This is a genomic window from Chryseobacterium sp. WG14 (assembly GCF_024586945.1).
Taxonomy (GTDB): Bacteria; Bacteroidota; Bacteroidia; order Flavobacteriales; family Weeksellaceae; genus Chryseobacterium.
The window spans coordinates 1-57,671 of sequence record NZ_JALCZD010000003.1 but is presented as its reverse complement, the minus strand read 5'-3'; the positions used below and the strand labels follow the sequence as shown (position 1 = coordinate 57,671).

Here is a 57,671-nt window from a genome sequence, read left to right as displayed (position 1 = left end):
ATATTGGTCAGCTGAACATTGGTACGGTCTAAGTCGATGGCTTTTGCCAATCCGTTATCAACCAAACTCTTGATGACATTCCTTGTTCTTTCCGTATTGGCGTAGCTGGCTTCAACCGTTTTAAGATTCTCTTCCTGAACAAAAACCTGATAATAGGCTGTGGCTACATTTTCAATGATCTGTTCGTTCGTTAACTGAGCATTCAGAACATAGAATTCTCTTGTAGATTTTGCCGCTTTAAGACCGGTAAAAACTCTTTGGTCAAATATGGCTTGCTGAAGCTGTACAGAAGCTGTTGAACTCCATGGCTGTCCCAGCTGCGCTCTGATTCTTTCTCCTCCGAATTCAAGCAAAGATTCCTGAATAACAGGATTGTAAGTTAAGCCTGCTGTGGCACTGATCTGCGGTAAAGCTCCAGCTCTTGCCTCATCAATTTTATATTCAGCCTTTTTGATCTGCAATGCTGCTTTTTTGGCTTCTGCCTTATTTTGCAGTGCCTGCTTGATGGCTTCCTGTAAAGAAACCTGTTGCTGGGCAGATACGGATGAAAAGCCGAAAATCATAAATGCTGCAGCTATCCCAATTTTTAGCTTATTAGCAGTTATACGTTTTCTTTTCATAATTTTATACTTCGTTTATTTTTTTAATGTAATTTTTCTCACAAATGTTTTTATTCCTAAAGGACGAATCATTTCTTAAAATACTTTAACATTTTTTTAATTTTTGAAAAGCATATTGATAATGATCTCTTTTCTGTCGGAAATAATTTCATCATATTCTTCATCACTGATCATCAGATTCTCCATAAATAAAGGCCTTATGGCACTTGGAAATACAAGTAGTGAAACCATATTCAGAATAAACTGAACAGGAGCCATTTTTTCAATATTCCCCAGTTCCATTTCTTTTTCAATATCCTTGTAAAGCGCATCCAGGATATCTTCTTCAATTTCTCTTTGATGACAGGTTCCTTTATTGATCTGAGAAACAATATAAGTTTCCAGATAGGGATACTGTAGGCTTGTAGCAAGACTGCTTTCTATAAACTCGCTCATTTTCTCTTTAAAGGGAAGGTCTGAGGTCTGAATAATTTTTGATTTCTCCTGTTCCACTTTCTGCGCTTCATCGAAAATAATCTGAATCAGATTATCTCTTGAGCGGAAATAGTAGTTAATCAGTGTTCTGTTCACTCCGGCTGCATCAGCAATTTCCTGCGTTGTAGCATCAAATTTTCCTTTCACAAAGAATAAATTCTTCGCCGTCTCCTTGATCAATTCCTGTGTTTGGTCTTTTTTTGCTTGATTTGACATTATTGTTAAACAATTTTGTGCAAATGTAAATCAAATTTTATTTTTGACAAAATTGTTAAACAAATTAATTAAACAAATTTGTTATGATTTGTGTCATATTTTTCATATAATTCAACAACTTGTGTTATTTAATATTTGATGAGAAGGGCATTTTTATATCTTTGCCGCAAAAAATTAATACCCTGATGCGAAAAATTTTATTGGTGTTCTCCGTTCTGAGTGGAGTTCTTCTATTTTCACAAAAAAAGATATCAGAAAACAATTCCTACTATTTTTACGAAAACAAAGGCCAGATCATAGATCAGGATGGAAAAGAAAATAATGATGTAAAATACCTGTTCCATTCTGATGGACTGAATGTACAGCTTCGTTCCGGTGGTTTTTCTTATGATATTTATGAAACCAAGAAAATAATAAATCCCAACTTTTCAAAAAAGACAGAGAATAAACTTCCAAGTCCCAGCCATTATAATATTGATGAATATATTTATGAGAAGTTGACACACAGAGTAGATATTGAACTTGTCAATTTTAATAAAGGAGCAACTATTATCACAGAAGGAAAATCTCCTGATTACGACAACTATTATAATCTTCCAAATCATCATAAAGGGGTCACAAATGTGTATCGTCATCAAAAGGTCCGTTATAAAAACATATATCCTCATATAGATTTGGTTTTCTTCAAACCTAAAGACAGTTTAAAACCGATTGAATATAATTTCGTTATCAATCCGGGTGGTAAAGTATCAGATATTAAAATGAAATTCCACGGAGCTCCCACTTCAATAAAAGACGGTAAACTTGCCATGAATGTGCGTTTTGGAGAAATTCATGAAAATATTCCTAATAGCTGGATAGAAGGACTCAGAAGAGAAAATATTAATGTTTCATTTAAAGATTTAGGAGATCAGACTTTTGGATTTAATTCGCCTGTAGATTCTTCAAACAGAACTATTATAATTGACCCTGTTCCTACGAGAGTTTGGGGAAGTTATGCAGGTGGAGCAGGTGAAGATTATGGAAGAGCTAAAACTGACAGCCAAAACAATGTTTATGTTCATGGATCAACCAGCAGCAACACTAATTTTGCAACTTCCGGAACTTATCAACAGAATCTAGCAGGTGGTACTGATGCCTATCTTATGAAGCTAACTAAAACCGGGCAAAAACTTTGGGGAACTTACTACGGTTTCGGAATGACTGATTATTTTATGGATGTTGACTTTGATGAAAATTTTAATATTTATGCAGGCGGAAGTGTTCAAAGAGGTTTATATAATGAAAATATTGTTTTAGTAAAATTCAATAATAATGGAAACTTGATTTTTCAAAAAGAATTTGTGTCAAGTAGAGAAGATAAACTTTATACTGTTTCTTATAATCAAAATCATGTATATATTGGGGGGCATGCTTTTAGCTCAGACTTCCCTACTGTAAATGCCATACAGCCAACAAAAGCTACTCCATCAGGTATGTCGGATGGGATTTTAGCATCTTTAAATTCAACAAATGGAAATGTAGATTGGGCAACTTATTTTGGGGGATCAGATTCTTCAACTTCTATTTTTCAAATATTTTCTTCAGTAAATGATCTGGAAATTGTGGGAGCTACACAATCTGTAAACATTCCAATGATTAATCCTTTTCAAGCCGTAAAAGCGGGAGTTACTGATGGGATATATTTAAAACTTTCAAAATCTGGAAATACACTTATAAGGTCCAGTTATTATGGTGAAGTAGGACAAGATGTGATACGACAGGCCAGAATTATTAATAATACACTCATACTTGCCGGAGAATACACCATACCTTCTCCATCAGGCGGTATCATAAACAAACCGGGAGTCTGGAGAGTAAATCTAACAAGTAATATTATAACGAAAAGTTATTTCGATTTCAATCCAGGTGGTCAGTTATTTGCCTATACTGATGTCTCAGGAAATATTTTCTTCATGGGACTTCATTTACAAAATTTTGGACAAGCAGATATTTCAACTCCCGGAGCCTATATGGGAATTCCTGCCATGTATATTGCTACCTTTTTAATTAAATACAATCAAAATGATATAAAAGAATGGGGAACGTATTATACAGGAAATGGGGCTACTCAGCTTGGCGAAATTACAAAGGATAATGAAGGTTCTATTTATCTAACAGGAATGTCTAGTGGAAATACCTCCGGCATTGCAACCCCAGGCACATTTCAGCAATCGCCTGGTGGTGGAAATGACATTTTTATAGCTAAATTTCAAGATTGTACCTCAGCTGCAGTGATCACGTCCAATTCTCCGGTATGTATTAATTCAACACTCCAACTTAATGCAACGGGAGGCACCACATACAGCTGGACAGGGCCAAATGGCTTTTCTTCTACTTTGCAAAACCCTAGTATCAGCAATGCAACGGCAGCCAATTCCGGCACTTATATATGCCAGATTTCCGGATCTGGAGCCTGTGACGGAAGTTTTACCGTAAACGTTGTGGTAGGTGATCATGTCGCTCCGGTTCCGGATATTGCCAATCTAGCAGACGTTACCGGAGATTGCCATACAACAATTACCAACATCCCAACTGCTACGGACAACTGTGCCGGAGTGATTAGTGCAACCACCACAGATCCTTTGTCTTATTCAATCCCAGGAACCTATATTATTCATTGGATATACAATGACGGAAACGGAAATACAGCCACTCAGAATCAAAATGTGCTTATTACGTCTCCCGCTCTTCCCACTGCAATCAACTTAACACCCACCTTCTGTGCTACAAACAATCCAAAAATTTCAGATATCCAGATCACGGGCCAGAATATAAAATGGTATGATACTGCAGGAACTCTATTAGCGGTTACAACTCCTCTTGTCAATAACCAGACTTATTATACCACTCAAACTATTAACGGATGTGAAAGTAGTAAACTTACCATTCAGGTGACAGTCAATACTACTCCTAAACCAGCGGCCAATACTGACCAGGATTTCTGTGCTTCAGCCAATCCTACGATAGCTAACCTGGCAGTAACCGGAACATCTCTGGTATTTTACAATGCTTCAGGAACGGTATTACCTATTACCACTCCTCTTGTACATGGACAAACCTATTATGTAACACAGACATTAAACAGCTGTGAATCTGAAAAACTGGCTATTTCTGTGACACTTTCTATCAACAACATTCCGGCCAAAGATTACTCGCCACTGTTGTGTAATACTACAACGGGAAACACCATGACTGTAGATCTTCATTCTTTTGAAAGTAATATCACTAATAATCCAAGCACCTATATATTTACTTATACAGATATGGCTGGAAATGTTATTACCAATCCTTCAGCTTATGTTGTAAACAACGGATCAACATTAATTCATGTAAAAGTTGCCACAGCTGACGGATGCTTTATAGTGGTAAGGCTCAATATTACAATTAATCCAAAACCTTTCATTAACCTTCCCGATCAGCTGGATTTCTGCGAAGGAAAATCTGTAACTTTAGATGCAGGACCCGGATTGCAATACCTATGGAATACCGGTGCTACCACACAGACCATTACCGTATCAACTCCGGGAACCTATTCTGTAAAAGTAACAAACAGTTTTGGCTGTGAGAATACCGATTCTGTACAGATCACCTATTCTGTGCTGGCTCAGATTGTATCTGTGAATATTGTTAACAATACAGCAACAGTCATTCTTTCTCAAACCGGAAATTATGAATACTCTTTAAACAATACTATATGGCAGGATTCCAATATTTTTACCAATTTAAATATAGGCGAATATACCGTGTATGTAAGAACAAAATCAGGTTGTATTATTGGTCAGAAAAACTTCTCAATATTTAATATTCCTAATGCCATCACGCCCAATGGTGACGGAACCAATGATACATGGAAAATAGCCGGACTAGAAAATTATCCGGGTACAGAAATCAATTTATATGACAGAAAAGGATTGATGATCTTTAAGGAGACCATCAGTAAAAAGCCTTTTCAATGGGATGGAAAATACAATTCCCAACCCATACCCACAGGAACCTATTGGTATACCATAAAAGTTTCCGATGGAAGAACCTACAGCGGATGGCTGCTGGTTAAAAACAGAGAATAACAAAAAAGAGCAGAAAATTCTGCTCTTTTATTTTTTTATAATAATTTAATCTTATCGTCTAAGATATCAATCATCTTATCCTTATAAAGTCCTCCAATTGCTTTCTTAAAGTTTTTCTTGCTCATCTGAAGTTCATCCTTGATCTCTTCAGGAGAAGACTTGTCTGACACATGTAGAAGCCCGTAGTTCTCTTCCAGTCTGTTCAGAATCTTTTGTCTGAATTCATCAATATTTTCAAAACCTTCAGGTTGCAGAGAAACATCAATCTTTCCATCTTCCCGAATCGCCTTAATATAACCTGTTTCTTCAGATAAAGGATAAAGCTTCTTAAAAACATCGGCAGCATAGATCAAACCTATATATTTTTTGTTGATTACCACATTCCAGCCAAGTTCACTTTCATTCATTATAAGCAGCTCTACACTATCCCCTTTCTTGAATGGCAAATCCTGATATTGAGGATTTCTCTTAAATTTCGTAGTTCCTGTAATCAGCTCCATATCTTCATCTACGTAGATATATACCAGATACCTTTTACCTTCTATTATTTTGGTTTTCTGCTGTTTGTACGGGATAAACAAATCTTTGATGATTCCCCAATCCATAAACGCTCCGGTTGGAAGGCTCTGTACGCAACTCATTACGGCAAACTCACCTACTTCAGCTAATGGAATTTCAGTAGTAGCTTTCAATTTATCATCATCCTGATAAACAAAAACCTCTACTTCGTCGTCTATTTCTTTTTCGTCATTTGTGAAAATTTTTGGCAAAAAAGCCTTTTCACCGGATTCATCTGCCAAGATCCATCCTGAGTTATTTTTTTCTGAAATTTTTAAAGTTTGAGTTTTTCCGAGTTGCATTTGAGATAAAATTAGCTGACAAAGGTACGGAAATTTGAATATTTCCCCTATTTAATACTTTTAAGAATTATTTTATCTTTCAGAAGCCTTTAAAACCTGTACATTTGAATAAAAACTCCCAGAAAACATGAAAAAGTATTTCGCTGTGGCATTTCTTATTTCCGTCATCACACCCATGCCCAATTACTGGAAAAAACAGCCATTAATGTAGCTTATCGCTATACCGGGAGAAATGTTTTACAGGCCGGCTTGGAGTTCAGAACAGGGAATACTCACGGGAAATCTATTATTTTAGGGCCATCCTTTCTTTATAGTTCTATCAATCATACAGATAAATTTATACCGGAAGCTCATATTTATCTTTCTGACCAGGGAAAGTTATTTGGAATATCAGGAAATCCATATTCATTGGAGCCAAGAATCGGCATTTCATTATTCAATGCAATCTTTCTCAATACGGGTTACGCCTTTCCAATTCATAAAGAAAAATATTTTAAAGGAATAACCTTTGGGATACAGTTCAATATTGCTCCTAAACATACCCGGTTTTATGATCAAATAAGAATGATGTAATTGGTAAATAGGTTTGGACGAAAGCCCATTTATATTGAATAAAAAGCTGTTGGAGAACATTTTTTTATCCATTATAATGTGGCGCACATATCTTACGGTCCATGAGGCACACAAAAAAAGAAAGAGAAGCGGATGCTTCTCTTTCTTTTTTAATATTTTAAATGATTACATCTTTTAATCAAATATTACATATGGATTGATCTTTTCCCTGTAGCATCCAACGCTGCTTCTTTAATAGCTTCAGCATAAGTTGGGTGAGCGTGAGAACTTCTTGCAATATCTTCAGCACTTGCACGGAATTCCATAGCAATTACTGCTTCAGCAATAAGATCAGCAGCTCTTGCTCCAATGATGTGCATTCCTAAAACCTCATCAGTTTTCTCATCTGCAATAATCTTCACAAGACCATCGGTATCACCACTTGCACGGCTTCTTCCTAATGCTCTCATTGGGAAAGAACCTACTTTATAAGCGACTCCTTCTTCTTTCAGCTGCTCTTCAGTTTTACCCACTCCGGCAACTTCCGGCCAAGTATACACAACACCAGGGATCAGATTATAGTTGATGTGAGGTTTTTGACCTGCTAATATTTCCGCAACAAGAACTCCTTCTTCCTCCGCTTTATGAGCAAGCATTGCTCCTTTGATAACGTCACCGATCGCATAGATGTTGGCAACGTTTGTCTGTAAGTGATCATTTGTTTTTACCCTTCCTCTTTCATCAAGTTCTACTCCAGCTTTTTCAAGACCAAGACCATCTGTATAAGGTTTTCTTCCCACAGAAACTAAACAATAATCTCCTTCTACCACTACTTCTTCTCCTTTTTTATCTTTAGCTGTAACTTTTACAGTGTCTCCGTTTCTTTCCACTGCAGAAACTGCTGTAGAAAGCATAAACTTCATTCCTTGCTTTTTAAGAACTTTCGTCAATTCTTTGCTTAAAGCACCGTCCATTCCAGGGATAATTTTATCCATGAATTCAACAACCGTTACCTGAGCTCCTAATCTTAAGTATACAGAACCTAATTCAAGACCAATAACGCCTCCTCCAATTACGACAAGGTGTTTAGGAATTTCTTTAAGGTTTAATGCTTCAGTAGATGTGATCACTCTTTCTTTGTCAAGAGAGATAAAAGGAAGTGAAGACGGCTTAGAACCCGTTGCAATAATTGTATATTTAGATTCTATCGTTTCAGAAGAACCGTCGTTTTTAGTTATTTTAATCTGAGTAGCAGACTCAAAACTTCCTAATCCTTCAAAAACAGTGATTTTGTTTTTGTCCATCAAAAAGTTGATTCCTTTTGTCGTTTGATCTACCACTTCATTTTTACGCTCAATGATTCTTGCAATATCCGCCTGCGGCTCATTGATGATAATTCCGTGGCTTGCAAAATTGTGTTTTGCATTCTCGAAATGTTCAGAACTGTCAAGAAGTGCTTTTGACGGAATACATCCAACGTTAAGACAAGTTCCGCCTAAAGTTGAATATTTTTCAATAATTGCTGTTTTGAAACCTAACTGCGCTGCACGGATCGCAGCTACATAACCTCCAGGACCAGAACCTATTACGGTAACATCGAATTGACTCATGTTATATTATGAATTTGTTTATTATTATCTATCTTAATTCTCACAAATTTACATATAAATTACCAAGCACCAAAGTGAGTTTTATCAATTTTAAAAATGATAATTATAGGCTTTAGTTTTATGAAAAATGTTATTTTATGAGTTTTATATTTTCCTCACTCCCTTCCTTCAAATAAATTGCGGTAAAGACAAGTGGCTTTTCTGCTGATGCATTATCAAAATGAAGGATTTTTACATTTTTAGGTTCATAAAAAGCATCTCCTTCATGAAGTATCACTTTCTGCTGCCCCTCTATTTGAAAAACAGCCTCTCCTGAATTGATTATTCCTAAAACAGGACAGGGATGCAGATGTTCAGGAGCTCCTTGTCCTGCGGCCATTGTTATTTTCTGAATCTCTGTGGAATTAACTTTCTGATCAATAGCAGTTTTCAGCAATTCTTTTCTGGAAATTGTCTTTTGCTGGGCCATCATGACAACAGAGGTCAGTATCAAAATAACACTTATCAATGGCTTCATAAATTTGATATTTAATTTTACTACTTCAGCATAAAATGTTACAGACTCACATTCAATTTTCCTTGTCCAAATGTACCGGTACTTTCAAAAAAAGAACCGCCATATACATACCAGTCAAGGCTTTCCAAAAATTCCACTGCATTTTCCGGAGTTATTTGAGGACGGTCTTTTTTTGAAACAATTCCTTTATACCATCTTCCGGATTTCGAAAAACTTTCATATTCAACAAAATAATGAATCCATATTCTCTGACATAACTTACATTGTTGAATAGTTACTTCGCCATATCTTCCGTTGGTATGATCTATACCTAATTCCGAACTTCTATATTCTGTATAATTGTAGCCAGGTTTTTCACAGGCACATCCTAATTTTTGGATTTTATTCATGAATGAAAAATATTTTTTCTTATAAAATTTATAGTTCCAAAAGTAAGAAATTAACAATCCATAACGCAAATAATGTCATTAAGGTTTCATCAAATCCAGTAAAACCTTTTCATATTTATCCAGAATAATATTCTTTGAGAATCTTGATTTTATAGAGTTTCTGATGGCATCCCGATTGTAATTGCTTTGCATGATCCTTATAATCTGCTGGGCAAAGTTTTCATAATTTTCTATATTAGAGATTTCTCCATTTACATTATGCTGAATGATTTCGTTGATTCCTCCGGGGCAGTTATTGGCTAAAGAGTAGGTTCCGCAAGCTCCTGCTTCCAATAAAACATTCGGAAAGCCTTCATATCGTGATGAAAGAATAAATAAATCGGCATATTTTAAAAACTGGTAAGGGTTTTCCTGCCTGCCGTGAAAAATTACATTTTTTAATCCTAAAAACTCTTTCATCTGAAGCAAGACTTCTTTATCTTTTCCATCTCCTAAAATATGAAGCAGGATATGTTCATTTTTAAGCCGGGAAAACACTTTCAAAAGGTTGTCAAAACCCTTCCTTGCCGATAAATTACCGATAGCCACTACATTTTTGTAATTGTATTTAAAGCTTTCAGGTTTAAGGGAAACAGCTAATTTATCATCAATAAAATCAAAATCAACAGGATTATTTATTTTAACAATTCTCTTCTTTTTGATATTAAAATTATCAATCAGGTCTTTCATCATATCATCACTTTGTGCAATGATCTTCTGATAGTTATTATAAAAATTATAGAAAAATTTTATTTCTTTTCTTGTCACATGCTGAGTAACTACATTCGTTTCCCTGGCAATGAATTTCGTCCTTGGAAAAAGCTTGATAAATAATGCCAAATAAGCATTCACTTCCCCAAAACCCGAAAACACAATATCAGGCTTCCTCCTGTAAATTTCTCCCAAAATAGGTTTCAGAGAATGTCTGATCCTTTCCGTATTAATGTCGATGATTTCAACATCTTTTTTTAGAAAATTAAGATATCCGCCCTTCTTACGCAACAGCAAAATCTTAGGTTCAAACCGATCTCTGGAGAGATGATTCGCAATAGTGGTAACAATTCTTTCTGCGCCTCCGGTTTCTAAGTCCGGCAGAATAAATATAACAGAAATCTTTTTCATCACTGTAAAATTAGTAAAAAGTTTTGTTAACCTTCAAACCTAGCTCTTCAAATAAAGGAATAATTTCGTCAATATGTTCAACACTTAGAAAAACATACTTGTCCTCATCAAAATTTATCCCTCTTCTTTTAAACAAAGAAAAAGGTTCGTCATTTTTTCCAAATATATTTTCCGGTTCTCCGAAGATAATATTTCCGAAAAATCGGTTATTCAGTTCAATATTTACCTGATCTATTTCTTCCAGTTTTTTGTATTTCCAAATATCTTTACTGGATTTTTCAGCTATAATTATTCTTTGATTGGTTATTAGATAATAATCATTTTTTAAATCAAAATACCTTAAAACCCATCTGAAAAAAGCGAAATATAATCCTGCTCCAAACATTATTATCGCAAAAATGAACAAAAATGAACTCATAGTTGAAAGCAATAAAATGGAAATGGCTAAATAAAAAAATGAAAAAAAAATCCTAATTTTCTCTGTCATATTAAAAAAGAAACTCTTCGTTGGAAGAATTTCTTTTAAAATTATTTCGTTTGCGTTCAAAATCATCATTTTAATTCGCTACATCACTGATAAACTTAATTCTCAGCATTCTCACTTCTTCATCAGAAAGTTCATCTCCAAATTCATCCAACAGCACCTTCATGCTGTCACTTTCAGAATCAGTCATAAAATCCATAAAGCCATCAACGATATCTTCATCAAAATTATCTTCAATATAGTAGTCAATATTCAATTTTGTTCCCTGATACACGATACTTTCCATTTCTTTTAATAATTCGTTCATGGAAAGATTTTTTGCTCTTGCAATGTCTTCAAGGTCAATTTTCTTATCGGTACTCTGGATAATAAAAACTTTATGACTCGATTTATTGGCCACCTGCTTCAGGACCATATCCTGGGTACGCTCAATATTATGGTCTTCTACATATGTTTTTATAAAGTCGGCGAACTCTTTACCATATTTTTTGGCTTTTCCTTCTCCTACCCCATAGATCTTTGCTATTTCTTCTAACGAGATCGGATACTGAACAGTCATATCCTCCAAACTGGGATCCATAAATACGGTATAAGGAGGAATCCCATATTTCTTAGCAACTTTTTTTCTGAGCTCCTTTAATTGGCCAAAAAGGTTTTGATCCAGTCCGCCACCAGCCTGCTGCTGGATCTGATCACTTTCTGCTTTGGTCTGGCTAAGGTCAAATTCTCGGTCTTCAGCAATTAAGAATACATCTTTGGTTTTGCCAGCCACAACATCCCTTCCTTTAGCTCCCAATTTTAAAACCCCATAGGTTTCAATATCTTTCTGTAAAAAATTCTGAACAGTAGCCTGTCTCAGAATGGTCTTCCAATAATTGTCTTTTTCTTCTTTCCCAAAACCAAAATGTGAGCTTTGTTCCAGCTTGTAAGATTTTGTAACGGCAGTTTCTTTTCCTACGATTACGGAAATAAGATCTTTAGCTTTAAATTTTTCACCGGTATCACTGATCAGCGCCAGTACCCTTTCCAGATCATCTGTGGCATCTTTTAATTTTGGAGGATTCGATGAATTGTCACACATCTTCGCTCCGTCTCCGTTTACAGGATCAAAACTTTCTCCAAAATAATAAAGGATATATTGTCTTCTGCTCATAGAAGTTTCGGCATAGCCTACCACTTCATTTAAAAGCTGTAAGCCAATTTCCCTCTCGGAAACCGGTTTTTGTGCCAGAAATTTCTCTAATTTTTCAATATCTTTAGGATCGTAGAATGCCAGGCAATGTCCTTCACCACCGTCTCTTCCCGCTCTTCCGGTTTCCTGGTAATAGCTTTCCAGTGATTTAGGAAAATCATAGTGAATAACGAAACGTACATCCGGCTTATCTATTCCCATTCCAAAAGCAATGGTAGCCACAATAACGTCCACATCTTCCATCAGAAATTTATCCTGATTGGCAACCCTAATTTTCTGGTCAAGACCGGCATGGTAAGGAAGTGCATTGATCCCGTTAACTTGTAAAAGCTGGGCAAATTCTTCCACTTTTCTCCTGCTCAGACAGTATACGATTCCGGATTTTCCTTTGTGCTGATTGATAAATTTTACGATTTCCCTATCTACATTCACTTTTGGACATACCTCATAATATAAATTAGGACGGTTGAAACTTTCCTTAAAGACCAATGCATTGGTCATTCCTAATGTTTTTTGGATATCATCCTGAACTTTAGGAGTGGCAGTAGCTGTCAGTGCAATGACAGATACATCTGCGATCTTATCAATAATCTGTTTAAGATTTCTGTATTCAGGCCGGAAGTCATGCCCCCATTCTGAAATACAGTGCGCTTCGTCAATAGCAAAGAAAGAAATTTTCACTTCTTTCAGAAACTCCAGGTAATCTTCTTTGATCAATGATTCCGGAGCAACATACAAAAGTTTGGTTTTTCCGCTTTTAATATCGTCGAAAACCTGCTTTGTCTGTGTTTTGTTTAATGATGAATTCAATACATGGGCTACTCCATCTTCCGAGGAAAGGCCGTTCACTGCATCTACCTGATTCTTCATTAACGCGATCAGGGGCGAAACGACTATTGCCGTGCCTTCGGAAATAAGTGCCGGAAGCTGATAACATAATGATTTTCCACCACCTGTAGGCATTAAAACAAATATATCCTTCCCTTCCAATAGGTTTTCTATGATTTGCTCCTGCTGACCCTTAAATGTAGAAAACCCAAAATACTTTTTCAATTCGCCTGATAAATTGGCTTTTTTTGCGCTCATCTAATTTTCTATTGCTAAATTTGCATATAACCCAAAGTTATAAAATTTTTGCTTAAAATAAAAGCGAACGAATTTATAAAAATAAAATTTATATTAAATATTCTTTTTAAAATATAACATTTTTTAAGAACTTTTTTGTATACCATATCATCGTAAAATGGATAGAACCAATATTATATCAATCGCTAAAAGTACTTTAGAAATAGAGATTTCGGAACTTGAAAAATTAAAAAACAGAATTGATGACCAATTTGCCGAGGCCGTGGAAATTATTCATGCCGCAAAAGGGAAACTTATTGTAGTGGGAATAGGAAAATCTGCTCATGTGGGGAATAAAATTGTGGCTACCTTAAATTCTACAGGTACACCGTCACAGTTTCTTCATGCATCAGAAGCTATTCATGGGGATTTGGGAGTTATTCAGAAACAGGATGTTGTTTTATGTATTTCCAATTCCGGCAACTCTCCTGAAATTGCCAATCTTGTTCCTTACTTAAAAGACTATTCTTCAGCTTTGATCGGAATGACCGGCAACAAAAAAAGTAAACTTGCTGAGTTTTCTGAAATTGTTCTGGATACCCACGTTGATGTTGAAGCCTGTCCGAATAAGCTGGCTCCTACCAGCTCTACAACCATTCAGATGGCATTGGGAGATGCTCTGGCTGTAGCCTTAATGGAACTGAATGATTTCAAAGCCAATGACTTTGCCAAATTCCATCCGGGAGGCAGCTTAGGAAAAAATCTTACATCGAGAGTGGAGCAGTTTCTTTCTTCACAGAAACCTCAGGTTACAGAAGATGCCACCATAAGAGATGTTATTATTTCGATCAGTGGATCCAGTCATGGCATTACAGTAGTAACCCATGAAGATCAGATTATAGGAGTTGTTACCGATGGAGATTTGAGAAGAATGTTGCTGAAAGGAGAAGATATCAGTAAGGTTCTGGCTAAAGACATTATGTCTGCCCATCCGAAAACTATTGAAAAAGAAGCTCTTGCCAAACAGGCAATGAAGGTATTAAAAGAAAACAACATAGGCCAGCTTATTGTCACTGAAAACGGGAAATATTTCGGAATCATTGACCTTCATAAGCTGCTGGATGAAGGCATCAATTAAGATATTTATATGGAGGACTTTCTGAAAAAACATATTCAGGAGATTATCAATCTGACTGATGATGAGTTTGAAACGGTAGCATCACTTTTCAGAAAACAGAAATTCAGAAAAAGGCAGTTTTTAATACAGGAAAACCAGCTTGTAAAGGAAATATACCTGATTGAAAAAGGATTTCTTAAGAGCAGCTTCATAGACAGCACAGGAAAAGAACATATTCTTCAGTTTGCAGCACCCAATTGGTGGATTTCAGATTTTGCAGCCTTTTTTAAGCAGGGTCTGTCCTCGGTAGCTGTTGACTGCATTGAGAATGCTGAAGTTTACAGTATATCCTATGAAGACTTAGATCTTCTTTGTACAAAAATTCCAAAAACTGAGCATTTCTTCCGGGTAAAGTCCAATTTTGGATATATCGCTTTACAGCAGAGAATTCTTTCATTAATGAGTAAATCTGCCAAAGAGCGTTATGAAGATTTTTTGCAGCAGTATCCAGGCTTTATTGACCATATTCCCAAACAGCTTATTGCAAGCTATCTGGGAGTTTCAAGGGAAACATTAAGCAGACTATATTCTTAAGATGTGACCTGGGTCACATCTTTTTTTTGAGCTATGTCATGAAGATAATGATACTAAATTCTTCATCTTTGTTTTATAATTTAATCTAAAAAAACAATGAGAAAGAAAGTATTAATCGTAGTGACAAGTGTAGAAAAATATCCTGATATGGATAGAGCAACCGGTTTGTGGCTGGGTGAAGCGGTCCATTTTTATGAAAAATTACTTGAAAAAGGATATGACATTGATTTTGTAAGCCCAAGAGGAGGATATACTCCACTGGAACCTATTTCATTACAAATGTTTGTACAGCCATCAGAATGGAAATTGTATGCGGATGAAATTTTCAGAAAAAAACTGGCCGATACTTTAAAACCCGAAGAGATCAATGCGGAAGAGTACAGTGTCATTTACTACACCGGAGGACATGGAGTTGTCTGGGATTTTCCTGATAATGAAATATTGCAGCAAATAGCTCAAAAAATTTATGAAAAGGGAGGTGTTATTTCATCGGTATGCCACGGGGCTGTAGGTCTCTTTAACATTAAACTCTCTAACGGAGAACTTTTAATTAAGGGAAAAACACTAACAGGCTTTTCAAATTCGGAAGAAATAGCCTCTGAGCTGGCAGACCATATGCCTTACCTTACAGAAGATGTTTTAAAAAGCAAAGGGGCTCATTATGTAAAAGCTGACCAGGATTTTGTTTCTTTTGCAGTATCTGACGGAAAACTGGTAACAGGTCAGAATCCTCAATCCGGGGGTGCCGTAGCAGAAAAGGTATTGGAAATACTTGAAAAATAAACAATTTACTAAGAATAAAACATTTAAAACAGACTATAACTCAAACTAAAAATTGGTTGTGTCTGTTTTTTTGTGATAAAACCTGCTTATTCAAGCATTAGTCTTACTCCCCTGCCTAAAACAACATCAAGTCTATAAGCACAATATTGAACAAAATCATGATCAATAAATTCTAAATACTGATTATTATTTCATAATTTCGCAGACTTAAACGGCATATCCGGACAGGTGAGCCGTTTGGATAGATTTTACTATATGGACAATAATAAAGACATGTCCTTTCTGGGGCATATTGGAGAATTAAGAGGACACCTGATCCGTTCAATTATTGCTATCGTAATTGCTGCTTTTGCAGTTGGTTTCAATATCAATTGGATTATGGACCATATCTTTTTTGGGCCAACAAGAAATGACTTTCCTACCTTCAGAGTGGTGAACCACTTTTCAAGAATGCTTTTAGGTGAAGACAGTATTCATCTTCCAAAAGATTTCCCTGTACGTGTACAGAGACTTTACCAACAGTTCAATGTGATGATGGCTGTTTCTGTTTTTGGAGGCATGGTGGCTGCTTTTCCTTATATTGTTTGGGAGCTATGGCGTTTTATAGGTCCTGCTTTACATCCCAGAGAGAGAAAAAATTCCATTTATATCATTAATGCGGTGTGGATTCTCTTTATGACAGGAATTCTATGCGGTTATTTTTTAATTCTTCCTTTTGCTGTCAACTTTGGGGTTATTTTTAAAATTTCGGATATTATTGTTCCACTGTATGACCTTAGTGATTATACTACTCTCTTTTTACAGGTAATTTTGGGAATGGGTATTATTTTTCTTTTCCCTATCCTTATTTACTTCCTTACCAGTATTGGCATTCTGACTCCACAATTTATGAAAACATATCGCCGTCATGCTATTGTTTTAATTATGGTCGTGGCTGCAATCATTACACCTGCAGATGTTTTAAGTATGCTTATGGCTGCTTTCCCACTGCTTATTTTATATGAATTCAGTATCATCATGTGTACTTTCACTTATAAAAAGGTACAGAAAAGCAACGGAAATCTTCCGGCTGTTCAGAAATAATAATCAAATAATAATATACAATATAAGCACTGGTTTAGTAATTAAACCAGTGCTTTTATACTATACCCTTAAGTATGACTTATTATTTTTCTTTAAATAAAGTTATTTATATTAAAAAATCAATCTAATTATCATTTATGTAATTTTAAATTCATTTACAAAAAGAAATAACACGAAATAAACACATAATTCACGAATATTCACAATAAAATATTTAATTTTACAGAAAAGCATAAAATTAATTTATAAAAATGAAAAAGAAAATTATTTTCGTTTTTGCATTAGCTATTGGTTTAACCAGCCTGCAAGCACAGCGCTGGGAGCCGGTATCTGAGAAGATTACTCCGATAAGGAAAGAGGTTAAAATCATTCATGCTTACAAAGTTGATCTTGCATCACTTCGTGAACTTTTGAAAAATGCCCCTGAGGCTGGAAAAGGAGCTAACCCTGTAATTATTTCTCTCCCAACTACCGAGGGGAAAATTGAAAGATTCTCTGTATACAGTTCGCCGGTGGTTGAAAAATCGATGGCTGAAAGATACCAGCTTGGAGCATATTCAGGGGTGGGCATAGACCATCCCAATAAGCAGATCAGATTCAGTACGGCTCCTAATGATTTTCAATCCATGCTTTTTGACACTAAGACAGGGCAATATGAATTTATTGAGCCGGTAACTAAAGAAAAAGATATATACGGAGTCTTTTTCAAATCCGACAAAGCACAAGGAAGCAGTATTTTTGAATGTAAAGTATCCGAGCCTGAAAGCTCAAAAAAGGAAATGAAAAAACTTTTACAGTCAAAAAAAGGATTAAACGGAACAGAAATTAATAAGAATAACGATCAGAAATATCGCACTTATAGAATTGCTGTTTCCGTGAATGGTGAATACACCCAGCTGGCAGGAGGAGTTCCTGGTGCAGCAGCCCGCATCAACGCTACCATCAACAGGGTAAATGGCGTATATGAAAAAGACCTGGGGATTCATTTGATTGTACAGGATCTTCCGCAACTGATTTTTATAGATCCGACTACAGATCCTTATTCAGATGTAGCAAGTATGGATAACTGGAATCTGGAAGCCCAGCGAACGTTTACCAATACCGCAGGTGTAGGTAATAATGCATATGATGTGGGGCATTTTTTCGGACACAGAGGTGGTGGTGGATCTGCAGGGGATATAGGAAATGTATGTAGAAACCCCAGTAATAACAATGATGATAGTTCAAAAGGGGCGGGAATTACTTCTCCCGCAGTAGATGATCAACCATTTGGGGACACTTTCGATATCGACTATGTAGCTCATGAGCTAGGGCACCAGTTTGGGGGACGTCATACGATGTCTGTAGTTCATGGCCAGACAGATATTCCAATAGAACCAGGATCAGGATCTACCATTATGGGATATGCCGGAATTACTCAGGCTAATGTGCAAATGCATTCTGATGCCTATTTCCATACCATCAATATTGAGCAGATACAGGCTTATGTAAACAGTAAAAATTGTGACATCGCTATTCCAGTGGCTAATACACCACCGGTAATACAGCCATCTCCTGATAAAGCTATCCCTAAGGGTACTGCTTTTGTGTTGACAGCAAGTGCCGCAGATGCCCAAAACGATCCTATGACCTATACATGGGAACAATATGATATTTCAGCTACTAAGTTTAATAATCTGGATGCCACCCGGACCAGCGGAGCTAACTTCCGATCACTGCCGCCTATAGCATCCCCAACACGTTATTTTCCTAAGCTCGAAACAGTTCTTAACGGAACACTTACGACTGTACAGGACTGGGAACTTCTACCCAATGTTCCCAGACAGCTAAAATTCAAGGTTACGGTAAGAGACAATAATCCTGATATTACCCAACAGCAGACCCAAAGCAGTCTGGTGAAATTAAATGTAGGAAACGAGGGGCCATTTAAAGTAACTTCCGCTACAGTTTATAATAATCTGCCGGGTGCTATTACCTGGGACGTGGTCAATACCAACAATGCTCCATACAGTGTACAAAATGTTAAAATAGACTATACAACAGACAATGGAAGTACATGGACCGTTATCAGCCCATCTACTCCCAATGATGGGGCTGAACCTTTTTCATTCTCTTCACTGGCTGCCGGATCCACTGTAAAAATCAGGGTAAGCGCCATTGACAATGTTTTCTATGCTATTGGCAGTGCTACCGTTTCTGCATCCGCAGAAAACTGCTCTTCAGCGGCCCCCACAGGAATTGCGGTCTCGGGAATTACCAAAACTTCCGCCAGTATAAACTGGACTGCATTGCAGGGCGCAACGTATTCTTTAATGTATAGAAAAACAGGAACTGCCACATGGACTACCGTTCCTGTACCAACAAATTCTTATAATCTCTCCGGATTAAACGAGGGTACTCAGTATGAAATTCAAGTGGCGAATGTCTGTGGATCTACCACTGGAAGCTATTCCGCATCTACTAATTTCACTACCCTTCCGTTTATCATGTGTTCTGCGACCGGAACAGATTCTTCAGATGAATTTATTTCTAACGTTACGGTAACACCTACAGGAATGAGCCCTATTTCCAATACCAGCACTGCTTCACCTTATACCAACTATACTACGGATCCTACAAAACTGATCACCCTTATTAAAGGATCTTCCGGTAATACGATCAGTGTACAAAAACAATGGTCAGGTAGTCAGTATAACGAAGGAGTAAGCGCATGGATCGACTTTAACAGGGATGGAATTTTTTCTGATTCTGAAATCATTTTCACAAGTGCTCCTAATAAAATCACTCCGGTTTCAGGAAACTTCTCAGTACCTGTAGATGCACATGTCGGAAGCAATATAATAATGAGGGTTGTGCTTGCCTACAATACACAACCTGCCAACGGATGCAACAGCCAACAATATGGTGAAATTGAGGATTATCCAGTACAAATTCAAGCAGAAAATCTTGCTACTAAAGACATCACAAAAGATAACAGCTCAATACAGATTTATCCTAATCCAGCCAGCGATGTATTAAATGTGACTAAAGTTTCGGCTAAAGCCCAATATATCATCACCAATATGGCCGGACAAACTGTAATGAACGGACAGATTACAGATCACAAAATTTCGGTATCAAAACTGATCACCGGAGCTTATGTGATTTCAATTGAGGATCAGGGAGCCACTTCAAACCTGAAATTCATAAAAAAATAAAAATAAGCATTCTTCAAACCTGGCCCGGCAATCAATAAGCCGGGCTTTTTTATGTCTGAAGGATTGATCTTCCTGTAATATTGTACATTTTTACCTTTTCACAATTTTGCTGTTAATTAAATTTTCTATTTTTGAAAAGATTATTAATAAAGTTTAAAAATGAAGAAGTTATCATATACACTTTTATTTGCTTCAGGATTGGTTTTCGGACAATTCTTTGAAAAAGGCCAGGTTTATACCAAACAGGACACTTTAAAGGGTTCGGATACTCAATTCCGAAATTTTTGGGATGTCAAAAAATATGACCTTTCCGTAGAGCCTGATTTTGATCAGAAAAGTATCAAAGGAAATAATAAGATTAGTTTTGAAATCATTAAGGATGTTACCAATCCTGTATTTCAAATTGATCTGCAGCAACCTATGAAAGCTGATAAAGTGGAAGGAAACTTCTCTATTAAAAGTTATAAGCAAGACGGCGACTTTATTTTTATTACCGCCAATAAAAAGTTTAAAAAAGGAGAAAAGTACAGTATTGATATTACCTATTCCGGAAATCCTGTAATTGCTAAAAGAGCTCCCTGGGATGGTGGCTGGGTGTTTGCAAAAGATGAAAAAGGAAACCCCTGGATGACCGCTGCTGACGAAGGGATTGGAGCCTCCATCTGGCTTCCTACCAAAGATATATGGAGTGATGAGCCCGATAATGGCATTACCATGAAAATCCTCACTCCTAATGATCTTGTAGGGGTTGGGAACGGAAGGCTGATAGACAAAAAGACCAAAGGCAATACAACAACTTACACCTGGGAGGTAAAAAATCCTATCAACGCCTATTCTATCATTCCCAGTATCGGAAAGTATGTAAACTTCAAAGATACTTTTGATGGTGAAAAAGGAAAACTGGATCTGGATTACTGGGTACTCGACTATAATTTAGATAAAGCCAAAAAACAGTTTCAACAGGTAAAACCTATGCTTTCAGCATTTGAATACTGGTTTGGCCCCTATCCATTTTATGAAGACTCCTATAAATTGGTAGAATCTCCTCACCTGGGTATGGAACATCAAAGTAATGTAGCATACGGGAACGGATACCAGAACGGATACCTTGGAAGAGATTTATCAGGGACAGGAGTGGGTCTGAACTGGGATTTTATTATTATTCATGAAAGTGGCCACGAGTGGTTCGCAAATAATATTACAGCAAAAGATCAGGCTGACATGTGGATCCACGAAAGTTTCACTAACTATTCTGAAACTCTTTTCACTGAAAAATTTATGGACAAAAAATCTGCGGAGACATATGTTCAGGGAATCAGAAGCATTATTAACAATGACATCCCCATTATCGGCCACTATGGGGTAAGAAATGAAGGCAGTGGTGATATGTATCCCAAAGGCGCCAATATGCTTCATACGATGAGACAGGTGATCAATAATGACGAAAAATTCAGACAGATTTTAAGAGGGCTCAATAAAGATTTTTACCATCAGACCGTTACCACCAAACAGATTGAAGATTATCTATCCTCAAAATCCGGAATCGATTTCTCCACTGTTTTTGATCAATATCTGAGAACTGTAAAAATCCCTACTCTTGAGTATTCCCAGAACGGCGCAACGCTGAAGTTCCGGTATACAGATGTGGTTAAAAGCCTGAAGCTCCCCATCAGAATTGACGGAGATCAGACGATTACCCCAACAGAAGACTGGCAGATGGTAACTCTTAAAAAAAATACTCCTGTTGAGTTTAACAAGAACTATTATATCAATTATAAAAATGTTCAGTAAATAATAAAAAAGGCAAATTCGCATATCAGCAAATTTGCCTTTTTATTTTTTTAACCCTTGATGATTAATTTTAAGAAAAGTTTAATACCCTATCACGTAACAAAATGAGAAAAACAACAACTATTTAACTATAAAATTTAACGTAATGAGAAAAACAGCACTTAGCTTAGGCCTTTTTGCCGCTTTTTTAGCGAATGCCCAGTCTATAAAGACTACCATTGATCTCGTCAATGTAAAAGATGATAAAGTAGCCGTTACCATGGAATTTCCAAAAATGAAATCCGGTGATGTAAAATTTCATTTTCCAAAGACCGTTCCCGGTACGTATTCTGAAGATGATTACGGAAGATTTATAGAGGGTATCAAATTTTACGATAATAAAGGAAGGGAACTTACCTATTCTAAAGTGAATGATAATACCTATTCATTAAAGAACGCTCAAAATTTAAATAAAATCACGTATCTGGTCAATGACAGCTTTGATGATGAAATGGATACCTCAAAGCATAAAGCTGTATTTTCACCGTCAGGAACTGATATCGAACAGGGAAAAATCTTTATGGTCAATACGCATGGCTTTATTGGATATATTGATAATATGCAGGATGTTCCTTATCAGCTGGTGATCCAAAAGCCCACCGATTTTTATGGAACAACCGCTTTGGTAGATCAGGATAAGTCTGAAGCTACCGATACTTTTACGCTGGCTAATTATGCTAAAGTAACGGACTCTCCCCTTATGTATACCAAACCGGATTATATTACCTTCAATGCCGGTGGAATGGAGCTTGTATTGGGAGTATATTCTCCAACAGGAAAATATAAAGCTGCCGATTTTAAGGAAAATCTGGAAAAAATGGTCATTGCCCAGAAGAAATTCCTGGGAGATATGAACACGAATAAAAAGTACGCTATCATGCTTTATCTTTCCGGAGGTGACGGACCGAAAATTAAAGGATTCGGAGCTCTGGAACACCATGAATCAACGAGTGTGGTACTTCCTGAAATGATGCCGAAAGATGCCATCGACAAAACCATTACCGATGTAGTTTCTCATGAGTTCTTCCATACCGTGAATCCTTTGAAAACCCATTCTGAGGAAATTCACTATTTCAATTATGCAGATCCTAAAATGTCTCAGCATCTATGGATGTATGAAGGAGGTACGGAATATTTTGCCAATTTATTCCAGATCCAGGAAGGACTGATTACAAAAGATGAGTTTTTACAGAGAATTAACGAAAAAATCACCAATTCAAAGAATTATGATGATACCATGCCGTTTACGGTTATGAGTAAAAATGTACTGAAAGCACCTTATAAGGATCAGTATAGAAATGTTTATGAGAAAGGGACCCTTCTGGCCATGTGTCTGGATATTGAGCTGAGAAAGCTTTCCAATGGAGAGATGGGCTACCGTGATATGATCAGAAAATTATCTCAGAGATTCGGAGAGAACAAGCCTTTCAAAGATGATAAATTAATTGACGAACTGGTAACGGTAACCGGATATCCTCAGGTGAAAGATTTTTATAATAAATACATCGCAGGCAACCAGCCGACCCCTTACGCTGAATATCTAAGTCAGGTAGGTGTAGAATTACAGAAACAAGAGACCCCTCCGATTTTCTGGTTCGTGAAAGATCCTAACCAGACGGGATATGATGAGAAAAACAATGCTTTTGTATTTGATGAAAGCTCCGCCCTATCTCCTTTTGCTAAAAGTATCGGATTCAAAATCACTGACCAGGTTCTTGCATTAGACGGAAAAACAATTAACGTTCAGAATATGCAGGATTTCATTAATTATGCTAAAACAATCAAGGAAGGACAAAATGTTACCGTGACTGTTTTACGAGGTAATGGCGAAAAGAAAGAGAAAGTAGAATTGAAAGGAAAAGCGATTCTTGATAAACTGACAATGGAAATGCTTAAATTCAAAGCCAACCCTAGTCCGGCAGAACTGAAACTGCAAAGCCAATGGCTAACAGGTAAAAAATAAATAGAAAAGCGAGGGATATTTCCTCGCTTTTTTTGTTATAAAGAATTTAAAAACTTAATCAATAATTAGGTCATAAGTTCATCTATTCCTTTCTCCCTAATGAACATAAGGGCATTTACTATTTCCGCACTTCTTACTTAAAAAAATAATTTATACCTAACTGGAAATTAGTATTTTTTGAAGTTTCTCCACCCCCATTTTTAACAATATCAGTTAAACCGGCAGTATAACGGGCATTGATGCCTAATTTGGAAGTAAATTTGTACCCTAAGCCGATCCCCAGTCCAAAATTAAAAGTTTTTAATGAATCTTTATTACTCGCCTCATAAGAATTACCATTAATATCTCCTTTAGCCTGGGCATTGACCAGAAATCCAAATTCAGGACCCGCTTCCAGATAAAACTCAGGAGTGGCATTGTACTGAACCATTACAGGAACATTGATATAACTAAGGGTCTGTTTCATATTCGTTATGGTATACCCAGCAAAATCATAGTCGTCCTTTGCCTTTGCTCCCTGTTGGCTGTACACAACCTCCGGCTGAATACTGAATGCCTCAGAAATTGGAACATTTACCAATGCTCCGGCATAAAATCCAAACTTTGATTGGGTGTCATCTCCTGTTATGCTTGAAAGGTTACCTCCGGCTTTAATACCAAATTTCGGTCCCTCTGTAGATTGAGCGAATGCCATAGTTCCTATAGCTATGCATAAGCTTAGTAATTGTTTTTTCATATCATATGTTTTTTTTAAAATTGTATTTTAATATGATTAGAATTAAATATTCGAAACGATATAATCTATTTATCAAAACAGCTTTAATGTTTTCTATGAAAGAAACCATATCATTTTTAGTTGCAAGAATGTTATTTGACTATTATTTATAATTCTATTTTATAATATATTTTTAAAACTTTCACCTTTTTAGAAGGAGCTGTCCTAAAATTGACAGCTCCTTTATAAATTATATTTTTTATAAATTATTTATGAGCTTTTCTAATTCTTCTTTTATCATAGTTTGGTTAGGACTTCATCTCTCGCAATACCGCCCGGGCACTTTTTCCCTTCACATCACTAACTCAATTTCTACTTTTTGTAAGCCGACTCTTAGTTTGACCAAAAATCTTTAGGTAAAAATTCTTCTAATTTAGAAATATTAACCTTCTCACTTTGCCAAAAGTGTTCAATTTTCATAAGTCTGTCTAGATCTTTCCATAAGATCATCTTCCCAAAAATATTCATATTATATATTGCAATATCAACTCTAATTTTTTCAATTCCTACATGATACTTTTTGATATCTGATTGAAGTACTTCGTCAAAATCAAATAAGAGTTTGCAGCAATATAAAACCTCATCTTGTTTTAAAGGGAAAGTGTTAAATACAATAGGTCTTATTCTATTAAGTAAGGACTTCTCTTCAGGAATAAAATTAAAATGCTTAAAATCTGTCTTAGGTAAATTAAAACTATTAATAAGATATTGAGCAACTTTAGAAGGTGCTATGATATTTTTGAAATAGTCTTGTAGTTCATCCCATGTAGTCCATCTGTTCCTATCGAGAGAGAGATTGATTAACCGAAGATAAGCATATAAAAACAGTAATTGTGAATAATTTATTTGAACTTTTTTCATGATAAAAAAATTTAAAACCCTAACCAATTCCATCGCACAAACTTTGGTGCAGAACCTGATATCTTTAATGGAGCTCCACCAGTTACAATCCGCCCCGCATTTCCTATTCCTCCAATGCCTTTAGAAGCAGGTGGTCCTACTTGAATTTTTGGAACAGAAAATTCAATATATGAACCACTACCATATTGTCCTAAATCAACTTTACTTGCCTTTACAAAGGGAGAAACTTCTACATCCACTCCATATGGTTCCCCTCTAGAAGCATTTATTAAGCCACTTTTTTTAATTCCTTTAAGAGCAGTAAATGATGTATGGTGACGTACTTGAACCATTTCAGTTTTACTTATATACTCTCCCTTATAGATGGTTTTTGGACCTTCCTTAAATATTGGAACAGGCTGCTCATTGACAAATTTGTTACCGGCAGATTCTAAAATACCACCTTCAACATCTCCAATTATTACAGGTGTTGTTTTTCCTAGGGTTACTCCTACCGTAGTAGTTTTCGGAGTATTATTCAGCGTCCATGCACTTCTTCCTTCGGCAATAGTAGCACCTTTTAAGATTGTCTGCTGCGGAGCGCCTATATTAGCGGCCTGTACATTTTTGACTATCTGCTGTATTCCTCCTGCAGCCCCGCCTATGGCACCTCCTAGAGCCGCTCCGGACAAGCCTCCCATAACGGTACCTTCTATTACATCTTCACCAAACATCACTGAGGTAGCAAATCCGTTTATAGCTCCTGCCACAGCTCCTCCTGAAGCTCCTGAAATCGCTCCGCCTAAGACGCCTCCACTAATGCCCCATGTAGTGGCAGCCGCGGTGGCAGCAGAAGCGCCTACAGCAGCCCCTACGCCTCCTGTAAATGCACCTATGGCACCGCCCATTGCAATTTTACCCCATGTTGCTCCCCAGTCCCATTTAGTAGGGTTCCATGAGCCATTCGCTTTTACTCCTGTAAAATAAGCTCCTATTACAGCTCCTGCAAGAATCCAGACAAATTCCCCATTCGGGTCATTGTACATTAATGGATTATTCATCACATACCCGTACCTGTTGTAGTTTTGGGTATTAAATGGCGCCTGAATATTTTCATCAGCATTTAAAAACCTTCTTAGCAAGGGGTCGTAGAGCCTTCCATTCATATGGATAATCCCTATTTCCGGAAAATATTCATGACCGGTATAGCCCCTGTCTATTAATAACGAAGTAGTTTTAAGTTTTTTCTTATCCGTAATAACAAGCCCACCAGCCAGCTGAAGATGAGTAAGATTACCCCATGCATCAAAATGTCTACGCTCAAGCGGTTTTCCACTTAAAGAGCTGATGGCCAGAATACTTCCCAGGTAATCCTTATGCAACAACATGTAACTACCATTAGTTGCCTCAAAGCTTTTCAAATATACAATATCAGAATCATATGGCGATCCTCCGATATAAATAATATGTTTTTCTTTCCCGGTCGTATTGTCCTTCACCACTTCAAAGCTTCCTTCTTCACTGTATAATTTGGTGAATTTCCCGTCACCGCCACTGCTGAAATTTCCCCCATAAGTAACCCTCTGCCTCATGGCAGTAAGCCCGTACCGGAAGGCAACATTACCTTTTTGCCCCTCTACGAACACCGGATCGTTGTTTTCGTTGTATGCAATATGTTGGATCAAATCATCATTATAATTATTGACTCCTTCAGTATTCAGGCTCATTCCGGTAGATTGGTAGGCATTGTCAGGATTTTCAAACAATACTTTTCCTATCTGATCGTTCTTTAAGATCCTGCCTTTTACATCATAGATATTTCTGCTGGAAGTCGGTTTTATTCCCGTTACCGGGTTAGTCCAGTTGATGAGCCTGTTATTATCATCATAATCAAAGGTTTCTATAATATTGAAATTCCCCAGTACTTTTCTGGATATCAATTCATTCTTGATGGCATTAAAGTTATACTGAATATTGACTAGAGGCTCTCCCACATAATTTAAATGATTAATTTCCCGAATCATCCCCGTAGCATCATTATAGGTGTTGTTTACCTCTGAAGTTCCCAACATTGCTTTGAGTACCTGTGCTCTGGCATTGGTCTGTTTAAGTTCCCATAACACCTTCCCTGAAATTTGGTCTTTTACCTGATACAGTTCTCCATTCCATGGGCTATACAGGTTTTCAATGGAAGCGTTTGTTATACCCCCTAAAGATGTTATTTCTTTTTTATAGGAGATTACTCTTCCATTGCCGTCATAGGTTATGTTTTTGTCATAGAAGGAAGCCTCGGGGGATTTTTGGGCAGAGGAGGTAACCCTTCCCTGAGGGTCATATTTTATGGTGTAAGCATATTGTTTTCCATTGGAGCTACCTTCTTTTAAGATAAGCCTTCCTTTATTGTTATAAACAAAGGCGATCTTTTTATCCGTATCGTTTCCTGTAGTGGATTGCTCTTCCTGCCTGATCAGCTGCCCCAAGCTATTGTAAGTATACCTTTTCTCTCCCTTGGGGCTTATAATTTTGGACAAGGCCCCCATATAGCCTTGGTATTCGTACAGATATGTACCGGTAGAAGGGTCTACCATCTCTATTTTATTCCCCCATTCATCATAATTTGTGGTAATCATATTATTGGCATACTGCGCATGGATTTGCTGCCCTGCTGCATTGTATGAGAAGTCTACGGTTCCACCTTTGTCTGTAGATGAAATAACATTTCCTAAAGCATCCATCGTCTGGGAAGTTGTTCTTCCATAGTCTGCCGGACTTGTTTCCTTGACAGTGGTGGTCAAACCTGAAACCGTAGTTTCCGTCTGCTTCCCGGTAAATGCGGTAGCCTTTACCTTGGCAGGAAATACGGTGTCGTCATACATAAAAGTATTCCACTGGCTGGCAGTCTGTCCCTCAAAATAAGGCTCCGATTCTTTAATTTTCCTTCCCAATATATCATATAGGGCTTCTTTGGAAACATACTGTCCCTGCCCGAAAGCTTTAGCAGAAGTTTTATATTCCTGCCCCAGTTTATTCGTGAAAATTCTGGAAACATCACCATCGGGATCATTCCGAATAATGGTTATATTGTACAGGTTGTCTTTTTCATACTGATAAGTGGTAGTTCCAAGCAGGCTTGAAGCTTCACTAACCTGTTTTCCCCAGGCATCATAGGTATTGGTTAAGGTATTGCCATCAGGATCTGTTTGAGAAAGTACCTGCCCCCAGTCATTATAGGTAATTTTTGTTTCCAGTCCAAGGTTATCCGTTTTCTTAATGAGAAACCTTCCCGCTGGGTCATATTCATCTTTTTCAGTTTTTGAATTGCCATCGATTCCCGCTGTTGTTTTTTTGGCTATAATATTCCCAAATCCATCATAAGAATATTCTTCTACAATAGCATGGGTAGCATTATTTCCCGGGAAAAACCTGCTGGTTTTTAAAAGGTTGTTTTCATAAGCATATGAGGTAAAGGTATGCTGCGTATCGCCATAGGCCTCCGTAGTTTCAATCTTATTTGTCGGCCTTCCCACATAATAATTTTTTCCTGTACCGCCTATATTATGTTCATAGTTGAAGTCAGTGATGGAAACACCATATCCATAATCAGTACTGACTTCTAATCTTGATGGGAGGTAATAGTTTTCGTATGTCGTTACTTTTTGAATAAATTTCCCGGTTAAAAAGTCTTTAGTTCTTGTAAAATTAGGAACAGTGGCAGTAACAACTTTGCTTTTATCTGCCAGGGGTACAGATGTGATCACCTGTCCGTTCAGCAGTTTGTTCGTTTTGTAAGCTACAGATTCAAAACTTAACAGCTGGGTATTGTTTTCTGAGATATCTGCCGGGAAAATATCATTTTCACTGTTTGTCCTGATGCTCCACTCTTTTACCGGAGCTCCATCAATAAGAAGATCAATTTCCGATCCTGACCAGATTTTAGTGTTTTCGAACCCATCGGCATACCAGGAAGACTGTGCGGTCTGATGATAACCGATTATTTTTTTTCCTTGCAGGTTACCCGTGAGCCCCCTGTACCGGAAGTCCTGTTTTCTGTCTTCCTGTTGGAGCTGGGAAACAGCATATAGCTGGTCTGCCCTGCTCAAAGAATAATAAGGATAAAACGCTTTCTTTTCTTTTCTATAAAAACTAGGGTTAGTAGTATTATCAGGAATCATTTCCAGATACTTCACCGAGGTAGTCACCCCTCCCTGGGTAATTGAACTTATCCTGGCCAATTCGGAAAGTGGTGTAGGCCCTTTTATTTTCTTGAGGTATTGTTTCCAGTATAAAAAGACATTGTAATAATTATTCCCTGATTTTATCGGGCTTGTAAGAGGGGAAAACAATGTAAGATCCAGAATATCAGATGTGCCATATACCGGGCTTTGAAATAACCAGTTAGGTGTAAAATTCGGTGTTCCGTCAGCCTGAGACCCATTGGCCATTTTCGCACTGATCACATATCCGAAATCTCTATAACCATTTGCATATAAAGGATTAATCTGATTATAGGAGAAAACCTGAACTACATCGGATTTTCCATCTTTATTCATATCAGTAACAGAAAAGAAATATTGCTTGGCAAATTTTGCGTAATTACCCGTTATTTCCTTCTGGAACTTTCTGTAGGTGAAGAATTCTTTCTTCAGGAAAGGAGCAAACCCTTTGTCTGTTCCCATATAAAATCGCCAGTCATCGGCCTTTCCTACGGCATAATCTGTGATGGGAATGGTGAAATCAAGTTTACCGTCCCCATTATAATCCCCATATAATATCGGAAATTCCTGATCTTTAGTTTCAAGCAGAAGTCCGGAAAACCGTATTTTCTTCTCATATTGGAGGTAGGGAGTATTGCTTTTTACAAATTCAAGGACGGCATATTGAGAACCCCATACACTGATAATTTCCACTTTTCCGTCTCCGTCAACATCCATATATTTCTGGTCGGGATATGAATTTTCATTGAGAGCCGTAACAACGGTACCATATGGTGAACTTGGAGATTTAAGGTCTACCAGATATACTGTTTGAAAACCAATCGGAGCATTATCCCTAATAAAAAGATCAGGTATACCATTCCCATCAATATCACCTACATCCAGAGTGAGATTGTCATCACATGTAGGTGAACATGTTATATACAGATTCCTCTCGAATACCTTTACAAAAGCATTATTTCTCAAAATATAGCCTAAAACTTTGCCGTTTTTATATTCAACAACGCCATTACCATTGTATATCTGACCTTCTTCATCTAATAATGTACTAACCAATTTAGCGTTTGCCCCAAAGACCTGACCCGTACTAATTGTTGAAAAAGTCTCATTGAAGGCTCCCAGCTTTACCGTACCATTATTCATTAAGAAATCCAGATAAGAATCACCGTTAAAGTCTCCAACTAATTTTACATTATCAAAAGGATCAGATTCAGCTACATACTCTGCATAAGAAGAGTTTTCCATAGCCGGATAATTGATCATGACAGGGTTGGCAGGTTCATTATTGGCATTGTATTCCGTAATTTTATTGGCAAACTCGTAATTTGTCCCATTACCGGTATACTCTATAGTATATCTTTTAAACGGGGTATCATTTGCAAATACCTTAATCTCGGTGAGGATTTTGGTTTGATAATATTTAAGTCCCTGTATATAAGACTCTTCTTTTAAATCTCTATCTTTATAATTGAACCGGATAGTGTTGATATGAGGGGTATTCAGATCTTTATTGCCTCCCCATCTTATACCAGTTATTTTGGTAACGCCATATCCCTGCTCATAGAGGTAAGTAATATAATTACCTTGCGGATCTCTCCATTCGATTATATTATACTCAGTTGAAGTCCCGGCATCCTGCCCATACAAAGCCTGGGACCCATCCTCGAAAGTAACTTCCCAATATTCGGGCCCCTGCCACGGCTGTCCTGAAACTGCCCCCACAGATTTAATCTTTATATTAGAATATTTCTCCGTCACATATTCTGCGCCATCCCTGCCATATTCCCCGGATTTCAAAATCAACCTTTGACCGTTGTAGCTGTAATAGTCTGAGTAGCTCAGCTGGATTCCCTTTACTTCTTCGGCATTGTCTATATTTTTTTCAATTCTTTTGATTGCGGAGATTCCGGAAATACTCCATCCATATCCCACCATACCATTGCCCGACTCACTTGTATAAACCAGATTAATATTGGGAGTAACACTTTTTATGCCCGGTGGAACGTCAATGGGCAAAGAAAACTGGAACTGTCCGGCTCTGGTGACTTCTATATCCCCTTTGGTATCATGGAAATTCTGTGAAAAACAGAACACAGAAATAAAAGATAATATAAGGGATGAAAATAATTGTATTTTCTTATGATAATATTTTTTCATGGCATTATCTTTTAGTGATGTTTTTACTGAAAGCTCTTCCGTCTTTTAGCGTAAAACGCAGTACGTATACGCCCCAGTCATAACCAGTCATATTGATTTTCAATTGCCTGTTAAGGTCAGGTAAATTCTGTTGCTGAAATTTCCAGTGGACTGTACTGTGCTGGTATAATGAGACGGATTCTATCAGTCCGTCTACCTCTTCCGTCCAGTCAATAGTTAAGACATCACTGACCGGAACAGGATACAGTCGTATCTGTTTCCAGAATGTTTTTTCATCCATCAGCTGTGGCTCAGCTAATGCAGTGGTTTTAGATTGTTCAGCAGCCTGTTTGGCTGCAGAGTCAGGACCCCTGTACCGTTGGTTCCCGGCTTCGTCATATTTGAAGTAAACTTCGGTGACTTGGGCATACGACAACCCCAGGGAAGCGCATAAGAGTGATGCGCTTAAATAGATCTTTTTCATTGTATTGTGGTTTGTGTGAATGTAAAAACTATTCTAATTCCCAAAATAGTGAAAACACTATTTTATATTTCTTCATGTACAAATACAAAAAATAAATCTTTGTATTCTAGCTAAGACAAAGATGCTGGAAAGTAAAATAACTATCAAAGTGATAGTATCGTAAATTCATGAATTCACGTTCGTTAATTTATGAATCACACACAATTTAAAACCTGATTTCCAACAAATTATACGATTTATTGGAAATTACAATCAAATTCAATTTACAGTCTTTCCATCTCTTTTAAATAAGCAGAAAGCGGTGCGCCTGTTCGCTTTTTGAAAGCTTGGGTGAATGCCTGTTCGGTATTATAGCCCAACTCTTCTGCAATAGAAGATATTTTATAAGAACGAAGCTTTTTATCTTTTGCCAATCTTTTGATGGCATAATCAATGCGAAGATCATTTATATAGGTGGCAAAGTTTTTTCCTTTATGGGTATTAATAATTTCGGATAAGTACTTTGAGTTTGTTTTTATCTTTTTTGCAAGACTTCCCAAAGAAATTCCGTTATCTAAAAAATGTTCCTTAGCTTCAAAAATTTCAAGTTCCTTTAAAATAAATTGAGCTATATCTTCAGAAATAGTTTTCGTTGTTTTATCTTCTATAGCTCTTGGTTCCTGGAAATTATCTGAGAAAGCTTCTTTTATAGATGAGGTTTCTTTTTTAATGGTATTTTCATTAACAGAATAGATTAAATCTTGAGCAATCTTTCTATGTTTCTTTTCAGTATTTTTAGATTTGTAGTATAAAAATATAAATATTAATAGTATTAATGATAAAACTACAAAAGAAGAATAAAAAAGTAATTTTTTGTTTTTTAGTTCATTAATGATACTCTCTTTTTCTTTAAGAAGTTTTGGCTTATCATAGCGTCTGGGAATTTCTCGAGAAATGTATCTAAATTGAGAATCCAATATTTGATCAATTTTAAAGAACTTTTCAATATAATATAATTGTCTTTCATGATCATTTTTTCCTTTATAATAATCTATAAGATAAGGATATACTTCTCTTAGCTCAGGGAAAACATGTTTGCTTTGCCCAATAAGTGAATCTAACCGTGTAAAAATTTGTATAGCTTTTTCTTTTTCCTTTAATCCTGCATAAGACTGCCCTAAAAATAAAAGAGTATAGCTTTGATTTTTAATATTATTAGTTGTGAAAAAGTATTTTTTACATGGTAATAAATTATTTATAGCATTATTATACTTTTTTAATTTCAAATAATAAAATCCTGATTCCAATAAATATCCATGATACTGATATATCTTCCCATTTTCAGAGGTAAAAAGAAGCCCCTCCTTAATAAGCGTTTTGGCAGAATCCATTTTATTAATTTCTATATAAGTATCAGCTAGATTTACCCGAATATTATCATAATCTTTTTTGTCTAAATAGCTCGTATTATATAAATAATATCTTAATGTATTTGCAGCATCTCTATGTTTACCTATATAATTATTAAGGTAAGCAATACTAATTTCTGCAAATGCTATTTGTCTTTGATTTCCTTTTTCTCTAGCATATTCAAGTGTCAAAACGTAATTTCCCAATGCACCCTTTACATCATAGAATTTAGAATATAAATTGCCCCGAAGAAGATAAACTCTTGCGGGATAATAATCTTTATTCGAATTTTTTGTAATAATTTGTAAGCTGTCTAGATATTTTAAAGCATTAGGCAAATTCTCATTGAAATGCATCAATACATATCCTTCAGCTATCTTGTCCTCTTTTTTTTCTGCTTTTGCTTTTTGAATATAAAACTTAGAAATTATTTTGGCATTCTCTATTTGATTATTGTTATAGAATTTCTGCTCAAGCTCTTTATAAGAATATTTTTTTAATGAGTCAATGGAATTATTTTGCGAACAAAATAAATTGTAGAAGAAAACTAATAAAATACAATATTTAAATTTCATCATTTCGTATTTATCTCACAAAAATATCACATTTAAATTGTTTGATTATGTTTACAATCTTATTAAATCAAATTAGATTATATTTATTTCATTTTCAATTTGTTATATATACTTCAATGTTCTTAAATTCATGAATTCAAGAATACACTTACTCCAAAGATTAAAAAAATATTATTTCTTTGCTATATTACATTTTTAATACCTAATTTAATCACAATGAAAAAACAAATCAAAAAGGAAAAAAAATTATCTTTGGAAAAATTACAACTAGTAAAAATTAATAATCCTAAAAGAATTTTTGGAGGAACTAAACAAGTTATCGATGGTTGTAATAATCCCGATAACGGAAGTGGCAATGATCAAGGAGGGGTTGGTGGAGGTGGATACTAGTAAATTCATATTTTAAAATTTTGCTTATCATTAATTATTAATTTAAATGCACTATAAATTATTTTTCAGCCTTTCATTATTTATTATGATTTTTTATAAAGCTCAAAGAAATAATTCCGCTTTATCAATAACTACTACAAATGAACATTTTGGAATTAGAATAATTGATGAATACAGAAATTTGGAAAATTTAAAGGACCAGAACACTATAGATTGGATGAAATCTCAGACTGATTATTCAAATTCCCTTTTAAATACAATTCCAAACCGAAATTATTATTTAGAAAAAAGATTGGAACTGGACAAAAGGCAAGGCTATTCAATTTCGGATCTCAAAATTACAAATAATGACAAGTACTTTTATTTAAAGAGAAATGCAGGAGAAAAAATAGCAAAAGTTTATTATAGACAGGGATCTGAGGGAAAAGAGGAATTGCTCTATGATCCAACTAATTTTAATAATAATTATTCTGAAAGTAAACATAATTATATAATTAATTTAATCAGTCCAAGCTGGGACGGAAGTAAAATAGCAATCTCTTTAACTGAAAAAGGAAAAGAATTATCTGAGGTAGTAATTATGGATATAAGTAAAAAATACATATATCCTGAGAAAATTACCAATACAAACCCTTCAAATATTGGAGGTATTAAATGGTTGGAAGATAATAGTGGTTTTTTATATGTCTATTACCCAGTAATTGATATTACCTCAAAACAATTTAGAAAAGACACGCAATCAATAGTATATAAAATAGGAGAAGACCCTAAAAAATTGAATGTTGTTTTTTCAAATTCAAACAATCCTAATCTAAAAATCAACAGGGAAGAATTCCCTGTTGTATTAGCTTTTAATCAAGATGATAAATATTATATTGGTATATTGGTAGATGCGGAAGATTTTAGGAAAACTTTTATTATTGATAAAAAAGATTTGCTTAGTGGAAAAAATAACTGGCAAGTATTATATGATAAGGACAGTAAAGTTTATTCTATAAAACTATCAGAAGATGATATTTATTTTTTATCAGGATATAATTCTCCTAATTACAAATTATGTAGAGTTAATGTTAAAACAAAGGAGTTCAAAAATCCACAAGTACTAGTTCCTGAAAAAAAAGATGAGGTCATTACTCAATATGCACTTACGAAAGATGGAATTTATTATGCAACTAGAAAAAATGGTGTAGAAGCAAAACTATATCTTTATAAAGATGGAAAAGAAACGTCAATAAAACTTCCATATGTGTCGGGAAATATAAGCTTGCAATCAAAAGGTAAAGATTTTCCTGATATATGGATAAATTGTTTAGGGTGGGCAAATGAAGAACAACGGTTTAAATATAACCAAATAACAAATACTTTTAAGCCTGAAAATCTTGCTCCTCTTACAGAATATCCTGAATTCAAAGATATTATAGTAGAAGAAACTACGATTAAATCTTATGATGGAACAGAAGTCCCTTTATCTTTGATTTATGATAGAAACTTAAAAAGAGATGGTAAGAATCCCGTGCTAATTCAAAGTTATGGTGCATTTGGAACATCTTTCTCACCTTTTTTTGCAAGAAGTTACCTTGTGTGGGCTAGTCAGGGAGGTATTTTAGCAATTGCTCATGTAAGAGGAGGTGGAGAAAAAGGAGTTCAGTGGCATATTGATGGACAAAAAATAAAGAAACCGAATTCTTGGAAAGATCTTATTGCTTGTACAGAATATTTGATTAAAAAAAAATATACTTCTTCAAAAAAAATTGCTATTTGGGGAGTTAGTGCTGGAGGAATAACAATAGGTAGGGCCATGATTGAAAGACCGGACTTATATGGTGCGGTAATAGTGGAAGCAGGAGTTTTAAATACAACAAGATATGAAGGTATCGGTGAAAATGGTTTTAAAGAATATGGAAATCCTAATAATTTAGTAGAATTTAAAGGACTATTAGAAATGGATGCCTATCAGCACTTAAAAAAAGGAACAAAATATCCTGCAACTTTAATTACCTCTGGAATTAATGATCCAAGAGTTGCTTCGTGGGTGCCAACAAAGTTCGCAGCTAAACTATTATCCTATAATATTTCAAAGAATCCTGTTCTATTAAAAGTAGACTATGAAGGAGGTCATGGAAACGATATTCCTGCAGCACAAGCATATTCTACTTTGAGTGATATATTTGCATTTGCATTTTGGCAATTAGGTCATCCAGATTACCAACCGAAAGAAAACATAAAAAAGTAACACCTTATTTTCCTTTCTAATCTTTTGATGGATACATTTTCCGTATTCATCTTATTTTCATGCAGGGAATTTAAGGAAGATATAAATTCTCACCATGATTTGGCATATGATTTATACATTCCCAAGATATTTTCTTACGTTTTTTTTATAGTTATTCTAAAGGTACTACCCTTTCCTACTTCAGTCTGAGAGATTTTAATATCTCCGTTATGGTATTCATGGATTACTCTTCTTGCCAGCGATAATCCCAGTCCCCAACCTCTTTTTTTTGTAGAATAGCCCGGTTTAAAGGCATTCCTGGCCTGTTGTTTTGTCATTCCACTTCCATTGTCTTTTACTTCCACAAGAATACTTTTATTTCTTTCAAAAACGGACATGGTAATAGATCCTTCCCCTTTCATCGCATCTACTGCATTTTTTACCAGATTTTCTATTACCCAGCTCATCAGAATTTTATTATGAGGAACCAGAACTGTATAATTTGGAAGCTGTAGGGTAAAATTAACCTTTCTGGAAATTCTGGTTTTTAAATAATCATAATTTACCTGAATTGTTTCATTGAAATTCATATCATTCAGCTCCGGCACAGAACCTATTTTTGAAAACCTTTCAGAGATCGTTCTCAGCCTTTCAATATCTTTTTCTATCTCGTGTACCCCTTCTGAATCCGGATTTTCCAGCTTCATGATCTCCATCCATCCAATCATAGATGATAAGGGAGTTCCGATCTGGTGAGCTGTTTCTTTGGCCAATCCAGCCCAAAGGTATCCTTCGTCTGTTTTCTTTATCGTCCTGAAAAACCAGAAAGAGAAACCGAAATACAAGAGTATAAATAATCCTAAAATATAAGGTGAATAACGAAGGTTATTAAGCAGTCGTGAATTGTCATAATAGACAAACTGGTTATTTCCGTCAGGTACTTTAATTTCTATAGGATCATAGTTTTTCTCCATATTCCTGATGAGATCCTGCAGCTTTTCGGGATCTTTTATGGTATTTTCAGGGATATTCCTGTAATATCCCAAGTCAAGGATGGCCTTTTTATTTTTATCGGTTACAATAAACGGAATGGTATTATTGATATTCAGAATCTCCGGTAAAAGGTCCAAAACATCGGTATCAGGAGTTTTCACTTCCTGCTGGATCCGTATGGCTTTGGATAGAAGGCTGATCCTTTTAATTTCTTCTTTTCGGAGGAAATTAATCAGTGATGTAGATGCTACTACAATGCCTACCACTAAGGCAGTCATTACAACAAAAATAATCCAGTTATTCAGTCTGGTTAATATGGATTTCCTCAAAGTTTTTTATTTTAAAACATTCAGAATTTTCTGCAGCTCTGTACTTCCACTTCCCTGATAGTTATTGATAATAATTGAAAACACGTATTTTTTTCCATCTTTAGCAGTATGATATCCTGCAAAGGATTTGGTGTCTCTCATGGTTCCGCTTTTCATTTTCATTCCATTCTCCTGAACCGGGAAACCGTCCTGATAAGCTTCAAACCAGGATTGCTTTTTAGCATATAGTAACGCTTGTACCTCTGCTTTTGCCGCCACATAATTCTGAGGGGAAAGTCCACTGCCATCAGCAAAATTAATCATATTCGGATTAATTCCTTTTGACTTCCAAAACTCCTTCAGGTAAGTGACTCCACTTTTAAAGCTTGGATTTCCTTTTTTCTCTTTTCCTAAGGTTTTAATTAAAGTTTCCCCATAAAGATTAACACTTTTTCTTAAAAACCAATACACAATTTTATCCAGCGTTGGAGATTGATAGGTCAGGATAATAGTATTCTTTGGGGCTTCCAAGGCCTTCTTTCCTTCTATTTCAAGTTGAGAATTAGTTATGGCTTTTCCTGAGATCTCAATTCCTGATTCTTTTAGCCATTGCTGTACTTCCACAGCCAGTTGTAAAGGAGGATTGGGTGTAGAACCGGAAACGGTGACCGTTTTTCCGCCCGGAAGCATACCGTTGATTAAGGCAACATCAGAATGAGGAGCTGTAAAGATGAGACTCTGATCTGAGCTTCCTCCTGTTTTTAGATCATTCAGCCATTTTACACCTTCCAGAGGATAGGAAAAGTTTTTAAAATCTGTTCCGTTGATGTTGATATCAAACTGGTTTTCCCTCCAGTTGATCCCCCAGACTCCTGCTCCATAATAATTTCCAAGATCATCCCAGGGCCATCCTCCGGGAATCGTCTGATGGTCAAAATAAGAATCATCTATGACCAGATCACCGGATATTTTTGTAATTCCGGAATTTTTAATGGCTTCAATTAATTTCTTTTTAAAGCTTTCGGGTTTATAGGCATCATACCGCCAGCTTCCCAAAGTAGGATCACCATTGGAACTGATGAAAAGGTTTCCATTCAAATTTCCCCCGGATATACTTCCGGAATAACTGGAAGTAGTGGTATACGTATAATTTTTACCTAACGTTTCCAACGCGGCTCCTGCTGTAAAAATCTTCTGTGTAGAAGCTGTTGAAAGACCTTTATTTCCCTGATATTCATATATAAAATTCCCATTATCATCTGAGACATAAAATGACAGAGCGGAAGCAATGGTTCCTGAAGAATCCATAAGGTCTTTGGTAGCTTTATCTAGTTTCTGGGCTATATTCTGAGCAGAAATAACCTGTACAGAAAGGGTGAGAACTGCAAGTGTTTTTCTCATTGCATTGTTGTTTTTACTCTAAACTTTATTAAGATGTCTGAATCACCGGTCTCAATCATATTATTGACTGACTGAACAGGACTAAAAACATTTTTATTCATTCAAATTCTAATCAAATATACTTAAAATAAAAGCTTCTCATATTCTTTGAGATCATGGTGCCCAAAAAGGATCTGATGGTCAGGCGACTTTTCAAATGACCGATCGTATTTAAAATATTTCTCATAATCATCTTCGTCTATAAAGATATCCATCTGACAGGCTTTTATATAGTTTGCCTTTTCTCCATAATCTTCAATAAAAACTTCAGATTCAGTCCACGGTTCCTGATGACAACGAAGACAGGACCGTTGGTGAACAGCTTTATTTCCGCATATTTCACAGTGCTGTAAATTTTCAAATAATGCTGAAACAGTATTTTGTCTATCTGGTGGAAACACCTGTAACGGAATAGTTTTCATAAGCAGATAATAATTGGGTTCCTGCCAGGAAAAAGAAATACCTTCCGTCCCGTAAGTCGGTTCTTCTGTATATAAGCATAAGTTCTGAAGATCATATTCAATGTCAGCTCTTACAATATCCTTTATATTAAGCTGTATTTTATTGTTTGATCTGATATTCAGTTCTTCGTCAATTTCGATAACCGGCTTCTGGGTAAGGTAATGGCTCAGGCATAAAGTGGTTTCCCAGGAATTTATTGATCTTTTTTTTCCTTCACTTCCACAGATCTCGCAGGTTTCCATAGAAAGTGCAGTGTACTTTTCGGTAATATTTTTAATGACTGTATTAAGCTCCTTATCTTCAGAATAGGTGTAGCAACGGAGCTCTCCATATTTTTCTTTACCAAAAATATCTTTTTCAGTGTTCCAGCCTCCAATGGCAAATTCAAACAGCATTTGTTTGATCAGCGCATTCCACCCGGTGCTGTTCACCTGAAAATTTTTCAGATTACGTTCTATGAAAGCATTGATCACATCCTGTTTCATAACAGTGTGCTTCCGGATTCTATTTCATAAGGTTCTTTATTTTTTTCAAAAATCCTGGTCGGCTCACTTCCTTCAACAGTAATGGAGTCTCCCGTTCTTCTGATCCAGTTTCCTTCTCTGAGTCCTACTACTTTACTGTCATTCTGGGTAAGAAATTCTTTGATTCTGGTTTCTCTGGTTTCTCCATTGTGTTTCAAATCGGGATTCGGATCAAGATAATGAGGATTAATATTAAACGGAACAAGTCCCATGCAGTCAAAACTCGGCGGATAAACAATCGGCATATCGTTCGTGGTTTTCATGTTTTGTCCACCAATATTACTTCCTGCACTGCATCCCAGATAAGCTTTACCACCTGTCACATTGTCCTTTAAAACAGACATCAGCCCTTCTTCATGCAGTGTTTTAACTAATAAAAATGTATTTCCGCCGCCTGTAAAATAACCTTTCGCCTGATGTAAGGCTTCAGCTTTATCTTCAAATTCATGAAGACCTTTTACTTTAATGCTGATGGTTTCAAAGAAGGAACGTGCTTTTGCAGTATACTCATCATGAGAAATACCACCGGGTCTTGCAAAAGGAATAAAAACAATTTCGTCAATTCCTTTATATAACTGGATTAATTCTTCTCTTAAATATTCCAGATATTCTCCACCGAAAATGGTGGATGTGGAAGCTAATATGATATTCATACAGGGAAAATATATTGATTATTAAAAAAAATACTGAACTACAAAGATAAACTCAAACGGTAACGAATCAAAAATTAAACTAAAAAAAACATCAATCCCGTTAATATTTTCTAAAAAAACTTAAAGCTTCTAAAATTTGAGTTTTTATGGAATTATTATTGAATTTCAGAAGTTAGAATTTTAAATATAAGATTATGAAAACGGTTAAAGTTAATATTAAAAATCTATTTTTAGGTTTAATTCTAGTAGGAGGTACTAGTTTAGTAAGTGCACAAACCACTCAGGCAGACAGTACGAAGAATACGGCTACTACAACTGCTGTGAGTCAATCGGGCAACTCTACTATTGAAGGTCTTAAAAAACAAATCGAAGCCAATCCAAAGGATACGGAATCGCTATCAAAACTGGCTGCAGCTTATCAGGATGCTTCAGACTGGACCAATGCGATTGATACCTGGAAAAAAGTATCTGCTTTGTTACCGGATTGGGCTCCGTCTTATTATAGCCAGGCATATGCCTATCAGTCTGCGAAAGATGATGCCAATGCAAAACTTGCTTACGAAAAGTATGTTGCTACGGTAAAACCTGAAGAAGTAGAGCAGAATAAGAAAAATCTGGCTTATGCCTATTTCTATATTGCTTTTGCAGAACAAAAAAGTGATCCTGGCAAAGCAAAAGAGCATATTGCTAAATCTTTACAGTATGATCCTACCAATCAGGATGCTATAAAACTTAGCAAGACTTTAAACTCATAAAAATAAGTAAAACCGGAAAATTTTCCGGTTTTATTATTTCTTGGCCTCTAATTTTTATTCTTTATTGTAATTGGAAACTATAAATTATCTCACCAGAATCGCCAATCCGTCATCTGAAATCTTGATTCTTGGCTCTTGATTCTTGGTTCTTGGTTCTTTTCCCCCTAATCAATCCTTTTTCCAAAAAAATCTGTTTCGCCATGCAAATGCCGGATAATTTTTTCAATATTCCGCTGAATACCGGCTTCAGTTTTCAAATTATTGATATAGCGGATCAGTTCATGCCGTCTTGAAGGAATCAGTTTTTCAAAATTGGCTGTAGCCAGATTACTGTCCCTGATCGCCTGTTCTAGCTGAGGATGGATGGCAATACTTCTGTCGGAATCATCATATTCTAATGTTACTTCAATGGTTTCACCTATCCTTTTCGGAGAATTTTTCAGCATGAGTAAATTCACATAGAGTCTCCATTCCCCTACATATTTCATTAGGTTCTGTTTAAACTCTTTACCGTTCACTGTTCCTTTTACCGGAATCGGACTTTTATTCCTTTCTGAATCCTCAAAAATCTGATCCAAAATCTCTTCAGGAACAAAAACGAAAGGATTAATCCCTATGATTTCCAGTGTTGCTGTAAAATGCTTGTTTTTCATGGACTAACAAATGTAGGATGATTTTGTAAAATGTACAATGTTATTTGTATAATGTATAATGTATGGTGTTAGGCTGTGTAGATGATAAAATATTTCATCCGGCTTGTAAACTCTCCTGTTCAAATATAAGTTCTACATCCTATACTATATTCCCTCAAACACTCCCACCCTCAAACTCATATCCCGAACCCTGGACCTCGTAACTCAAAATTCATATTCAGGAACTCAATTAATTCCCCTATCTTTGCAGAAGTAAATCTATTTAATTTAACGAAATGAAATTTTTTATTGACACAGCTAATTTAGAGCAAATCAAAGAAGCTAAAGATCTTGGTATTTTGGATGGTGTAACTACCAATCCTTCATTAATGGCTAAAGAAGGAATCCAGGGAACTGAAGCAATCAAAAACCATTATAAAACGATCTGCGAACTTGTAGACGGAGATATTTCTGCAGAAGTACTTTCTACTACTTATGAAGAAATGATCAAAGAAGGAGACGAATTGGCTGCTATCCACCCAAATATCGTAGTAAAGATTCCAATGATCAAAGACGGTATTAAAGCGTTAAAATATTTTTCTGATAAAGGAATCAAGACTAACTGTACATTGATTTTTTCTGCAGGGCAGGCTCTTTTAGCCGCAAAAGCAGGAGCTACTTATGTTTCTCCATTCTTAGGAAGATTGGATGACATCTCTACAGATGGATTAAACCTTATCCAGGAGATCAGACTTATTTTTGATAATTATATGTTTGACACTGAAATCCTTGCAGCTTCTATCCGTCACTCAATGCATATCATTGACTGTGCTAAAATTGGAGCTGATGTAATTACTTCTCCACTTCCTCCGATCTTGAGCTTGTTAAAACACCCATTAACAGACAGCGGACTGGCTCAGTTTATTGCAGATTCTCAGAAATTAGCATAAAATTGACAACAATCTTAAATATAAAAATCCCGGAACCAATCCAATGTTCCCGGGATTTTGTTTTATAATAGCCTGCTTATTTCAACAGGTCGAGCTCAAGAATATTATTTTCCTTCTGTACATCATTCCTTCGTTTTATTTCTTTATCCCTTTTTTCTGAATCAGAAGCAGTGGTCATTTTTCCTGATGCATCTATTTCTTTAATAACAACCCCCTGGGCCATCATCTGCCTTTCGCTTTTCATCGGATCAGCACGATACTCTTTAAAAGCTTTTCTATATTTCTCTTCATTCACCATAATGATCGGGTTAAATCGTTCTTTCTCTTTAGTACTCTTCCATTCATATCCTGCCGAAAGCTTTGTATTTCCTTTTAACTCAAATGAATGGGTATGGGTAGCGTCTTCAAGCTTTACAATTAATCCCGGAAGCCCGTGAAATTTATAGGGTCCATCCTGAATAGGAAGATCTGTGGTAAACCAGGCGGTCCATTTTCTGCCGATAAAGTCACAGACTGCTTTCTGAACAGTAAATTCGCCAATTTTTGTTTTATCAGAAAGGATGTTCCATTGCTGTTTTCTTTCATCTTTTACCATATATTCGTCAGCAATCAGGTTATTGAAAAAAATCACTGAATAATCCGGATACATCTTTTCAACACTATACCGTATTTTACCTTTATATTGAATGCCTGAGAAGTTTAATTCTTCACTTCCGGCCTTAAACTGTTTTTCCATAGTTGCAGCAATAAGAGAATCTGTTTCAAAGGTATCTTTACTGTAAAATTTTGAACCTTTTGGAACAACATCCAGCAGCATGATCTCCGTCTCCGGTTGGCCTCCGGCAGTAGAATCTGTGACATACCGGTACTCATACATGAATCTCTGATTCTGTGCATTGGCTATGATGCTCACTAAAAGAATCGTTAAGGCGATTAGTTTTTTCATTGTTAGTTATTTTGTGTGATGTAATCTTATTTTTCTTCGGAAATATTTTTAACAACCCTGCAAGGATTACCTACAGCTACCACATTTTCAGGAATATCTTTAGTCACTACACTTCCTGCTCCTATTACGGAATTATCTCCTATGCTTACTCCGGGCAGAACAACAACATTTCCTCCCAGCCAGACATTGTTTCCTACAGTAATGGGATGAGCATATTCCAATCCTTTATTTCTCTGCTTTGCATCAAGTGGATGGCCGGCAGTATAGAAACTGCAATTGGGACCTATAAAAACATGATCTCCAAACCTTACTTTGGCACAGTCTAAAATAACCAGGTTGTGATTGGCATAAAAATCTTCGCCCACTTCAATATTATATCCGTAATCACACCAAAAAACAGGTTCTATGCAAATATTTTCCTTCGTACTTCCAATAATTCTTCTGATGAGCCGGCTTCTGTTTTCAGCGTCAGAGTTCTTCAATTCATTATATTCCTGGCACAGGTCTTTACAGGCAATACGCTCGCTGATCAGTTCCTTGTCATAGTTTGCATCATATAAAAGTCCGGCTGCACATTTTTCCTTTTCTGTCATAAGATGATAAGTTGAAAATTTATTTGTTGCTTAAAAGGTAAGAATATTTGCAATAATAGTAATAATAAGCCTGTTTAAAACTAATCAAGTTCAATAAGTATTCTTTTACACAGCAGATATTATTTTCTGATGTTGGCTATGGTCGATTCCTTAAAAAACAAAAACAGAATGCCGGTGACATTCTGTTTCAATAATAAATGATATAATTTAATTCACCAGGTCCGGTTCTATCGGATTGTTATCTTTTTGAAGCGATTCTTTTGTTCTTTTTTCCATTTCCCGGTAAACCTGACTGGGGTCAGAAATTTCTTTTCCATCGGAGGTTTTCACCTTAAAGGCAAACTTAGTATTACCGTCTCCCCCATTTTTCATCATCAACTCTCTCATATTTTTAGTAGGATCATTCACATAGGCTTTCCATGCCTTTTTAAACTGATCTTTCGTTACCTCAATTTCTTTTCCGAATCCTAATATCTTTACATTTTCAGGAACCTGCATATCTTTTTCTGCATCTACAGATTTTACAGTTTTATTACCTATCAGCGTCATGCTGTGAGACCCCGTAGCATCTTCAATCTTTACAATAAGCCCTGGCAACCCGTAAAATTTATAAGGACCGTCCTGAAAAGGGATATCTGTAGTAAACCAGGCTGTCCACTCTCTTCCTCCAAAGCTTGTTGCTGCTTTCTGGGCATTATATTCTCCAATTTTTTGCTTATCAGGGAGTATTTTCCACTCAGGCTTTTTATCTTCCTTTACTTTATATTTGTCAGTAGAAATATTTTTGAAGAGAGAGGTTTTAAAATCCGGATATTCTTTGGTTACTTTATAAGAAACCTGCCCAGATTTTTCCCTTCTGTTAACACTTATGTTTCCTCCTCCGGACTTCAGTTGTCTTTCAAGTTCGGCTCTTCCTATGGAATCTGCTACAAATTTATCATGGCTGTAATAACTGGATCCCTTTTTATCAATATCCAGCAACATCATTTCTTTTTTCACTTCTTCCTTATGATTGGAATCCGGAATAAAGTTGTATTCATAAAAAAACCTATTGGTCTGGGCACTGGTGAAGATCCCCAGTAATATAAAGAACAGAATTTTATTTTTCATAATGATTTGTCAGTAAAAGCTTTGTCAATATCAATATTGACAAAGCCTGATGAAACGTTATTTCTTTGTCTGAATTCTTATTTCGTTCCGTGTGCCTTTAGCTTTGTTTTCTTTGAAAATAGTAACGCCTGCAATATTTTCAGGTTTTAAGGCATCCGCTTCTTCTTTAGATGCTTCTCTTCCATCTATATAGTATTTCAGATCATCCCATCCGCTTACCTTGAATTTTTTTATGCCATTCATGGCAATATTCCCGTCACCATCTTTTTTAATATAATCCGCCTGCATTACCATCACTTTTGGAGAGCTGCCTACTGAGGTGAAACTTACTTTCCTGAAATTCTTTGTATTTTCCAACGCGGCTTTTTCAGCTTCAATTCTTGCCTTCACTCCTTCTTTTCTGGCCACCTCACTTTCTAATCTCGCTTTGTCTGACTCTATTTTGGCTTTATCATTTTCTTTTCTTGCCTTTTCATTTTCCTTCATGGCATTTTTAGCCTCTTCCATTGCCTTTTTAGCTTCCTTCATCGCTTTTCGGACTTCTGCTTTTTCTTTTGGACCCAGGTCTTTATAGAATACCGTTTTATTATTTTTAGAATATATTACAGTAGGACTTTTAGGTTCATCAGGAGAAGTAGGTCCTGCCAAAGGTTCAGGTATTTCAATTTCCATATTCTCAAGTGCTTCCATTTGATTTTTCCATTCAGGAGATTTGAAATATTCTTCCGTATCCTTAAGAGCTTTTTGGTCAGCAATCTTGCTTATTTCTGAAGCAAGTACATTTATTTCTTCAATTTTCTTATTAAAAGCATTGCTGCCGGGTTTCAGTTTATCCAGTTCCTTTCCTTTTTCATCCATCTTCTTTTGGATTTTAGACAACTTTTTATCATCATCAGAATCATTCGCCTTTATTTCCTGAATTTTCTTCTGTTCAGTTTCTCCGGGTCTTACTGTATCTTTTTGAATTTGTAAAACGGCATTTTTAATGGAGATATTCGTTTCTTCAATTTCTTTATTTTTAGCATTCACCATATAGGCAAAAGCCACTGAAAATAAAACCGGTAATGCAAAAATTCTTCGCGCATACCCGAATTTGGTGTTAGGTTTTTGTAACATTTTAAGTCTTTTTTTAAGGTTTGAACTTAGAAACGGACTGGTGGCAGGCAACTGTGTTCCGGAAAAGTGGCTTGCTAAAAGCATCTGCGCAAATGCTTTGGTGTCCGAATGTTTTACGGCTTTTTTGTCAGCCAGATATTCATGGATTAAATTAATTTCTCTTTTGATAAGGTGAAAAAATGGATTGAACCATAACACAGAGGTGATCACTTCAATAAAGATTTTATCAAATGAATGCTTCTGCTCAATATGTACCATTTCATGCTTTAAAATTTGTTCTCCGATATCAGAATTCAAGGTGATTGCATTCTTCCAGAAAAGGTTTTTAAAATATGAAAATGGGGCTTCTGTCAGGTCTGTACGGTAAAAATTAATGCCGTCAAAGCTTTCTTTCTGAAACTGTTTTTTAAACTGCTGGATTTTAAGAATCCCATAGCTCAGTTTTCCTACAAAATAGAGAGAAACCAGTCCCAGAGCTGAAAAAATAATGTTAAAATAAATGTGACCATGGTCTATATTTTTTGTTGTATTAAAATTCTGAATCTTATCAAGAAGCATATACATATCATTATTTACTTCTATCGTAAAATCGTCTATCCTGATCAAAGGCAGCAATAATGAGATGAGTATTGCTGACAAAAGGTAAAATCTGTTATAATGATGAAATGTCTTGTCTTTTAAAGACAACTGATAATATAAAAACATTACACCAGAACATACAATTACTTTTCCAAAGTACAGAAGCAGTGTTTCCATGATTGTTAGCTTTTCTTTTTCAATTCATCTAATAGCATTTCAAGGTCCTGAACGGTCATTTCATTTTTCTCTACCAGAAACGAAACGGCACTTTTGTAGGAACCTTTAAAATAATTCGTCACAAGGCTTTTCATTGTTTTCCCCGAATATTGTTCTTTAGAAACCAACGGATAATATTCATGCTGTCTTCCGTAGACATCATAATCTACAAATTCTTTCTCCTTTAATACTTTCAAAATTGTAGAAACGGTATTGGTATGTGGTTTTGGCTCAGGAAAAAGATCAAGAATATCTTTAAGGAATCCTTTTTCTATTTTCCACAAATACTGCATTACCTGTTCTTCTGCTTTGGTTAAGGTTTGAATTTTCATATCCTTTTCATTTATCATTAAGGTGATATATGATCCATGCATCTTATATCACTAAGAAATTAGTTATACAAATGTAGACATAAAATTGAATCTAACAACTATTTTTTTAGTGATAGGAGATGCTAATACATTAACACATTGATAATCAAATAAATAAATTTATATTGAATATACATATTTTTTAGTGGCAGTAAATTATCAGCTATATAATCAGCAGAAAAGTGATGATTTCACCTTTAAATTCTTAAAACTTGTTAAAATTTATTAAATAAAATTAAAATGGATTTGTCTAAACCGGGAAATTATATTTATTTTAGTGCTTTAAAAATTTCTCATGAAAAGATATAATTTATTGATTGTACTATTACTGCTTATTTTTAACGTAACAACAGCACAAAAGAAGAATTCTCCGGCTGCTGATCTCAGTGTATTAAAGGAAACAAAATCTAAAATTGAGGCTACTGTTCCATTGGTAATGCAGCATCTTCAGAACATTGCTACCAAAGAAAGCGATAATAATATTGTCACAAACGGAAAAATTGCTGTGGGTAAAGAATATAAAATTTTGGAATCTGAATGGTTTTTATACAGAAACAATATGAAGAACTGTATTCTTAATAATTCTTCCAAGAAAGCTAAAAAATGTATGGAGTATCATACTCAATATCTGAGAAATACATTAATCAATTATAATAACTATATTACAAACCTTACCAAAAAAAATGGATACCTGGGAGTGGAAGGTGATACAAAATTTGATTTCAAGCCTGCAGAACTTGCTACAAAGCTAAGTGAAGCTTATTTCAGTGCTAATGAGGCTGCCGGAAGGATGAAAGCAAATCAGAAAAGAGAGTTTTTGGATCAGACCATGTCTGATGATAATAAGCTGACTCCTTACGCTCAATTGGCTCCGTAATACAGAGGTAATGAATAAAAAACAAAAGAGAATCACAAATGTGGTTCTCTTTTTATTTGAAGTAAAAAAATCTCCGCCAAGCAGTTTTGTGGTACTAATCATAAAACCGTGGGGAAAAAGTAGAAAATGAGGCGGAGATTAATTTTCTTTCATAAAGCTCTGTACTCAGCTGTCCTAATTCTGATTATTCAGAGCTCTTACAAAAATAGCTTTATGTCTCGTACAAGTAAAAGGATAGATGTAGAATTAAATAATAATAAATGTAGAACTAATACTACTATTTTATAGAAAAAACTAGAAAATGAAAAGCCCCAAACCAGGCTACCGGCTATTATTTATCAACATATAAGATGAAATATCATACTTTAACACCGTAAGGTCAACACTTTACATCCCCTATCCACCCTCATTCTCAACTCCCAACTCCCAACTCTCAACTCTCAACTCCTCACCTATCTCCACCAGTAATAATAGTTGTGAAGTCCGTCATATTCAAATCCACAACGTGGGTAAAGGGTATTTCCAATATCATTGGTTTTCTCTGTTTCAAGCATTAGTCCACATGCACCGGTCTCTTCACACCATTGTTTACTGCGGTCAATTAAAGCTACAGAAAGCCCTTTTCCTCTATAATCAGGATGTACAAACAGATCACTCAGCAGCCACTGCTTCTGTAGTTTGGTGTAATGAAAAAGCTTGTAAAGCTGGACAAATCCTACAGCTTTTCCGTCAGCTATGGCAAGAAACAGGTCTGATTCGCTGTTTAAAAACCTTTCTTTTAAAAAGGCCTTTCCTTTTTCCAGATCTGATTCCTGTCTGTAGAAGATACGGTAAAGATTAAACAATTCTGCTGTTTCATTCAGATCTTCAAGACCCGCTTTTTTAATGGTGTAATTCATCGTTATATTTATTTGTATTAACGGTGCAAAAGTACCTTTAAAGAGGACTGGTTTTATACTCCAGATTAAAGTTATACAGCTAGTCCAGAACGAAGATGTATTATGGTCATCCAGCCCATTTTCCGCATGTTCTGGATTTTATATCTATGAATAACATTGGATCTTTGCTGTACATAAACAAAATCATGACAGATATTATTCAAAAAATCAACAATACAGACTGGCACTCTATTACTGAAGCTATGCATCAAAACGGATATGCCGTTATTCGTAATCTCTTATCAGATGAAGACTGTGAGCTGCTGAAGTCAAATTACAACCATTCAGAATCCTATCGTAAAACCGTTGTTATGGCCCGGCATCGCTTTGGCTTAGGGGAATATAAATATTTTAATTATCCCCTTCCTGCATTGATTCAAATGATACGGACCACCATATACCCTCATCTGGCTTCTATTGCCAATTCCTGGTTCAAGGCTTTACATATGGATACAACCTTTCCATTAGAGCATGCAGAATTCCTGAAGCAGTGCCACAGCAATGGTCAGCAGAAAGCAACTGTTTTAATCTTACAATATGAAAAGGGAGGTTTCAATACTTTACATCAGGATTTATATGGAGACCTGTATTTCCCAATCCAGATTGTTGCCATGCTCAGTGAACCTGAAAAAGATTTCACCGGAGGTGAGTTTGTATTAACCCAACAGGTCCCAAGAGCACAGTCTAAAGCTATTGTTTTAAAACCAGGGAAAGGTGATCTGCTTATTTTTACCACCAATTTCAAACCTGAAAAAGGAACAAAAGGCTATTACAGGGTTAATATGAAACATGGAGTAAGTGAAGTAAAGGAAGGAAATCGATACGCCCTGGGAATCATTTTCCATGATGCTGCCAACTAAAACAATATGATACAGCATTCACAGCTATCAGATTCTGTTCTCAGAAGTAACATACACCACCGGAAAATTTGTTTTGGAGGAAATAAAAAACTAAAAATATATGGATTGCTTCATTGTAAGTCAGGCAAAAGAATGAACCGGGAAAACAGGGTTTTCTTTGTATCTGAGCAGGAAGCAATGCAAAATAATTATCGCCCGTGTGGGCACTGTATGAAAGAAAAATATAAAATCTGGAAAAATAAATAGATCCTATTTAACCTGAGTTCGGGTAAGAAAGTAAATGGTTTATGGCTGGAAGTTGTTTTCGGTTATAACGTCCGGCAGTCATCGAATTGAAATGAGTAACAATCCCTTATAACAAGGATTTAATAAATTTAAGCAAACAAGGTGTCATTCAGAGCGAAATGTAGTGGAGCGTGGAATATATACCCTACTTTATGAATTGTCTCGTTTAGATTCCTGGCGAAATGACAAAGAAACTGTTTGATTTCTTAAAGTAGCCTTCTGGGACTTATTCTTTCTTACTTTTTTATCAAGCAGCCCTTACCGCATGTTAATCGCTCATTATCCATGTTTCATATTCTATGGATGTCCGTGATAAAAAAGGATGAGAAAAAGGATGAAAATATGTTTAGAATAAGTAGAGATATCCTGACCCCATAGCATCATTAATTTTTTTTCATCTCTTCAATTTCCCATTAATACTATTATTTTAGAATATATTACATCAAATGTCAATATCATGTGAAATAAAATTAATATTATGTTAAATAAAATGATATATTAGTAACAAAACTATCACACATGAACAATGAAAATTTTAGTACCCTTGAACTGCTTCGCAATCAGTTCAGGTACCCGTTCCCAACACTTAAAAATCCCAATGCCGAGCAATTGCAGGAGATCACCGAGAAACAATGGATCGACGGGGAATACCTGTGGCTTTATGAGCAGAATCCCGATCTACGCAAAAAGTACAAAAAAACAAAGACGGCCCATATTGCGGCCCAATGGTTTCCAACTGCATCACCAGAACGGTTCAAACCCATCTGCAGACTGATGCTGTGGACCCTCTACAATGATGACCTTTATGAAGAAAGTGAGCCTGAAGATATCGGACATATACATGCCCAATCAATTGCCATACTCAATGGCGAGATCAGTGCTGAAGATTCCGGAATCCCATTAGGTCCTATGCTGGCCGCATTAAGACAGGAGCTATTACAGTTTATTCCCCAGGAATCGGTTTCCCGGTTTACAAAAATGATCAGCAAATATTTTACAGGATTAGAAACCGAATTAAAATACAAGAAAAATAAAGCCTATCCCAGTGTGAGCGAATGTATTGCCTTACGTGAAAACTCTATCTGCCTTTATCCTTTCCTTCAGCTTACAGAGCTGGAAACAGGAATTATTCTTCCGAAGGAGATCCATGAGCACCCGGTGATCATCCGTTTACAGACACTGGCCTGTCATCTGGTTACCTTTTTCAATGAAGTACAGTCTGTATTGAAAGATGAGGCAACCGACAGTATTTATTACAATATTGTAAAGGTAATCCAGCATGAACGTCAGATGTCTTTGAAAGAAGCCTGTCTTGAAGATTTGCGCCTTCATAATGAAGATCTGAAAGAATTCATAGAACTACAGGCTTCTCTTCCTGATTTTGGAATATGGCAGGATGCCGTTGTAAACTGGGTACACTATATGAGTATGGTGCTCAGTGGATGGAAAAATATATCTACAAAACTGGATCGTTACAATGCAATGGAGTTTCCAGAAGCGAGAGAACTGAAGGAAAAGCTCAACCATGTTAAATTTAGTAAATAGCAAAGTAGTATAAAATGTACTACAGCAATCTTTAATTGAAATTAAATTAAGTTTATTGTTTACTAAAAATGCTTTCATTTTGACTACTTAACCATCCTATTAAAATAGATTTTAAATATTATGAATAGAGCTCATGTAAACTTTTATTTTAACCACAAATCGAAGATTCAACATAGCCGCAAAGTTTCTTGAACACTTAAGTTTAATAAAGCTCACATAAATTTTAAAAAAATCAAAGATTTTTTGCTTACGTGTACTTTTTATTTTTAATCAGCTTAAACTTAGAATAAACTAAAGTGTTTATAGCGTTTCACCCAGCTTTGTACATACATTTTTAATTAGTTTAAACAGGCTTATATAGAAGAATTTAACGAAGCAAATTATTCCCAGAAGTAATTATCTCTGGTCCGACATTATCAATCTACATGCAGAACAGATTAATTATTTTCATAAAAATTTAATATAATAAGAACAACTATGAAAACAGTATATGTCCCTATTCCCAGTTATCCATGGCCGAGAGTTTTCAGCCCTTTTACAGAGTTTCCCGAAGAGGAGAAATGGCTTAAAGAAGATTATGGTTTTTTGGAGGAAAAAACAAGAAACAGATACGGAAAGCAGCAGTTATATGATTTTGTCTTTAACATGTGGCCTGTTACAAGTAATCCTGAAATCATGCGTCCCATATTACGTTGTGGTTACTATCATACCATAATGGATGATTATGTAGGTATTATGCCGCTGGATGAGCTGAAAGCCTTCGCTGATCGCACTTATGAAATCATGCTGGAAAAAGACCCTCAACCAGATGAAATCGGTATTTTCCGCCAAATGGCAGCTGCCCGGAAAGAATGGATTGCAAATGGAATGCCGTTATTCTGGATAGAACGTATGGCAAGGGAGTTTCAAGAATATTTTACCTATGGTGTGATGGAAGAAACCCCATTTAAATTAAGCAATACCTATCCCTCGATTGGCCGTTATTTATTGATCCGAATGTACTCTATCGGACAGAAGGTCTTTGTTAACCTAACAGAGGCTGCAATGGGGCAAGCCCTACCCGTACACATTCACGAGCATCCTGCCATGAACCGGCTGAGAGAGCTTCAATCAATGATCATTGCTATTCAGAATGATTTTGCATCGATAAGAAAAGAACTGGCTACAGATAATGAAACACTGAATATTATTCTGGTTGTAATGCATGAGTATAAAGTTCCATTGGAAGAAGCCATCGCAGAATCGCTCAAAATACATGATGAGATGGTTAGAGAAATTGATTCTATAACGACCTGTTTACCTGATTTTGGATTTTATCAGGAAATGGTAGAAGATTATATATATCATGTAAAGATAATGATCCATGGCCTCAATGCTTTCTATTATGAGTCGGGAACTAAACGCTATACTCAAGAAGGTTTTGCCATTGCCAAATATGGTACTGATGAACAGTCTCTTGATTTAGAGATAAAACATGTTGACCGTGAATATTGGATTAAAAATTTAAAAAACAACAATAAGCTTGTCTGATCTTAATCATCATCTTAAATAAACACGGAGTTCAGGATGTCAAATCAGAAAAACTGAAGACAAAACATAAGATTATCAACTTACTTTATAAAAATAAAACCATGAGAGAAGAATTAATAGTTCCCCAATGTCATTATCCCTGGCCAACAGTCAACAGCCCTATTGCCGACGCCTTTGATGAGGAAGAAAAAACCTGGTATGATGAGGATTACACTTTCATTTCTGAAGAAGGAATAAAAAGATGTAAACCTCAATTTCTGTCCCGGGTTGCTACTTATATGAATCCGACTTGTGATTCTATAGAACGTATGCGTCCTTGTGCCAGGTTGATGATCTATATCACACTTTTTGATGACTATTTCGGATTAACACCGGCAAAAGAACTTAAAGCAATGGCCGATAGAGTCTATGAAGTCATGATGGGGGATGAGCCGCGTCCGGATGAAATTGGAATTCTGCGGCAGATGGCACAGGCAAGAAAAGAATGGGTGGCGAATGGAATGCCCCAATTCTGGATAGATCGTGTATCTATCAATTTTTATGAATTTATCATGTATGGCATGGCGGAGGAAATACCTTTCAAACAAGCTGAAATCAGAACCTATCCCCTGCTTGCTCATTACCTCAGTTTCCGGAAATATTCAATCGGTATGTGGCCTTATGGTGACCTTATAGATCCTGCCACTAATTTTGCACTGCCAGTTCATATTTATAATCATCCCGTTGTACAGCGCTGCAGAGAGCTCCTTTCCCTGATTATTGTCATCCAGAATGATTTTGCCTCTCTGAAAAAAGAGCTTGAAATAGAAACTGAAAGTCTCAATATCATCTTTATTCTAAGTCATCAGTACAAGCTCTCTTATCAGGAAGCCTGTACAGAGGCTATGAGGCTGCATGATGCGTACGGCCAGGAGCTGGATGATCTTCACCAGTCGCTTCCCGATTTTGGGGAATTTCAGGAAGCAGCATATGATCATATCTATCACATAAAACTACAGATAAGTGGCTGTGCCAACTGGTATTATAATTCCGGTACAAACAGATATGAACCAAAAGGATTTATTGTACCTCAATATGGCAGAGAAGGAGATGATATTCTTATTCCGCACAGTATTTTTGTACAAAAATAAATCTGAATTAACGGATATATCTTTAGAGCTCAAAAACCTGTAAACTACCTTAAAAAGGTAGTTTTTTTATAAATGAGTTACAGAAATAATTATTCTGTTCACACCTTGGGGTTAGCAATCCATCTCTGGATCCAGAAAGAAAATCAATTAAGGGAAACTACCAGAATGGTTAGATTCGCCCGTCCAGAACATAAAGCTATATCTTTTATAGGCATGATTTCATATCATTAGGAAAAGAAAAGAATTATGACTGAATACATTTCCAATGAGACAAATTCTAAAATATTATTAAATCTAACTTAATCAAGACTTTACATAATAAAATAATTATAAAAATACATATTCCTGTAATGGTGAATAAAATTTTTTATGTATTTTTATTGAAGGTTTAAAAAATAACAATATGAAAAAAATCTTTTTAGTTGCTGCAATTGGTGCAGCTGGATTGGTAAGTGCAAAAAGTGCTGTAGTGAAAAGTACTGCAACCAAAGAAAAAACAGAATCAAAGAAAGAAACAAGTAATAAAACTACTGCATTTGGCTGCGTATCTGTATCTTACAGTTGTGGAGTTAAAGGTTGGGCCTGTGGAAGTACTACACTTGAAATGCTTCAAAATGCCTGGGATGGTGATGCTCTTTTTTGTGGTGGTTAAACTTAAATAATTTAAAAAAATAAGAAAAGCATTATTAGTAATGCTTTTCTTTACATAAGAATATGATTAAATATAAATTTTTACTAATACTAATCTTTGTTTCTTCAGTTTTCTTTTCACAACAAAAAGATTACGCTTTCAGTTATAGACTAGAATATACACCGGATTCAACCGATGTTCTTAATACTAGAATGGAGGATTTTACTCTATTCGTAAATGGTGGAAAATCATTTTTTGTTTCTGATAATTTTTTAAAAAGAGATTCTATATTGAAATCTTTTGAAAAATCCCCCAATTTTAATTTTTCAAAAAAACCTAATACCCGCTTTAAATCTGTAATAGTTAAAGAAAATAAAAATATCTCTTTCTATGACAACCTACTGAAGTATTATTTTACATACAAAGAAGATCCAAATTTTAAATGGAATATTCTTACTGATAAACAAAAGATAGAAGGTTACAATACCCAGAAAGCCACCACAGAATATGGAGGTAGAAAATGGGTTGCGTGGTTTACAACGGATCTTCCGTATCAGGATGGTCCCTATAAGTTCGGCGGGCTTCCTGGTTTGATCATAAAAGTAGAGGACACTAATAATAATTATAAATATGAATTAATTAGCATTAAGAAAAAAAGCCTCCCTGATAATGTTATTTTCACCGAAAAGTATTTAAAACAACATAAAGAAGTATCGAAAGAAGACTATATGAAGGCGATGAAAAACATTAATGATAATATGATTAATGAGGCTGCCATGACTGGATTAACAATTGCTCCGGAAAGTCTGGAGCAAGTCAAAAAGAATCTAAGTAAGAGAAATAATCCAATTGAATTAAAAAAATAAACATCTCAATTTATTTTTATTTGGATATTGAACTTGTTTACATTTTTCTATTTTAACCACAAATCGAAGATTATCTCCTTTCAGTCGATGAATGTTATTTCGACGCAGTCAAAAGTCACAAAGTTTTTTGAACACTTAAGTTTAATAAAGTTTTGAAAATAAGCTCACTGAAGTCCACGTAAGTTTTAAAAAAATCAAAGATTTTTTGCTTAAGTGTACTTTTTATTTCCAATCAGTTTAAACTTAAAATAAACTAAAGTGTTTATAGCGTTTCACTCAGCTTTTGTTACTAAATTTTTGATAACCTGACCCCCAACTTTTGAGACTAATCCCTGATCCTCCGATCCTCCGTCTTTCAGAGTAACCATTCATTTTCACACATAAAAAAAGAGAAGCAATACGTATTGCTTCTCTCATTGAGTAGCGGGAACCGGACTCGAACCGATGACCTTCGGGTTATGAGCCCGACGAGCTACCTACTGCTCCATCCCGCGGTGTATTTTTAGAGTGCCTACCGAAAGCACTTACTT

At 35.8% G+C, this 57,671-nt stretch carries 46 protein-coding genes and 1 tRNA gene (1 of these 47 running past the window's edge); 21 read left to right on the top strand and 26 right to left on the bottom strand.

Features of this window, described 5'->3' with window-relative positions:
• Both MP478_RS06280 and MP478_RS06275 read right to left on the bottom strand, forming a co-directional pair.
• Positions 1-620, bottom strand: partial view of a TolC family protein gene (locus tag MP478_RS06280; RefSeq protein ID WP_230035147.1) — the beginning only. Its footprint begins 733 nt before the window's first position; the window shows 620 of its 1,353 coding nt (coding positions 1-620); its start codon is at positions 618-620; its stop codon lies beyond the left edge, outside the window.
• Between the two features lie 96 nt (positions 621-716).
• Entirely contained in the window at positions 717-1,310 is a 594-nt protein-coding gene (locus MP478_RS06275; RefSeq protein ID WP_230035145.1) for a TetR/AcrR family transcriptional regulator, read from the bottom strand.
• 185 nt (positions 1,311-1,495) lie between these two features.
• On the opposite strand from MP478_RS06275, the gene MP478_RS06270 reads away from it, so the two are divergent.
• Positions 1,496-5,419: a T9SS type B sorting domain-containing protein gene (locus MP478_RS06270; protein ID WP_257199943.1), complete on the top strand. Its 3,924-nt coding sequence runs from the start codon at positions 1,496-1,498 to the stop codon at positions 5,417-5,419.
• Between the two features lie 35 nt (positions 5,420-5,454).
• Here the strand turns inward: MP478_RS06270 and MP478_RS06265 are convergent, their stop codons facing one another.
• Positions 5,455-6,279, bottom strand: coding sequence for a S1 RNA-binding domain-containing protein (locus tag MP478_RS06265; RefSeq protein ID WP_230035134.1), 825 nt, complete (start codon positions 6,277-6,279; stop codon positions 5,455-5,457).
• A gap of 249 nt (positions 6,280-6,528) precedes the next feature.
• Here MP478_RS06265 and MP478_RS06260 point away from each other — a divergent pair, with 249 nt between their 5' ends.
• The gene (locus MP478_RS06260; protein ID WP_230035132.1) at positions 6,529-6,852 is read left to right on the top strand and encodes a hypothetical protein; all 324 of its coding nucleotides are present in this window, start codon (positions 6,529-6,531) and stop codon (positions 6,850-6,852) included.
• 185 nt (positions 6,853-7,037) lie between these two features.
• Here the strand turns inward: MP478_RS06260 and lpdA are convergent, their stop codons facing one another.
• The 6 genes from lpdA to recQ all read right to left on the bottom strand — a co-directional run bounded on the left by lpdA (position 7,038) and on the right by recQ (position 13,270).
• Positions 7,038-8,441 (bottom strand): dihydrolipoyl dehydrogenase, encoded by a 1,404-nt coding sequence (lpdA, locus tag MP478_RS06255; protein ID WP_257199942.1) that lies wholly within the window; start codon positions 8,439-8,441, stop codon positions 7,038-7,040.
• Positions 8,442-8,571: 130 nt separating this feature from the next.
• Positions 8,572-8,958 (bottom strand): cupin domain-containing protein, encoded by a 387-nt coding sequence (locus tag MP478_RS06250; protein ID WP_257199941.1) that lies wholly within the window; start codon positions 8,956-8,958, stop codon positions 8,572-8,574.
• A gap of 38 nt (positions 8,959-8,996) precedes the next feature.
• On the bottom strand, positions 8,997-9,347 hold the full coding sequence (locus tag MP478_RS06245) for a hypothetical protein (protein WP_230035126.1): 351 nt from the start codon (positions 9,345-9,347) through the stop codon (positions 8,997-8,999).
• Positions 9,348-9,425: 78 nt separating this feature from the next.
• On the bottom strand, positions 9,426-10,508 hold the full coding sequence (locus MP478_RS06240) for a glycosyltransferase (protein ID WP_230035125.1): 1,083 nt from the start codon (positions 10,506-10,508) through the stop codon (positions 9,426-9,428).
• Positions 10,509-10,518: 10 nt separating this feature from the next.
• Positions 10,519-11,055: a hypothetical protein gene (locus tag MP478_RS06235; RefSeq protein WP_257199940.1), complete on the bottom strand. Its 537-nt coding sequence runs from the start codon at positions 11,053-11,055 to the stop codon at positions 10,519-10,521.
• A gap of 10 nt (positions 11,056-11,065) precedes the next feature.
• On the bottom strand, positions 11,066-13,270 hold the full coding sequence (recQ, locus tag MP478_RS06230; protein WP_257189014.1) for a DNA helicase RecQ: 2,205 nt from the start codon (positions 13,268-13,270) through the stop codon (positions 11,066-11,068).
• A gap of 157 nt (positions 13,271-13,427) precedes the next feature.
• Between recQ and MP478_RS06225 the strand changes: the two genes are divergently transcribed.
• The 7 genes from MP478_RS06225 to MP478_RS06195 all read left to right on the top strand — a co-directional run bounded on the left by MP478_RS06225 (position 13,428) and on the right by MP478_RS06195 (position 23,816).
• Complete coding sequence (locus MP478_RS06225) at positions 13,428-14,387, top strand: SIS domain-containing protein (protein WP_230035119.1); 960 nt, start codon at positions 13,428-13,430, stop codon at positions 14,385-14,387.
• A 9-nt stretch (positions 14,388-14,396) separates the two neighbouring features.
• The gene (locus MP478_RS06220) at positions 14,397-14,960 is read left to right on the top strand and encodes a Crp/Fnr family transcriptional regulator (RefSeq protein ID WP_230035117.1); all 564 of its coding nucleotides are present in this window, start codon (positions 14,397-14,399) and stop codon (positions 14,958-14,960) included.
• Between the two features lie 96 nt (positions 14,961-15,056).
• Positions 15,057-15,743, top strand: coding sequence for a type 1 glutamine amidotransferase domain-containing protein (locus MP478_RS06215; protein WP_257189017.1), 687 nt, complete (start codon positions 15,057-15,059; stop codon positions 15,741-15,743).
• A 255-nt stretch (positions 15,744-15,998) separates the two neighbouring features.
• Complete coding sequence (gene tatC / locus MP478_RS06210) at positions 15,999-16,826, top strand: twin-arginine translocase subunit TatC (RefSeq protein ID WP_230035111.1); 828 nt, start codon at positions 15,999-16,001, stop codon at positions 16,824-16,826.
• A gap of 251 nt (positions 16,827-17,077) precedes the next feature.
• Positions 17,078-20,023 (top strand): reprolysin-like metallopeptidase, encoded by a 2,946-nt coding sequence (locus MP478_RS06205; protein ID WP_257199939.1) that lies wholly within the window; start codon positions 17,078-17,080, stop codon positions 20,021-20,023.
• A 159-nt stretch (positions 20,024-20,182) separates the two neighbouring features.
• Positions 20,183-21,814, top strand: a complete 1,632-nt coding sequence (locus MP478_RS06200; RefSeq protein WP_257199938.1) for a M1 family metallopeptidase — start codon at positions 20,183-20,185, stop codon at positions 21,812-21,814.
• Between the two features lie 145 nt (positions 21,815-21,959).
• Complete coding sequence (locus MP478_RS06195; RefSeq protein WP_257199937.1) at positions 21,960-23,816, top strand: PDZ domain-containing protein; 1,857 nt, start codon at positions 21,960-21,962, stop codon at positions 23,814-23,816.
• A 133-nt stretch (positions 23,817-23,949) separates the two neighbouring features.
• On the opposite strand, the gene MP478_RS06190 is transcribed toward MP478_RS06195, so the two are convergent.
• The 5 genes from MP478_RS06190 to MP478_RS06170 form a co-directional block, all read right to left on the bottom strand.
• Positions 23,950-24,552: a porin family protein gene (locus MP478_RS06190; protein WP_257199936.1), complete on the bottom strand. Its 603-nt coding sequence runs from the start codon at positions 24,550-24,552 to the stop codon at positions 23,950-23,952.
• Between the two features lie 372 nt (positions 24,553-24,924).
• Complete coding sequence (locus tag MP478_RS06185) at positions 24,925-25,452, bottom strand: hypothetical protein (protein ID WP_257199935.1); 528 nt, start codon at positions 25,450-25,452, stop codon at positions 24,925-24,927.
• Between the two features lie 11 nt (positions 25,453-25,463).
• Positions 25,464-31,802 (bottom strand): RHS repeat-associated core domain-containing protein, encoded by a 6,339-nt coding sequence (locus tag MP478_RS06180; RefSeq protein WP_257199934.1) that lies wholly within the window; start codon positions 31,800-31,802, stop codon positions 25,464-25,466.
• A 4-nt stretch (positions 31,803-31,806) separates the two neighbouring features.
• On the bottom strand, positions 31,807-32,265 hold the full coding sequence (locus MP478_RS06175) for a hypothetical protein (protein WP_257199933.1): 459 nt from the start codon (positions 32,263-32,265) through the stop codon (positions 31,807-31,809).
• Positions 32,266-32,528: 263 nt separating this feature from the next.
• Entirely contained in the window at positions 32,529-34,232 is a 1,704-nt protein-coding gene (locus MP478_RS06170; RefSeq protein ID WP_257199932.1) for a helix-turn-helix domain-containing protein, read from the bottom strand.
• A gap of 213 nt (positions 34,233-34,445) precedes the next feature.
• On the opposite strand from MP478_RS06170, the gene MP478_RS06165 reads away from it, so the two are divergent.
• Together MP478_RS06165 and MP478_RS06160 are read left to right on the top strand one after the other, a co-directional pair.
• Entirely contained in the window at positions 34,446-34,619 is a 174-nt protein-coding gene (locus tag MP478_RS06165) for a hypothetical protein (protein ID WP_257199931.1), read from the top strand.
• A gap of 46 nt (positions 34,620-34,665) precedes the next feature.
• Positions 34,666-36,852, top strand: a complete 2,187-nt coding sequence (locus MP478_RS06160; RefSeq protein WP_257199930.1) for a prolyl oligopeptidase family serine peptidase — start codon at positions 34,666-34,668, stop codon at positions 36,850-36,852.
• A gap of 134 nt (positions 36,853-36,986) precedes the next feature.
• Here the strand turns inward: MP478_RS06160 and MP478_RS06155 are convergent, their stop codons facing one another.
• The 4 genes from MP478_RS06155 to pepE all read right to left on the bottom strand — a co-directional run bounded on the left by MP478_RS06155 (position 36,987) and on the right by pepE (position 41,211).
• The gene (locus MP478_RS06155; protein WP_257199929.1) at positions 36,987-38,153 is read right to left on the bottom strand and encodes a HAMP domain-containing sensor histidine kinase; all 1,167 of its coding nucleotides are present in this window, start codon (positions 38,151-38,153) and stop codon (positions 36,987-36,989) included.
• A gap of 6 nt (positions 38,154-38,159) precedes the next feature.
• Positions 38,160-39,533: a D-alanyl-D-alanine carboxypeptidase/D-alanyl-D-alanine-endopeptidase gene (gene dacB / locus MP478_RS06150; protein ID WP_257199928.1), complete on the bottom strand. Its 1,374-nt coding sequence runs from the start codon at positions 39,531-39,533 to the stop codon at positions 38,160-38,162.
• 122 nt (positions 39,534-39,655) lie between these two features.
• Positions 39,656-40,519 carry a hypothetical protein gene (locus tag MP478_RS06145; protein ID WP_257199927.1) on the bottom strand — a complete coding sequence of 288 codons (864 nt, stop codon included), beginning with the start codon at positions 40,517-40,519 and terminating at the stop codon, positions 39,656-39,658.
• On the bottom strand, positions 40,516-41,211 hold the full coding sequence (gene pepE / locus MP478_RS06140; protein ID WP_257199926.1) for a dipeptidase PepE: 696 nt from the start codon (positions 41,209-41,211) through the stop codon (positions 40,516-40,518). Before pepE ends, MP478_RS06145 begins: the two co-directional genes overlap by 4 nt.
• A gap of 194 nt (positions 41,212-41,405) precedes the next feature.
• Here pepE and MP478_RS06135 point away from each other — a divergent pair, with 194 nt between their 5' ends.
• Positions 41,406-41,966 (top strand): hypothetical protein, encoded by a 561-nt coding sequence (locus MP478_RS06135; protein ID WP_257199925.1) that lies wholly within the window; start codon positions 41,406-41,408, stop codon positions 41,964-41,966.
• A 164-nt stretch (positions 41,967-42,130) separates the two neighbouring features.
• Here MP478_RS06135 and MP478_RS06130 read toward each other — a convergent pair whose 3' ends face one another.
• The gene (locus MP478_RS06130) at positions 42,131-42,619 is read right to left on the bottom strand and encodes a YdeI/OmpD-associated family protein (RefSeq protein WP_257189036.1); all 489 of its coding nucleotides are present in this window, start codon (positions 42,617-42,619) and stop codon (positions 42,131-42,133) included.
• Between the two features lie 275 nt (positions 42,620-42,894).
• Here MP478_RS06130 and fsa point away from each other — a divergent pair, with 275 nt between their 5' ends.
• Entirely contained in the window at positions 42,895-43,548 is a 654-nt protein-coding gene (gene fsa / locus MP478_RS06125) for a fructose-6-phosphate aldolase (RefSeq protein ID WP_257199924.1), read from the top strand.
• A gap of 76 nt (positions 43,549-43,624) precedes the next feature.
• Here fsa and MP478_RS06120 read toward each other — a convergent pair whose 3' ends face one another.
• From MP478_RS06120 to MP478_RS06100, 5 genes are all read right to left on the bottom strand, one after another.
• Positions 43,625-44,494 carry a GLPGLI family protein gene (locus MP478_RS06120; protein WP_257199923.1) on the bottom strand — a complete coding sequence of 290 codons (870 nt, stop codon included), beginning with the start codon at positions 44,492-44,494 and terminating at the stop codon, positions 43,625-43,627.
• A 26-nt stretch (positions 44,495-44,520) separates the two neighbouring features.
• On the bottom strand, positions 44,521-45,087 hold the full coding sequence (locus tag MP478_RS06115) for a sugar O-acetyltransferase (protein WP_230035058.1): 567 nt from the start codon (positions 45,085-45,087) through the stop codon (positions 44,521-44,523).
• A 207-nt stretch (positions 45,088-45,294) separates the two neighbouring features.
• The gene (locus MP478_RS06110) at positions 45,295-46,197 is read right to left on the bottom strand and encodes a GLPGLI family protein (RefSeq protein ID WP_257199922.1); all 903 of its coding nucleotides are present in this window, start codon (positions 46,195-46,197) and stop codon (positions 45,295-45,297) included.
• A gap of 57 nt (positions 46,198-46,254) precedes the next feature.
• Positions 46,255-48,069: a M56 family metallopeptidase gene (locus tag MP478_RS06105; protein WP_257199921.1), complete on the bottom strand. Its 1,815-nt coding sequence runs from the start codon at positions 48,067-48,069 to the stop codon at positions 46,255-46,257.
• Positions 48,070-48,074: 5 nt separating this feature from the next.
• Complete coding sequence (locus MP478_RS06100) at positions 48,075-48,440, bottom strand: BlaI/MecI/CopY family transcriptional regulator (protein ID WP_257189041.1); 366 nt, start codon at positions 48,438-48,440, stop codon at positions 48,075-48,077.
• Positions 48,441-48,774: 334 nt separating this feature from the next.
• Here MP478_RS06100 and MP478_RS06095 point away from each other — a divergent pair, with 334 nt between their 5' ends.
• On the top strand, positions 48,775-49,356 hold the full coding sequence (locus tag MP478_RS06095) for a hypothetical protein (RefSeq protein WP_230035050.1): 582 nt from the start codon (positions 48,775-48,777) through the stop codon (positions 49,354-49,356).
• A 452-nt stretch (positions 49,357-49,808) separates the two neighbouring features.
• Here MP478_RS06095 and MP478_RS06090 read toward each other — a convergent pair whose 3' ends face one another.
• The gene (locus MP478_RS06090; protein WP_257189042.1) at positions 49,809-50,255 is read right to left on the bottom strand and encodes an N-acetyltransferase; all 447 of its coding nucleotides are present in this window, start codon (positions 50,253-50,255) and stop codon (positions 49,809-49,811) included.
• A 185-nt stretch (positions 50,256-50,440) separates the two neighbouring features.
• Here MP478_RS06090 and MP478_RS06085 point away from each other — a divergent pair, with 185 nt between their 5' ends.
• From MP478_RS06085 to MP478_RS06055, 7 genes are all read left to right on the top strand, one after another.
• Positions 50,441-51,154 (top strand): 2OG-Fe(II) oxygenase, encoded by a 714-nt coding sequence (locus tag MP478_RS06085; RefSeq protein WP_257199920.1) that lies wholly within the window; start codon positions 50,441-50,443, stop codon positions 51,152-51,154.
• 6 nt (positions 51,155-51,160) lie between these two features.
• On the top strand, positions 51,161-51,400 hold the full coding sequence (locus MP478_RS06080) for an Ada metal-binding domain-containing protein (protein ID WP_257189044.1): 240 nt from the start codon (positions 51,161-51,163) through the stop codon (positions 51,398-51,400).
• Between the two features lie 558 nt (positions 51,401-51,958).
• On the top strand, positions 51,959-52,984 hold the full coding sequence (locus MP478_RS06075; protein WP_257199919.1) for a hypothetical protein: 1,026 nt from the start codon (positions 51,959-51,961) through the stop codon (positions 52,982-52,984).
• A gap of 477 nt (positions 52,985-53,461) precedes the next feature.
• Positions 53,462-54,514 (top strand): terpene synthase family protein, encoded by a 1,053-nt coding sequence (locus MP478_RS06070; RefSeq protein ID WP_257199918.1) that lies wholly within the window; start codon positions 53,462-53,464, stop codon positions 54,512-54,514.
• Between the two features lie 101 nt (positions 54,515-54,615).
• Positions 54,616-55,644 carry a hypothetical protein gene (locus MP478_RS06065; protein ID WP_257199917.1) on the top strand — a complete coding sequence of 343 codons (1,029 nt, stop codon included), beginning with the start codon at positions 54,616-54,618 and terminating at the stop codon, positions 55,642-55,644.
• A 403-nt stretch (positions 55,645-56,047) separates the two neighbouring features.
• Complete coding sequence (locus MP478_RS06060; RefSeq protein ID WP_257199916.1) at positions 56,048-56,296, top strand: hypothetical protein; 249 nt, start codon at positions 56,048-56,050, stop codon at positions 56,294-56,296.
• A 62-nt stretch (positions 56,297-56,358) separates the two neighbouring features.
• The gene (locus MP478_RS06055; protein ID WP_257199915.1) at positions 56,359-57,141 is read left to right on the top strand and encodes a GLPGLI family protein; all 783 of its coding nucleotides are present in this window, start codon (positions 56,359-56,361) and stop codon (positions 57,139-57,141) included.
• Between the two features lie 421 nt (positions 57,142-57,562).
• Here MP478_RS06055 and MP478_RS06050 read toward each other — a convergent pair.
• Positions 57,563-57,635 (bottom strand) — tRNA-Met (locus MP478_RS06050).
• Positions 57,636-57,671 lie beyond the last annotated feature (36 nt).

Coding starts and splice junctions, on each gene's coding strand:
- MP478_RS06275 (WP_230035145.1), bottom strand. CDS start 1,310: ATGTCAAATCAAGCAAAAAAAGACCAAACACAGGAATTGATCAAGGAG.
- MP478_RS06270 (WP_257199943.1), top strand. CDS start 1,496: ATGCGAAAAATTTTATTGGTGTTCTCCGTTCTGAGTGGAGTTCTTCTA.
- MP478_RS06265 (WP_230035134.1), bottom strand. CDS start 6,279: ATGCAACTCGGAAAAACTCAAACTTTAAAAATTTCAGAAAAAAATAAC.
- lpdA (WP_257199942.1), bottom strand. CDS start 8,441: ATGAGTCAATTCGATGTTACCGTAATAGGTTCTGGTCCTGGAGGTTAT.
- MP478_RS06250 (WP_257199941.1), bottom strand. CDS start 8,958: ATGAAGCCATTGATAAGTGTTATTTTGATACTGACCTCTGTTGTCATG.
- MP478_RS06245 (WP_230035126.1), bottom strand. CDS start 9,347: ATGAATAAAATCCAAAAATTAGGATGTGCCTGTGAAAAACCTGGCTAC.
- MP478_RS06240 (WP_230035125.1), bottom strand. CDS start 10,508: ATGAAAAAGATTTCTGTTATATTTATTCTGCCGGACTTAGAAACCGGA.
- recQ (WP_257189014.1), bottom strand. CDS start 13,270: ATGAGCGCAAAAAAAGCCAATTTATCAGGCGAATTGAAAAAGTATTTT.
- MP478_RS06225 (WP_230035119.1), top strand. CDS start 13,428: ATGGATAGAACCAATATTATATCAATCGCTAAAAGTACTTTAGAAATA.
- MP478_RS06220 (WP_230035117.1), top strand. CDS start 14,397: ATGGAGGACTTTCTGAAAAAACATATTCAGGAGATTATCAATCTGACT.
- MP478_RS06215 (WP_257189017.1), top strand. CDS start 15,057: ATGAGAAAGAAAGTATTAATCGTAGTGACAAGTGTAGAAAAATATCCT.
- tatC (WP_230035111.1), top strand. CDS start 15,999: ATGGACAATAATAAAGACATGTCCTTTCTGGGGCATATTGGAGAATTA.
- MP478_RS06205 (WP_257199939.1), top strand. CDS start 17,078: ATGAAAAAGAAAATTATTTTCGTTTTTGCATTAGCTATTGGTTTAACC.
- MP478_RS06200 (WP_257199938.1), top strand. CDS start 20,183: ATGAAGAAGTTATCATATACACTTTTATTTGCTTCAGGATTGGTTTTC.
- MP478_RS06195 (WP_257199937.1), top strand. CDS start 21,960: ATGAGAAAAACAGCACTTAGCTTAGGCCTTTTTGCCGCTTTTTTAGCG.
- MP478_RS06190 (WP_257199936.1), bottom strand. CDS start 24,552: ATGAAAAAACAATTACTAAGCTTATGCATAGCTATAGGAACTATGGCA.
- MP478_RS06185 (WP_257199935.1), bottom strand. CDS start 25,452: ATGAAAAAAGTTCAAATAAATTATTCACAATTACTGTTTTTATATGCT.
- MP478_RS06180 (WP_257199934.1), bottom strand. CDS start 31,802: ATGAAAAAATATTATCATAAGAAAATACAATTATTTTCATCCCTTATA.
- MP478_RS06175 (WP_257199933.1), bottom strand. CDS start 32,265: ATGAAAAAGATCTATTTAAGCGCATCACTCTTATGCGCTTCCCTGGGG.
- MP478_RS06170 (WP_257199932.1), bottom strand. CDS start 34,232: ATGATGAAATTTAAATATTGTATTTTATTAGTTTTCTTCTACAATTTA.
- MP478_RS06165 (WP_257199931.1), top strand. CDS start 34,446: ATGAAAAAACAAATCAAAAAGGAAAAAAAATTATCTTTGGAAAAATTA.
- MP478_RS06160 (WP_257199930.1), top strand. CDS start 34,666: ATGCACTATAAATTATTTTTCAGCCTTTCATTATTTATTATGATTTTT.
- dacB (WP_257199928.1), bottom strand. CDS start 39,533: ATGAGAAAAACACTTGCAGTTCTCACCCTTTCTGTACAGGTTATTTCT.
- MP478_RS06145 (WP_257199927.1), bottom strand. CDS start 40,519: ATGAAACAGGATGTGATCAATGCTTTCATAGAACGTAATCTGAAAAAT.
- pepE (WP_257199926.1), bottom strand. CDS start 41,211: ATGAATATCATATTAGCTTCCACATCCACCATTTTCGGTGGAGAATAT.
- MP478_RS06135 (WP_257199925.1), top strand. CDS start 41,406: ATGAAAACGGTTAAAGTTAATATTAAAAATCTATTTTTAGGTTTAATT.
- MP478_RS06130 (WP_257189036.1), bottom strand. CDS start 42,619: ATGAAAAACAAGCATTTTACAGCAACACTGGAAATCATAGGGATTAAT.
- fsa (WP_257199924.1), top strand. CDS start 42,895: ATGAAATTTTTTATTGACACAGCTAATTTAGAGCAAATCAAAGAAGCT.
- MP478_RS06120 (WP_257199923.1), bottom strand. CDS start 44,494: ATGAAAAAACTAATCGCCTTAACGATTCTTTTAGTGAGCATCATAGCC.
- MP478_RS06115 (WP_230035058.1), bottom strand. CDS start 45,087: ATGACAGAAAAGGAAAAATGTGCAGCCGGACTTTTATATGATGCAAAC.
- MP478_RS06110 (WP_257199922.1), bottom strand. CDS start 46,197: ATGAAAAATAAAATTCTGTTCTTTATATTACTGGGGATCTTCACCAGT.
- MP478_RS06105 (WP_257199921.1), bottom strand. CDS start 48,069: ATGGAAACACTGCTTCTGTACTTTGGAAAAGTAATTGTATGTTCTGGT.
- MP478_RS06100 (WP_257189041.1), bottom strand. CDS start 48,440: ATGAAAATTCAAACCTTAACCAAAGCAGAAGAACAGGTAATGCAGTAT.
- MP478_RS06095 (WP_230035050.1), top strand. CDS start 48,775: ATGAAAAGATATAATTTATTGATTGTACTATTACTGCTTATTTTTAAC.
- MP478_RS06090 (WP_257189042.1), bottom strand. CDS start 50,255: ATGAATTACACCATTAAAAAAGCGGGTCTTGAAGATCTGAATGAAACA.
- MP478_RS06085 (WP_257199920.1), top strand. CDS start 50,441: ATGACAGATATTATTCAAAAAATCAACAATACAGACTGGCACTCTATT.
- MP478_RS06080 (WP_257189044.1), top strand. CDS start 51,161: ATGATACAGCATTCACAGCTATCAGATTCTGTTCTCAGAAGTAACATA.
- MP478_RS06075 (WP_257199919.1), top strand. CDS start 51,959: ATGAACAATGAAAATTTTAGTACCCTTGAACTGCTTCGCAATCAGTTC.
- MP478_RS06070 (WP_257199918.1), top strand. CDS start 53,462: ATGAAAACAGTATATGTCCCTATTCCCAGTTATCCATGGCCGAGAGTT.
- MP478_RS06065 (WP_257199917.1), top strand. CDS start 54,616: ATGAGAGAAGAATTAATAGTTCCCCAATGTCATTATCCCTGGCCAACA.
- MP478_RS06060 (WP_257199916.1), top strand. CDS start 56,048: ATGAAAAAAATCTTTTTAGTTGCTGCAATTGGTGCAGCTGGATTGGTA.
- MP478_RS06055 (WP_257199915.1), top strand. CDS start 56,359: ATGATTAAATATAAATTTTTACTAATACTAATCTTTGTTTCTTCAGTT.